56 protein-coding genes, 1 tRNA gene and 1 riboswitch (1 of these 58 only partly in view) are annotated in these 55305 nt (G+C 65.2%); of the genes, 38 read left to right on the top strand and 19 right to left on the bottom strand.

Annotation, left to right across the window (positions count from 1 at the left end; genetic code table 11):
- The 7 genes from AB4Z51_RS08410 to phoB form a co-directional block, all read left to right on the top strand.
- Positions 1 to 1181, top strand: partial view of an ATP-binding protein gene (locus AB4Z51_RS08410; RefSeq protein ID WP_441497255.1) — the 3' portion only. It extends 118 nt beyond the left edge of the window; only the last 1181 of its 1299 coding nucleotides appear in the window; its start codon lies off the left edge, out of view; it ends in the stop codon at positions 1179 to 1181.
- Positions 1182 to 1325: 144 nt separating this feature from the next.
- Complete coding sequence (gene pstS, locus AB4Z51_RS08405; protein WP_441497254.1) at positions 1326 to 2339, top strand: phosphate ABC transporter substrate-binding protein PstS; 1014 nt, start codon at positions 1326 to 1328, stop codon at positions 2337 to 2339.
- A 144-nt stretch (positions 2340 to 2483) separates the two neighbouring features.
- The gene (pstC, locus tag AB4Z51_RS08400; protein WP_063979880.1) at positions 2484 to 3473 is read left to right on the top strand and encodes a phosphate ABC transporter permease subunit PstC; all 990 of its coding nucleotides are present in this window, start codon (positions 2484 to 2486) and stop codon (positions 3471 to 3473) included.
- A gap of 1 nt (position 3474) precedes the next feature.
- On the top strand, positions 3475 to 4320 hold the full coding sequence (gene pstA / locus AB4Z51_RS08395; protein ID WP_441497253.1) for a phosphate ABC transporter permease PstA: 846 nt from the start codon (positions 3475 to 3477) through the stop codon (positions 4318 to 4320).
- Positions 4317 to 5138, top strand: coding sequence for a phosphate ABC transporter ATP-binding protein PstB (pstB, locus tag AB4Z51_RS08390; protein ID WP_063979878.1), 822 nt, complete (start codon positions 4317 to 4319; stop codon positions 5136 to 5138). The genes pstA and pstB overlap by 4 nt, the downstream gene beginning before the upstream one ends.
- An 11-nt stretch (positions 5139 to 5149) precedes the next feature.
- Entirely contained in the window at positions 5150 to 5866 is a 717-nt protein-coding gene (gene phoU, locus AB4Z51_RS08385) for a phosphate signaling complex protein PhoU (protein ID WP_028155152.1), read from the top strand.
- Positions 5867 to 5881: 15 nt separating this feature from the next.
- Positions 5882 to 6589 (top strand): phosphate regulon transcriptional regulator PhoB, encoded by a 708-nt coding sequence (phoB, locus tag AB4Z51_RS08380; protein WP_014491300.1) that lies wholly within the window; start codon positions 5882 to 5884, stop codon positions 6587 to 6589.
- A gap of 236 nt (positions 6590 to 6825) precedes the next feature.
- Here phoB and AB4Z51_RS08375 read toward each other — a convergent pair whose 3' ends face one another.
- Positions 6826 to 7338, bottom strand: coding sequence for a GcrA family cell cycle regulator (locus tag AB4Z51_RS08375; RefSeq protein ID WP_166348149.1), 513 nt, complete (start codon positions 7336 to 7338; stop codon positions 6826 to 6828).
- 456 nt (positions 7339 to 7794) lie between these two features.
- Here AB4Z51_RS08375 and AB4Z51_RS08370 point away from each other — a divergent pair, with 456 nt between their 5' ends.
- From AB4Z51_RS08370 to AB4Z51_RS08360, 3 genes are all read left to right on the top strand, one after another.
- Positions 7795 to 9003 (top strand): aspartate aminotransferase family protein, encoded by a 1209-nt coding sequence (locus AB4Z51_RS08370; protein WP_208084050.1) that lies wholly within the window; start codon positions 7795 to 7797, stop codon positions 9001 to 9003.
- Positions 9003 to 9926 (top strand): ornithine carbamoyltransferase, encoded by a 924-nt coding sequence (gene argF, locus AB4Z51_RS08365; protein WP_014491303.1) that lies wholly within the window; start codon positions 9003 to 9005, stop codon positions 9924 to 9926. The genes AB4Z51_RS08370 and argF overlap by 1 nt, the downstream gene beginning before the upstream one ends.
- A 256-nt stretch (positions 9927 to 10182) precedes the next feature.
- Entirely contained in the window at positions 10183 to 11190 is a 1008-nt protein-coding gene (locus AB4Z51_RS08360; RefSeq protein ID WP_441497252.1) for an Hsp33 family molecular chaperone, read from the top strand.
- 141 nt (positions 11191 to 11331) lie between these two features.
- On the opposite strand, the gene apaG is transcribed toward AB4Z51_RS08360, so the two are convergent.
- Positions 11332 to 11724: a Co2+/Mg2+ efflux protein ApaG gene (apaG, locus tag AB4Z51_RS08355; RefSeq protein ID WP_014491305.1), complete on the bottom strand. Its 393-nt coding sequence runs from the start codon at positions 11722 to 11724 to the stop codon at positions 11332 to 11334.
- A 180-nt stretch (positions 11725 to 11904) separates the two neighbouring features.
- On the opposite strand from apaG, the gene AB4Z51_RS08350 reads away from it, so the two are divergent.
- From AB4Z51_RS08350 to AB4Z51_RS08340, 3 genes are read left to right on the top strand one after another with little or no spacing between them, the layout of a single operon-like run.
- Complete coding sequence (locus AB4Z51_RS08350) at positions 11905 to 13170, top strand: OpgC domain-containing protein (protein ID WP_441497251.1); 1266 nt, start codon at positions 11905 to 11907, stop codon at positions 13168 to 13170.
- The gene (locus tag AB4Z51_RS08345) at positions 13170 to 13949 is read left to right on the top strand and encodes an SGNH/GDSL hydrolase family protein (protein WP_441497250.1); all 780 of its coding nucleotides are present in this window, start codon (positions 13170 to 13172) and stop codon (positions 13947 to 13949) included. The genes AB4Z51_RS08350 and AB4Z51_RS08345 overlap by 1 nt, the downstream gene beginning before the upstream one ends.
- Before the next feature lie 12 nt (positions 13950 to 13961).
- Complete coding sequence (locus AB4Z51_RS08340) at positions 13962 to 14951, top strand: SGNH/GDSL hydrolase family protein (RefSeq protein ID WP_063979874.1); 990 nt, start codon at positions 13962 to 13964, stop codon at positions 14949 to 14951.
- A 160-nt stretch (positions 14952 to 15111) separates the two neighbouring features.
- Here the strand turns inward: AB4Z51_RS08340 and AB4Z51_RS08335 are convergent, their stop codons facing one another.
- Positions 15112 to 16308, bottom strand: coding sequence for an O-succinylhomoserine sulfhydrylase (locus AB4Z51_RS08335; RefSeq protein WP_166348157.1), 1197 nt, complete (start codon positions 16306 to 16308; stop codon positions 15112 to 15114).
- A 71-nt stretch (positions 16309 to 16379) separates the two neighbouring features.
- Positions 16380 to 16459, bottom strand: a riboswitch (SAM riboswitch).
- A gap of 74 nt (positions 16460 to 16533) precedes the next feature.
- Here AB4Z51_RS08335 and AB4Z51_RS08330 point away from each other — a divergent pair.
- From AB4Z51_RS08330 to AB4Z51_RS08315, 4 genes are all read left to right on the top strand, one after another.
- A complete protein-coding gene (locus AB4Z51_RS08330; RefSeq protein WP_441497249.1) occupies positions 16534 to 17670 on the top strand; it encodes a 2'-deoxycytidine 5'-triphosphate deaminase in 1137 nt (378 codons plus the stop codon).
- Positions 17671 to 17846: 176 nt separating this feature from the next.
- Positions 17847 to 18260 (top strand): PAS domain-containing protein, encoded by a 414-nt coding sequence (locus AB4Z51_RS08325; protein ID WP_441497248.1) that lies wholly within the window; start codon positions 17847 to 17849, stop codon positions 18258 to 18260.
- A gap of 104 nt (positions 18261 to 18364) precedes the next feature.
- Positions 18365 to 19417 carry a hypothetical protein gene (locus AB4Z51_RS08320; RefSeq protein ID WP_441497247.1) on the top strand — a complete coding sequence of 351 codons (1053 nt, stop codon included), beginning with the start codon at positions 18365 to 18367 and terminating at the stop codon, positions 19415 to 19417.
- Between the two features lie 162 nt (positions 19418 to 19579).
- A complete protein-coding gene (locus tag AB4Z51_RS08315) occupies positions 19580 to 21025 on the top strand; it encodes an MATE family efflux transporter (RefSeq protein WP_441497246.1) in 1446 nt (481 codons plus the stop codon).
- Positions 21026 to 21220: 195 nt separating this feature from the next.
- Here AB4Z51_RS08315 and AB4Z51_RS08310 read toward each other — a convergent pair whose 3' ends face one another.
- The 4 genes from AB4Z51_RS08310 to AB4Z51_RS08295 all read right to left on the bottom strand — a co-directional run bounded on the left by AB4Z51_RS08310 (position 21221) and on the right by AB4Z51_RS08295 (position 23726).
- Positions 21221 to 21622 carry an SRPBCC family protein gene (locus tag AB4Z51_RS08310; protein WP_441497245.1) on the bottom strand — a complete coding sequence of 134 codons (402 nt, stop codon included), beginning with the start codon at positions 21620 to 21622 and terminating at the stop codon, positions 21221 to 21223.
- A gap of 177 nt (positions 21623 to 21799) precedes the next feature.
- A complete protein-coding gene (locus AB4Z51_RS08305) occupies positions 21800 to 22159 on the bottom strand; it encodes a VOC family protein (protein ID WP_441497244.1) in 360 nt (119 codons plus the stop codon).
- 55 nt (positions 22160 to 22214) lie between these two features.
- On the bottom strand, positions 22215 to 23054 hold the full coding sequence (locus AB4Z51_RS08300) for a helix-turn-helix transcriptional regulator (protein WP_441497243.1): 840 nt from the start codon (positions 23052 to 23054) through the stop codon (positions 22215 to 22217).
- A gap of 96 nt (positions 23055 to 23150) precedes the next feature.
- Entirely contained in the window at positions 23151 to 23726 is a 576-nt protein-coding gene (locus AB4Z51_RS08295; protein ID WP_441497242.1) for a methylated-DNA--[protein]-cysteine S-methyltransferase, read from the bottom strand.
- A 173-nt stretch (positions 23727 to 23899) separates the two neighbouring features.
- On the opposite strand from AB4Z51_RS08295, the gene AB4Z51_RS08290 reads away from it, so the two are divergent.
- A tRNA-Gly gene (locus tag AB4Z51_RS08290) sits at positions 23900 to 23973 on the top strand.
- Positions 23974 to 24039: 66 nt separating this feature from the next.
- Here AB4Z51_RS08290 and AB4Z51_RS08285 read toward each other — a convergent pair.
- Positions 24040 to 24744 carry a pYEATS domain-containing protein gene (locus AB4Z51_RS08285; protein WP_441497241.1) on the bottom strand — a complete coding sequence of 235 codons (705 nt, stop codon included), beginning with the start codon at positions 24742 to 24744 and terminating at the stop codon, positions 24040 to 24042.
- A 291-nt stretch (positions 24745 to 25035) separates the two neighbouring features.
- On the opposite strand from AB4Z51_RS08285, the gene AB4Z51_RS08280 reads away from it, so the two are divergent.
- The 11 genes from AB4Z51_RS08280 (at position 25036) to AB4Z51_RS08230 (ending at position 35408) form a co-directional block, all read left to right on the top strand.
- On the top strand, positions 25036 to 25617 hold the full coding sequence (locus tag AB4Z51_RS08280) for a helix-turn-helix domain-containing protein (protein WP_028160282.1): 582 nt from the start codon (positions 25036 to 25038) through the stop codon (positions 25615 to 25617).
- Entirely contained in the window at positions 25617 to 26129 is a 513-nt protein-coding gene (locus AB4Z51_RS08275; RefSeq protein ID WP_441497240.1) for a GNAT family N-acetyltransferase, read from the top strand. Before AB4Z51_RS08280 ends, AB4Z51_RS08275 begins: the two co-directional genes overlap by 1 nt.
- 2 nt (positions 26130 to 26131) lie before the next feature.
- Positions 26132 to 26596: a GNAT family N-acetyltransferase gene (locus tag AB4Z51_RS08270; RefSeq protein ID WP_441497294.1), complete on the top strand. Its 465-nt coding sequence runs from the start codon at positions 26132 to 26134 to the stop codon at positions 26594 to 26596.
- An 88-nt stretch (positions 26597 to 26684) separates the two neighbouring features.
- Positions 26685 to 27728, top strand: a complete 1044-nt coding sequence (locus tag AB4Z51_RS08265; protein WP_441497239.1) for a LacI family DNA-binding transcriptional regulator — start codon at positions 26685 to 26687, stop codon at positions 27726 to 27728.
- An 82-nt stretch (positions 27729 to 27810) separates the two neighbouring features.
- Positions 27811 to 29268, top strand: coding sequence for a xylulokinase (gene xylB, locus AB4Z51_RS08260; RefSeq protein ID WP_441497238.1), 1458 nt, complete (start codon positions 27811 to 27813; stop codon positions 29266 to 29268).
- Positions 29265 to 30587: a xylose isomerase gene (gene xylA / locus AB4Z51_RS08255; protein WP_441497237.1), complete on the top strand. Its 1323-nt coding sequence runs from the start codon at positions 29265 to 29267 to the stop codon at positions 30585 to 30587. Before xylB ends, xylA begins: the two co-directional genes overlap by 4 nt.
- A gap of 12 nt (positions 30588 to 30599) precedes the next feature.
- Positions 30600 to 31358: an ATP-binding cassette domain-containing protein gene (locus tag AB4Z51_RS08250; protein ID WP_354181812.1), complete on the top strand. Its 759-nt coding sequence runs from the start codon at positions 30600 to 30602 to the stop codon at positions 31356 to 31358.
- Entirely contained in the window at positions 31358 to 32440 is a 1083-nt protein-coding gene (locus tag AB4Z51_RS08245; RefSeq protein WP_085399632.1) for an ABC transporter permease, read from the top strand. The genes AB4Z51_RS08250 and AB4Z51_RS08245 overlap by 1 nt, the downstream gene beginning before the upstream one ends.
- A 94-nt stretch (positions 32441 to 32534) precedes the next feature.
- Positions 32535 to 33467 (top strand): sugar-binding protein, encoded by a 933-nt coding sequence (locus AB4Z51_RS08240; RefSeq protein ID WP_441497236.1) that lies wholly within the window; start codon positions 32535 to 32537, stop codon positions 33465 to 33467.
- 107 nt (positions 33468 to 33574) lie between these two features.
- Positions 33575 to 34552, top strand: coding sequence for an aldo/keto reductase (locus AB4Z51_RS08235; RefSeq protein ID WP_166068585.1), 978 nt, complete (start codon positions 33575 to 33577; stop codon positions 34550 to 34552).
- Between the two features lie 4 nt (positions 34553 to 34556).
- Positions 34557 to 35408, top strand: a complete 852-nt coding sequence (locus tag AB4Z51_RS08230) for an amidohydrolase family protein (RefSeq protein WP_441497235.1) — start codon at positions 34557 to 34559, stop codon at positions 35406 to 35408.
- A 183-nt stretch (positions 35409 to 35591) separates the two neighbouring features.
- On the opposite strand, the gene AB4Z51_RS08225 is transcribed toward AB4Z51_RS08230, so the two are convergent.
- The 4 genes from AB4Z51_RS08225 to AB4Z51_RS08210 form a co-directional block, all read right to left on the bottom strand.
- The gene (locus AB4Z51_RS08225) at positions 35592 to 35957 is read right to left on the bottom strand and encodes a nuclear transport factor 2 family protein (RefSeq protein ID WP_166348207.1); all 366 of its coding nucleotides are present in this window, start codon (positions 35955 to 35957) and stop codon (positions 35592 to 35594) included.
- A 154-nt stretch (positions 35958 to 36111) separates the two neighbouring features.
- Positions 36112 to 36462 carry a RidA family protein gene (locus AB4Z51_RS08220; protein WP_014491332.1) on the bottom strand — a complete coding sequence of 117 codons (351 nt, stop codon included), beginning with the start codon at positions 36460 to 36462 and terminating at the stop codon, positions 36112 to 36114.
- Positions 36463 to 36598: 136 nt separating this feature from the next.
- Positions 36599 to 37516 carry an alpha/beta hydrolase family esterase gene (locus AB4Z51_RS08215; protein WP_441497234.1) on the bottom strand — a complete coding sequence of 306 codons (918 nt, stop codon included), beginning with the start codon at positions 37514 to 37516 and terminating at the stop codon, positions 36599 to 36601.
- 3 nt (positions 37517 to 37519) lie between these two features.
- Entirely contained in the window at positions 37520 to 39178 is a 1659-nt protein-coding gene (locus tag AB4Z51_RS08210) for an FAD-binding dehydrogenase (RefSeq protein WP_441497233.1), read from the bottom strand.
- A gap of 250 nt (positions 39179 to 39428) precedes the next feature.
- On the opposite strand from AB4Z51_RS08210, the gene AB4Z51_RS08205 reads away from it, so the two are divergent.
- From AB4Z51_RS08205 to AB4Z51_RS08185, 5 genes are all read left to right on the top strand, one after another.
- Positions 39429 to 39950 (top strand): hypothetical protein, encoded by a 522-nt coding sequence (locus AB4Z51_RS08205; protein WP_085399635.1) that lies wholly within the window; start codon positions 39429 to 39431, stop codon positions 39948 to 39950.
- A gap of 121 nt (positions 39951 to 40071) precedes the next feature.
- Positions 40072 to 40266, top strand: coding sequence for a hypothetical protein (locus AB4Z51_RS08200; protein WP_028160269.1), 195 nt, complete (start codon positions 40072 to 40074; stop codon positions 40264 to 40266).
- A 24-nt stretch (positions 40267 to 40290) separates the two neighbouring features.
- Complete coding sequence (locus AB4Z51_RS08195; protein WP_441497232.1) at positions 40291 to 40881, top strand: SCO family protein; 591 nt, start codon at positions 40291 to 40293, stop codon at positions 40879 to 40881.
- Positions 40882 to 41136: 255 nt separating this feature from the next.
- Positions 41137 to 42072, top strand: coding sequence for a transporter substrate-binding domain-containing protein (locus tag AB4Z51_RS08190; RefSeq protein WP_441497231.1), 936 nt, complete (start codon positions 41137 to 41139; stop codon positions 42070 to 42072).
- Positions 42073 to 42231: 159 nt separating this feature from the next.
- Entirely contained in the window at positions 42232 to 43875 is a 1644-nt protein-coding gene (locus AB4Z51_RS08185) for a lysine--tRNA ligase (RefSeq protein ID WP_441497230.1), read from the top strand.
- A gap of 58 nt (positions 43876 to 43933) precedes the next feature.
- Here the strand turns inward: AB4Z51_RS08185 and AB4Z51_RS08180 are convergent, their stop codons facing one another.
- A complete protein-coding gene (locus tag AB4Z51_RS08180) occupies positions 43934 to 44686 on the bottom strand; it encodes a carbonic anhydrase (protein ID WP_259260787.1) in 753 nt (250 codons plus the stop codon).
- A gap of 125 nt (positions 44687 to 44811) precedes the next feature.
- Positions 44812 to 45465, bottom strand: a complete 654-nt coding sequence (locus tag AB4Z51_RS08175) for a S24 family peptidase (RefSeq protein ID WP_071909156.1) — start codon at positions 45463 to 45465, stop codon at positions 44812 to 44814.
- A gap of 293 nt (positions 45466 to 45758) precedes the next feature.
- Here AB4Z51_RS08175 and AB4Z51_RS08170 point away from each other — a divergent pair, with 293 nt between their 5' ends.
- Together AB4Z51_RS08170 and AB4Z51_RS08165 are read left to right on the top strand one after the other, a co-directional pair.
- The gene (locus tag AB4Z51_RS08170; RefSeq protein WP_441497229.1) at positions 45759 to 46103 is read left to right on the top strand and encodes a DUF952 domain-containing protein; all 345 of its coding nucleotides are present in this window, start codon (positions 45759 to 45761) and stop codon (positions 46101 to 46103) included.
- Positions 46100 to 47197, top strand: a complete 1098-nt coding sequence (locus tag AB4Z51_RS08165) for a quinone-dependent dihydroorotate dehydrogenase (RefSeq protein ID WP_063979852.1) — start codon at positions 46100 to 46102, stop codon at positions 47195 to 47197. The genes AB4Z51_RS08170 and AB4Z51_RS08165 overlap by 4 nt, the downstream gene beginning before the upstream one ends.
- Before the next feature lie 90 nt (positions 47198 to 47287).
- Here AB4Z51_RS08165 and AB4Z51_RS08160 read toward each other — a convergent pair whose 3' ends face one another.
- The 5 genes from AB4Z51_RS08160 to AB4Z51_RS08140 form a co-directional block, all read right to left on the bottom strand.
- The gene (locus tag AB4Z51_RS08160) at positions 47288 to 48667 is read right to left on the bottom strand and encodes an MATE family efflux transporter (RefSeq protein WP_441497228.1); all 1380 of its coding nucleotides are present in this window, start codon (positions 48665 to 48667) and stop codon (positions 47288 to 47290) included.
- Between the two features lies 1 nt (position 48668).
- Positions 48669 to 49403: an MBL fold metallo-hydrolase gene (locus AB4Z51_RS08155; RefSeq protein ID WP_441497227.1), complete on the bottom strand. Its 735-nt coding sequence runs from the start codon at positions 49401 to 49403 to the stop codon at positions 48669 to 48671.
- A gap of 21 nt (positions 49404 to 49424) precedes the next feature.
- Complete coding sequence (locus AB4Z51_RS08150; protein ID WP_063979849.1) at positions 49425 to 49730, bottom strand: DUF6460 domain-containing protein; 306 nt, start codon at positions 49728 to 49730, stop codon at positions 49425 to 49427.
- Between the two features lie 72 nt (positions 49731 to 49802).
- Entirely contained in the window at positions 49803 to 51707 is a 1905-nt protein-coding gene (locus AB4Z51_RS08145; protein ID WP_441497226.1) for an ATP-dependent DNA ligase, read from the bottom strand.
- The gene (locus tag AB4Z51_RS08140; protein WP_441497293.1) at positions 51704 to 52741 is read right to left on the bottom strand and encodes a ligase-associated DNA damage response exonuclease; all 1038 of its coding nucleotides are present in this window, start codon (positions 52739 to 52741) and stop codon (positions 51704 to 51706) included. Before AB4Z51_RS08140 ends, AB4Z51_RS08145 begins: the two co-directional genes overlap by 4 nt.
- A 133-nt stretch (positions 52742 to 52874) precedes the next feature.
- Here AB4Z51_RS08140 and AB4Z51_RS08135 point away from each other — a divergent pair, with 133 nt between their 5' ends.
- Positions 52875 to 53801 carry a class I SAM-dependent DNA methyltransferase gene (locus AB4Z51_RS08135; RefSeq protein WP_071909162.1) on the top strand — a complete coding sequence of 309 codons (927 nt, stop codon included), beginning with the start codon at positions 52875 to 52877 and terminating at the stop codon, positions 53799 to 53801.
- Between the two features lie 116 nt (positions 53802 to 53917).
- The gene (locus AB4Z51_RS08130) at positions 53918 to 55147 is read left to right on the top strand and encodes an ABC transporter substrate-binding protein (protein WP_441497225.1); all 1230 of its coding nucleotides are present in this window, start codon (positions 53918 to 53920) and stop codon (positions 55145 to 55147) included.
- Positions 55148 to 55305 lie beyond the last annotated feature (158 nt).

Raw genomic sequence — 55305 nt, 5'->3', positions numbered from 1 at the left:
AATTGTCGGTGATGCGGGCGGCGACGGTGTTCCTCTGCATCGCGGCCGCGGCGCTGATCCCCTGGCGGCTGCACGACAATGCCGCTTCGCGCGACGACACCCGCCGCGTCAACCCGGTCGAGAGCGCGGCAGTGGCCGCGGTCGTCGCCGGCATGCCGGATCCGGCGGTGCTGCTCGACCGCGCCGGGCGTGTCATCCATCTCAATGCCGCCGCCGCCCAGCTGGCGCCGGCGCTGCGCAAGAACGAGCTCGCCCAGTTCGCGCTGCGCTCGCCGGAGATCATCACGGCGCTGCGGGAGTCGATTGCGACCACCGAGCCGCGGCGCACGACCTATCTCGACCATGTCCCGGTCGACCGCTGGATGGAGCTGACCATCACGCCGGTGCCGGTGCCGACCTCCTTCGGCGGCGCCGACAAATGCATGCTGATGACCTTCCACGACCAGACGCCGCTGCGCCGGGTCGAGGAGATGCGCGCAGACTTCGTCGCCAATGCCAGCCACGAGCTGCGCACGCCGCTCGCCGCGCTGTCGGGTTTCATCGACACGCTTCAGGGCCAGGCCAAGGACGATCCCAAGGCACGCGAGCGGTTCCTCGGCATCATGCACAACCAGGCGACCCGGATGGCGCGCCTGATCGACGATCTGCTCTCGCTGTCGCGGGTCGAGCTGTCGGCCCATGTGCGGCCCGACACCCTGGTCGACCTGCTGCCGATCATCTTCCAGGTTGCCGACGGGCTCGAGCCGCTGGCGCGGGAGCGCCAGGTCGAGGTCGAAACCCATCTGCCTGAGACTCCGGTGATGATTGCGGGCGACCGCGAGGAATTGCTTCGCCTGTTCGAGAACCTGATCGAGAACGCGCTCAAATACGGGGCGTCGGGCGGACGTGTCATCGTGTCGCTGGCCGCCGCGGCAGCCACTGATGGAACTCAGGAAATCCGGGTCATGGTCCGTGATTTCGGACCCGGCATCGCGCCCGAGCACCTGCCGCGACTGACCGAGCGGTTCTACCGGGTCGACGTCGGTGACAGCCGCTCGCAGGGCGGGACGGGGCTCGGATTATCGCTGGTGAAACATATTCTTAACCGCCATCGCGGCCGGCTTTTGATCGAGAGCGTGCCCAAGCAGGGCGCCGTTTTCACGGCCTGTTTTCCCCAGGCGAAGACCGCGGCTCCAACCTGATATTCAAGCGATTTCAATCGCTTGGCCGTGTCATCCAGCTGTCACGAAACCTTCGTAAAAGCACAGCCGACCGCTCCTAAAGGGGCGGCACGGGGAGCGCGATCGGGCGCGGATGGCGCTTCGCTCCCCTGTATGGAGACCACCATGAATTTCATCAAAACTATCGTCGCTGCCGGCTTGGTCGCCGCATCGGCGACGGCGGCGTTTGCCGCCGATATCACGGGTGCCGGTGCGACGTTCCCGTTCCCGATCTATTCCAAGTGGGCTGACGCCTACAAGAAGGAGACCGGCAACGGTCTGAACTACCAGTCGATCGGCTCCGGCGGCGGCATCAAGCAGATCCAGGCCAAGACCGTGACCTTCGGCGCCAGCGACGCGCCGCTCAAGGCCGAGCAGCTCGAAAAGGACGGCCTCGTCCAGTGGCCGATGGTGATGGGCGCCATCGTTCCGGTCGTGAACATCGAGGGCTTGAAGCCCGGCGAGCTGGTGTTCGACGGCGAGACCCTGGCCAGCATCTATCTCGGCAAGATCACCAAGTGGGACGACGCCGCGATCAAGAAGCTCAATCCGAACGTGAAGCTGCCGTCGGACGCGATCACCGTGGTCCGCCGCTCGGATGGTTCGGGCACCACCTTCAACTTCACCAACTATCTCGCCAAGGCCAGCGCGGACTGGAAGAGCAAGGTCGGCGAGGGCACGGCGGTCGAGTGGCCGGTCGGCGTCGGCGCCAAGGGCAACGAAGGCGTGTCGGGCAACATCAGCCAGACCAAGAACTCGATCGGCTACGTCGAGTACGCCTATGCCAAGCAGAACAAGCTGACCTACACCGGTCTCGTCAACAAGGCCGGCAAGCCGGTGCAGCCGACGGTCGAAGCCTTCCAGGCCGCGGCTTCCAACGCCGACTGGGCCAAGGCTCCCGGCTACTACGTCATCCTGACCGACCAGCCCGGCGACAAGTCCTGGCCGATCACGGCGGCGACCTTCATCCTCATGCACAAGGATGCCACCGACAAGGCAGCCTCGCAGGAAGCCATCAAGTTCTTCCGCTGGGCCTTCAAGAGCGGCGGCAAGGCGGCTGAAGAGCTCGACTACATCCCGATGCCGGACCCGGTCGTCCAGCTGATCGAGAAGACCTGGGCTGCCGAGATCAAGAGCTAAGCGCTCTGTGTCCCGGACTGGGCGCCGGGATCTCACAAGACCTCCGCTCCGGATCGGCCTCGCGCCGCATCCGGAGCGCAAGACCAACAACAAGACCGACAACAAGCGTATATCAAACGGGCACAGGGGATCGGCGTGGCAGAGATGGCCGTTCAGAGCGATGTAATCGACGACGCCGGACCGTATGACCGCGCCAAGGCCTTGGGCGCCTTCAAGCTCGGCGACCTCACCTTCTACTGGATCACGCGGCTGTCCGCGATCTCGGTGCTCCTCATCCTCGGTGGCATCATCATCTCGCTGATCGTCGGCGCGTTCCCGGCGATGAAGGAATACGGCTTCGCCTTCCTGTGGACGCAGCGCTGGGCGCCGTCGGCAGATCCGCCCGTGCTCGGCGCGCTCGGCCCGATCTACGGCACGCTCATCACCTCCTTCATCGCGATGGCGATCGCCATTCCGGTCGGTCTCGGCATTGCGATCTTTCTGACCGAGCTCTGCCCGCAATGGGCGCGCCGCCCGATCGGCATGGCGATCGAGCTGCTCGCCGGCATTCCCTCGATCATCTACGGCATGTGGGGCTTCTTCGTGCTCGGCCCGTTCCTGGCCAACACGTTCCAGCCCTTCATGATCAAGATCTTCGACGGCGTCCCCGTGCTGGGCGCGATCTTCGCAGGCCCGCCGTCCTATCTCAGCCTGTTCAACGCGGCGCTGATCCTCGCCATCATGGTGCTGCCCTTCATCACCTCGATCTCGGTCGACGTGTTCAAGACGGTGCCGCCGGTGCTCAAGGAAGCCGCCTACGGCGTCGGCTGCACCACCTGGGAAGTCGTGCGCAGCGTGGTGATCCCCTACACCCGCGTAGGCGTCATCGGCGGTGTCATGCTGGCGCTCGGCCGCGCGCTCGGCGAGACCATGGCGGTGACCTTCATCATCGGCAACTCGTTCCGCATCTCGTCGTCGATCTTCGCCCCGGGCACCACGATCTCGGCGGCGATCGCATCGGAGTTCGCCGAGAGCGACGGCCTGCACCAGTCGGGCCTGATCCTGCTCGGCCTGCTGCTGTTCGTGCTGACATTCTTCGTGCTCGCGGCTGCACGGTTGATGCTGATGCGTCTTGAAAAGAAGGCGGGGAAGTAACATGAACCCGATCTACGCACGCCGCCGCCGCATGGACATCGTCATCCGTGTGCTCTGCCTGGCTGCCGCTGCCTTCGGCGTCACATGGCTCGCGCTGATCCTGATGACGCTGCTCTACAACGGCATTGCCGGCCTGAACCTGGAGCTCTTCGTTGCGGACACGCCGCCTCCGGGCTCGACCGAGGGCGGCCTGCGCAACGCCATCGTGGGTTCGATCATCATGACCGTGCTCGGCGTCGGCATCGGCGCGCCGCTCGGTCTGTTCGCCGGCACCTATCTCGCCGAGTACGGCCGCAACGACCGCCTGACCTCGGTGATCCGCTTCATCAACGACATCCTGCTGTCGGCGCCCTCGATCATCATCGGCCTGTTCATCTATGGTGCGGTGGTGGTGCCGATGCGCGGCTTCTCGGCGATTGCCGGCTGCCTCGCGCTTGCGGTGATCGTCATCCCGGTGGTGCTGCGCACGACCGAGGACATGCTGCTGCTGGTGCCGAACGCACTGCGTGAGGCGGCCTCGGCGCTCGGCGTGCCGCGCTCGCTGGTGATCAAGCGCATCGCCTATCGCGCGGCGCGCTCGGGCCTCATCACCGGCGTGATGCTGGCCACCGCCCGCGTCGCCGGCGAGACCGCGCCGCTGCTCTTCACCGCGCTGTCGAACCAGTTCTTCAGCCTGGGTCTGAACAAGACGATGGCGAACCTGCCGGTCACCATCAACAATTTCGTGCAGAGCCCCTACGCCTACTGGAAGCAGCTCGCCTGGAGCGGCGCGCTGCTCATCACCCTGACCGTTCTTGCCCTGAATATTGGCGCGCGCATTCTGAGCGCCGAGAGGACCGCAAAATGAGTGATCTTTCCGTATCGATGAGCGCGGCCGGTGGTTTGCCCCAGGCGCCGGTGCTGCCCGAAGCTCCGGCCAAGGTGACGGTGCGCAACCTCAATTTCTACTACGGCGAGCACCACGCGCTGAAGAACATCAATCTGGCGCTCGGCACCAACCGCGTCACGGCGTTCATCGGCCCGTCGGGCTGCGGCAAGTCGACCCTGCTGCGCATCTTCAATCGGATGTACGACCTCTATCCGGGCCAGCGCGTCACCGGTCAGCTCATGCTCGACCAGACCAACGTCCTCGACCCCAAGCTGGACCTCAATCTGCTGCGCGCCCGCGTCGGCATGGTGTTCCAGAAGCCGACGCCGTTCCCGATGACGATCTACGAGAACATCGCCTTCGGCATCCGCCTTTACGAGAAGATCTCGAAGTCCGAGATGGACGACCGCGTCGAGAAGGCGCTGCGCGGCGGCGCGCTGTGGAACGAGGTCAAGGACAAGCTCAACGCCTCCGGCCTGTCGCTCTCCGGCGGCCAGCAGCAGCGCCTCTGCATCGCCCGCACGGTCGCGGTGCGGCCCGAGGTGATCTTGTTCGACGAGCCCTGCTCGGCGCTCGACCCGATCTCGACCGCCAAGGTCGAGGAGCTGATCCAGGAGCTGTCCGAGAACTACACGATCGCGATCGTCACCCACAACATGCAGCAGGCGGCGCGCGTCTCCGACAAGACCGCCTTCATGTATCTCGGCGAGCTGATCGAGTTCGACGACACCAGCAAGATCTTCACGTCGCCGACCGACCGGCGCACGCAGGATTACATCACCGGCCGGTTCGGCTGAGGAGACGGAACATGGGTTCTGAACATACCGCAAAGGCCTTCGACACCGACCTCCAGGAGCTCACGCGCCTGGTCGCCGAGATGGGCGGCATCGCCGAGCGCATGATCGTCGATTCCGTCGACGCGCTGATCCGCCGCGACGTCGCGCTCGGCCAGCGCGTCGTGACCATCGACGCCGAGCTCGACGCGCTCCAGAAGAAGATCGAGGAGCGCGCCGTTCTCACCATCGCGCGCCGCCAGCCGATGGCGGTGGATCTGCGCGAGATCGTCGGCGCCATGCGCGTCGCGACCGATCTCGAGCGGATCGGCGACCTCGCCAAGAACATGGGCAAGCGCGTCGCGGCGCTGGAGACGGATTTCCATCCGCTCAAGCTGTTCCGCGGTCTGGAGCACATGACCGACCTCGTGCAGCAACAGGTCAAGTCGGTGCTGGACGCCTATGCCGCGCACGATCTGCCGGCGGCGATGGCGGTGTGGAAGGGCGACGAGGAAGTCGACGCCATCTGCACCTCGCTGTTCCGCGAGCTCCTCACCTACATGATGGAGGATCCGCGCAACATCTCGTTCTGCATCCATCTGATGTTCTGCGCCAAGAACATCGAGCGCATCGGTGACCACGCCACCAACATCGCCGAGACCGTGTTCTACATGATCGAGGGCCAGGCGATCACCGACAAGCGGCCGAAGGGCGACATGACGACCTTCGCCACGACGGTCCCGAACACTTAAGGAGCGACGAACACCATGGGCGCACGCATTATGGTGGTTGAGGACGAGGAAGCTCTCACCGAGCTTCTCCGCTACAACCTCGAAGGCGACGGCTATGACGTCGAGACGGTGATGCGCGGCGACGACGCCGACACCCGCCTCAAGGAGCACATCCCCGATTTGATCGTGCTCGACTGGATGTTGCCGGGCCTCTCCGGCATCGAGCTGTGCCGGCGGCTGCGCACCCGGCCCGAGACCAAGCAGCTCCCGATCATCATGCTCACCGCGCGCGGCGAGGAGAGCGAGCGGGTGCGGGGCCTTGCGACCGGCGCCGACGACTACATCGTCAAGCCGTTCTCGGTGCCGGAGCTGCTGGCACGCGTGAAGGGCCTGCTCAGGCGCGCCAGCCCCGAGCGGCTCGCCACGGTGCTCGCCTATGGCGACATCGAGCTTGACCGCGACAAGCGTCGCGTGGCGCGTTCGGGCCGGCCGATCGATCTCGGCCCGACCGAATATCGCCTGCTGGAGTTCTTCCTGGAGCATCCCGGCCGCGTATTCTCGCGCGAGCAGCTGCTCGACAGTGTCTGGGGCCGTGACATCTACATCGACGAGCGCACTGTCGACGTCCATATCGGCCGCCTGCGCAAGCTGCTCAATCTCGGCCGCGAGCAGGACCCGATCCGCACCGTCCGCGGTGCGGGCTACGCACTGGACGATCGCTTTGCGAAGGCGGAGCAGGCGTAAGCTTGGTGAGCTGCGGCCGCACCCTCGGTGTCGTCCCGGACAAGCGTAAGCGCAGGTCCGGGACACCCACAGCGAGTGGTTATTGTGTGAAAAGGTAACTCCGAGTCCCCGTAGCCACATCTTGCGGTGGTTAAGGGTCCCGGATCTGCGCGCGCTTGAGGCGCGCTTGTCCGGGACGACATCGGATTTGTTGAGCCGCCATCGTGTGACGGCTCCTTTCCGAGCTCAGAACGACCTCAGCGCGGACCCGGCTTCACCGGCGCGCGCCGGCGATCGGCCGCGGGCTGATACGCCACGCGCGAGTGCTGGGCGCAGTAGGGCAGGCCGGAGAGCGCCTTGCCGCCGCAGAAGAAGAAATCCGGGCTCGAGGGATCGCCGACCGGCCAGTGGCAGGTCGCCTCGTTCAGCTCCAGCAGCGACAGCCGCTGGCTCATCGGCACGACGTTGTCGTAGGTGACCGGTTCGGCCTCGACCTCGACTTCGAAGGCCTGCGCCAGCGCGGTGTTGCCGCGTGCGATCGGGCGGGTCACCCGCATCATGTGCTGGGCGGGGCGCGCCTTGCGCGGCCGCGGCGCTGCCGATGAAGGGCTCTTGGCGCGGCCCGACAGGCCGAGCCGGTGCACTTTGCCGATTACGGCATTGCGGGTCACATTGCCGAGTTCAGCGGCGATCTGGCTGGCCGAAAGTCCGGCCTCCCAGAGCTTTTTCAGCTGCTCGACGCGATCATCCGACCAGGTCAAAACGGTCATTGCACCCTTTCCTTCGCCGGCGCTTGCCATCCTGGCGGCCGCACGGCGAATGCCTAAGCTTCGAAAAACCCGTGCCGCCAGAATCCCTTAAGGCTCGCCGGGCGCACCAGATGCGCCCGAACGCTTACGCCGGTACATGAGGACTTAGAGGATCAGAACTGCTGCACGAGATGTCGTATCTGACAAGCCAAACGCTACAATATGGCGTGACTCACGCGCAAGAGTCCGCCGACTCGCTTCCACATGTTCCGTGGCGGAAATACGCAAAATCGCCACCGCAAGACTACGGATTCTGCGTTTCGCGAGGCTTTCCGGGCGGCATTGACACCGGTTTCACCAAGCATAAGATAGTCACACGTGCCGCCCTTAAAAGGCGGCACGTTTCGTTTTCCGGGCCGGTCAATGGTGCGTTGCGCAATGCACGCTCACACCGTCCGCAACATTCAAGTGATCGTCATGACTAACAGCGCAGCGCCGCATTTGCTCCCCGTTTTCGCCAGGTCCGACCTCGGTTTCGAGCGCGGTGAAGGCTGCTGGCTGATTGCGACCAATGGCGATCGCTATCTCGATTTCACCTCGGGCGTGGCGGTGAATGCGCTCGGCCATGCTCATCCTGCGTTGGTCAAGGCGTTGCAGGAGCAGGCCACCAAACTCTGGCACATGTCGAACCTGTTCCAGAGCCCGGACGGCGAGAAGCTCGCCGCGCGTCTGTGCAACGAAAGCTTCGCGGACTTCGTGTTCTTCTGCAATTCCGGCGCCGAAGCGCTGGAAGGTGTGATCAAGCTGGTCCGCCATCATCACTTCTCCAAGGGTCATCCGGAACGTTACCGCATCATCACCTTCGAAGGCGCCTTCCACGGCCGCACGCTGGCAACGCTCGCCGCGACCGGTTCGGCAAAATATCTCGAAGGGTTTGGCCCGCCGATGGACGGCTTCGACCAGGTCCCGCATGGCGATATCGAAGCCGTCAAGAAGGCGATCGGTCCGCAGACCGCCGGCATCCTGATCGAACCGATCCAGGGCGAGGGCGGCGTGCGTTCGGCAACGCCCGCCTTCCTGAGGGCGTTGCGCCAGCTCTGCGATGAGAAGGGCCTGCTGCTCGCGTTCGACGAGGTGCAGACTGGCATGGGCCGCACCGGCGATCTGTTCGCGCATCGCCGCACCGGCGTCACGCCTGACGTGATGTCGCTGGCCAAGGCGCTCGGTGGCGGCTTCCCGATCGGCGCGGTGCTGGCGACCGCGGACGCGGCTGCCGGCATGGGGCCCGGCTCGCACGGCTCGACCTTCGGCGGTAATCCGCTCGCGATCTCGGCTGCCAACGCCGTGCTCGACGTCATGCTCAAGCCCGGCTTCTTCGATCACGTGCAGAAGATGTCGCTGCTGCTCAAGCAGAAGCTCGCTTCCGTGATCGATCGTTATCCTGACATCGTCAGCGAAGTGCGCGGCGAAGGCCTTCTGATCGGCATCAAGGCCGTGGTACCGTCCGGCGATCTCGGCGCGGCATTGCGCAACGAAAAATTGCTCACGGTCGGTGCCGGCGACAATGTCGTGCGCTTCCTGCCGCCCTTGATCGTCACCGAAGCCGAAATCGAGGACAGYGTCGGGCGGCTCGAACGCGCCTGCGCCGCGATCTCGTCCAGTCAGACCAATCGGGCGGCAAGCTGATGAGCAAGTCCCCGAAGCACTTTCTGGATATCAACGAGCTCCCGTTGTCGGAGCTCAAGAGCATGCTCGCGGCCTCCTCCGCCATGAAGGCGAAGCAGAAAGCGCACCAGCCGGTGAAACCGCTGGAAGGCAAGACGCTGGCGATGATCTTCGAGCGACCCTCCACCCGCACCCGCGTCTCGTTCGACGTCGCCATGCGCCAGCTCGGCGGCGAGCCCATCATGCTGACCGGCGCCGAGATGCAGCTCGGCCGCGGCGAGACCATCGCCGACACGGCGCGCGTGCTGTCGCGCTATGTCGACGCCATCATGATCCGCATCCTCAATCACGAGGCCCTGCTGGAGCTGGCGGAATATGCGACGGTGCCCGTCATCAACGGCCTGACACGGCGCTCGCACCCTTGCCAAGTGATGGCCGACCTCATGACCTACGAAGAGCATCGCGGCCCGATCGAGGGTAGGACGGTGGCCTGGACCGGCGACGACAACAACGTGCTGGCGTCCTGGGCGCATGCCGCCGAGCGTTTCAAGTTCAAGCTCAATGTCGCGACGCCGCCGGAGCTTGCGCCGAAAAAGGTGATGCGCGACTTCATCAAGGCCACCGGCGCGCCGATCGTGCTCGGCACCGATCCCGAGGCCGCCGTGAAGGGCGCAGACTGCGTCGTCACCGACACCTGGGTGTCGATGGGCGACAAGGAAGGTGAGCACCGTCACAACGTGCTCAAGCCCTATCAGGTCAATTCGAAGCTGATGTCGCTGGCCAAGCCCGATGCGCTGTTCATGCATTGCCTGCCCGCCCATCGCGGCGAGGAGGTCACGGACGAAGTGATCGACGGCCCGCAATCGGTCGTGTTCGACGAGGCCGAAAACCGCCTGCATGCGCAGAAGGGCATTCTGGCCTGGTGCTTTGACGCGGTGAAGTAATCTCACTTGTAGCCCGGATGGAGCGCAGCGAAATCCGGGTTTGTGTCCGCAGTTGGAGTGGTCCCGGATTGCGCTACGCTCCATCCGGGCTACGCGGGCTATCGCGTAATCCTGTGGCTATGGGTCCCGTATCAGCGCTTTGCGCGCGCCGGGACGACATCGAATTTGCAGGATCCTGTGCGATCATAAGTGCATCCGGAACACACCACCCTTGAGCCCTCTTCCATTTTCCTCCATCGACCCCAGATAAAGCGCCATGGTTTCCCAATCCCCTGACATGAATACCGGGCCTGAAGGCCCGGTTCGCGCACCATCAGCGGTTCCCATCGATGACGCCGTGCTGCCTTACGAGGTCGACGCACTCGACGTGCGCGGCCGCCTGGTGCGGCTCGGTCCCGCGCTCGACGAGATCCTGACGAAGCACGATTATCCCGCTGCCGTGGGCAAGCTGCTCGGCGAGGCCATCGTGCTGACGACGCTGCTCGGCTCGGCGCTGAAGTTCGAGGGCCGCTTCATCCTCCAGGCCCAGACCGACGGTCCGGTGTCGTTCCTGGTCGTCGACTACATGGCGCCGGATCGCCTGCGCGCCTATGCGCGCTACGATGCCGAGCGCCTCGGCGAGACAAAAGATTCCGGCACGCTCCTCGGTAACGGTCATCTCGCCATGACCATCGACCAGGGTCCCGACATGAGCCGCTACCAGGGTCTGGTCGCGCTCGACGGCGGCAGCCTGGAAGATGCCGCCCACGAATATTTCATGCGCTCCGAGCAGATCCCGACGCGCGTGCGTCTCGCGGTCGGTGAGGAGTGGCGCTCGAACGACGGCGGCAAGCATCGCTGGCGCGCCGGCGGCATGCTGATGCAGTTCCTGCCGAAGGCGCCCGAGCGCGCGCGTCAGGCCGATTTGCATCCCGGCGATGCGCCCGAAGGCGCGGAGGTGCATGCTGTCGCCGAAGACGACGCCTGGGTCGAGGCGCGTTCGCTGGTCGAGACCGTCGAGGACGTCGAGCTGATCGACCCCGAACTCTCCGGCGAGCGGCTGCTGTTCCGTCTGTTCCACGAGCGCGGCGTGCGCGTGTTCAATCCGCTGGCGCTGAAGGCGCAATGCTCCTGCTCGCGGGACGCGGTTGGTGCGATGCTGAAGAGCTTCTCGCCCGACGACCGCGCCGCCATGGTCAAGGACGACAAGGTCGTCGTGACCTGCGAGTTCTGCTCGTCGGTGTACCAGTTCACGCCGCACGAGGCGGGCGTGGAAGACGCGTAGGCATCGCATCCTCCGTCGTTGCGCGCAGCGAAGCAATCCAGTCGGAGGGTGGGCAAAGCGCAGCGTGCCCACCATCTTATGCGCCACGTTTGGAATGGTGGGCACGGCGCTTTGCGCCTTTGCCCACCCTACGGCACCGCGCTAATTCAACACCCGCTTGTTGTCCGGGCTGTCCAGCGAGAATGTCGGTACGTCGATCTCGAAGCGTTCGCCGCTTTCGCTGACCATCTGGTAGCGGCCGGTCATGAAGCCCGAGGCGGTCGCGAGCGGCACGCCGGAGGTGTATTCGAAGCGCTCGCCGGGAGCCAGGGTCGGCTGCTCGCCGACGACGCCCTCGCCCCTGACCTCCTGCTGGCGGCCGGTGGCGTCGGTGATGATCCAGTGCCGCGTCTTCAGCTGCACGGTTTCGTCGCCGGAATTGGTGATGACGATGGTGTAGGACCAGAAATAGCGGGAGCGGTCAGCCGACGACTGCTCCGGAACAAAGTTCGGCTCGACGGTCACTTCGATCTGGCGGGTCACGGCGCGATACATGGCTGCCATCATAACGAAAACCCGGCCGGGAACCAACGCCCGCAGGCGGTTTTGGTGACATCGTGCCGCCAGAATTGCCGAGGAAGTAGACCCAATGTGATCCGGCCGCTTTGCGAGACGACGGCCGGACCTGTACACTCCATGACACGTCGCGATTTGCGGAAGGGTTTCGAACCCCCGATGACCATTGCCGACCAACTGACGGGATCGACGATCGCGGGAACCGGCAAGCCTGCGGAGGCCAGACCTGCGGAGGCGAAGCCGCGCTCCGCCGCGCCGGCCGTCACGCTGCCCGCCATCGGCGAGCGCGAGCTCCGGCTCGACCTGTTCCGCGGGCTCGCGCTGTGGCTGATCTTCGTCGACCATCTGCCGCCGAGCCTTTTGACCTGGTTCACGATCCGCAATTACGGCTTCAGCGACGCCACCGAGATCTTCATCTTCATCTCCGGCTATACCGCGGCGTTCGTCTACGGTCGTGCAATGCTCGAAAGCGGCTTCGTCGTCGCCACCGCGCGCATCCTGCGACGCGTCTGGCAGATCTATGTCGCCCACGTCTTTCTGTTCACGATCTTCCTCGCCGAAATCTCCTACGTTGCGACCAGGTTCGAGAACCCGCTCTACACCGAAGAGATGGGCATCATGGATTTCCTCAAGCAGCCCGACGTCACGATCGTGCAGGCGCTGCTGCTGCGCTTTCGTCCGGTCAACATGGACGTGCTGCCGCTCTATATCGTGCTGATGCTGGCGCTGCCCTTGATCTTGTGGCTGATGAAATGGCGGCCCGACGTGACGCTCGGCCTCTCGGTCGTGCTCTACGCGGTGACCTGGGAATACGACCTCTATCTGTCGGCCTATCCGAACGGCTTCTGGGCGTTCAATCCCTTCGCCTGGCAATTGCTTTTCGTATTCGGTGCATGGTGTGCGCTCGGAGGTGCGCGACGCATGTCGCGCATCCTGGCGTCCCGCGTCACGATGTGGATATCGATCGCCTATCTGGTCGCGGCGTTCTACGTGACGCTGACCTGGTATGTGCCGCAGCTCTCCCACTTCATGCCGAGGCGGCTCGAGCAGTGGATGTATCCGATCGACAAGGCCGATCTCGACGTGCTGCGCTTCACGCATTTCCTGGCGTTCGCCGCGCTCACCGTTCGCTTCCTGCCCCGGGAATGGCCGGGCCTGAAATCGCCCTGGCTGCGGCCGCTGATCCTCTGCGGCCAGCATTCCCTGGAGATCTTCTGCCTCGGCGTCTTCCTCGCCTTCGCCGGCCATTTCATCCTGGCCGAAGTCTCCGGCGGCGCAGCCATGCATGCGCTGATTAGTCTCTCCGGAATCCTGATCATGTGGGGCGTTGCATGGGTGATTTCGTGGTACAAGCGCGTGGCTGACAAGAGCGGTGCGAAAACCAAAAACGCCGTCGGCAACGCCGATCTGGCGGGAGGGGGCTGATGAAGGCGAAGGTTCTCCTGAGCCTGGTCCTGCTGTGCGGTAGCCTCGCCGCGCCCCTGGCGCGCGCGGGCGACGCTGTGTCGCCTGCTCCGGCCGCGCCCCCGGCCTGCGAATTGCCATCCTATCTGCTCTCCACTGAAAGCCAGCTTCCGAGGGTCGCCGATGCCATCAAGGCCGGCAAACCGCTCGAAATCCTGGTCATCGGCAGCCGTTCGACCACGATTCCGGCCTCGGAGGACAGCTCCTATCCGGCGCGCATGCAGGCCATCCTGCAGGACAGGCTGCTGCCGTCGGAGACCGTGCACGTCTCCGTAGAAATACAGAGCAAGAAGACGGCCGAGGAGGCGGCCGCCACCTTCGTTAAGCTGATGGAAGCAAAAAGGCCTACTTTGGTCATCTGGCAGACCGGGACTGTGGATGCTATCCGAGCGATTGATCCCGATGATTTTCGCGGGGCGGTGACCGAAGGGGTTTCCGCGCTGCAAAAAGCAGGGGCTGACGTCGTGTTGATGAACTTGCAGTACAGCCCGCGTACCGAAACCATGATCTCGGTGCCGCCCTATCTCGACAATATGCGGGTGGTGGCGCAGGAGCATGACATCCCGCTGTTCGACCGTTTCGCGATCATGCGGCAGTGGAATGATCAGGGTCAGTTCGACCTGTTCAGCCCGTCCCGTGGGCCAGAGCTGGCGAAACAGGTCCATGACTGCCTTGGCCGGGCGTTGGCACAGTTTGTGATCGACGCAGCCCATCTGGGGCCGGCCCAGCAGCAAAATTGAGGTCTAGCGTTAATGAGTTCTCTCCGCCCTTTTTGGTTGACAGCATGGCTGGCTGCGCCCGCGGCGGCTCTGCTGCTCCTGACGCCGATGTCGCTGGCACCAGTGCAGGCGCAGGCCACGCAGGCAACGCCCGCGCCGCAGCAGGCCGCTAGTCCGGCTTCCGCTTCGCCCTCCCAGACCACCGTCGCCGCGACGTCCCACGAGCAGCGCGGCGTGACCGCCCGCGCCATCGACAAGGTGAAGCAGGTCGCGAAATCCGCCGGGGACATTTTCAGCCGCGTGCCCTGCCTCACGCCGAAGGGTGGCTCGAAGGCGATGGGCTCGCTGCCGCATGTTGCGGGCAAGCTCGTCGCCGGCAAACCCGTCGTGATCGTTGCGTTCGGCTCGTCGTCGACGGCAGGCTATGGCGCAAGCTCGCCCGATTTCAACTATCCGAACCGTCTCGCCGCGCAGCTCCGCCGGCAATATCCGACCGCCGACATCACCGTCATCAACGCCGGCGTCGGCGGCGAGGACGCGCCCGAGATGATGAAGCGCCTCCAGAAGGAGGTGATCGACGTGCATCCGGATCTCGTGATCTGGCAGGTCGGCACCAACGCCGTGCTGCGCAATCTCGATCCCGGTGACACCGCCAAGATGGTCGAGGACGGCATCTCCCGCATCCAGGCCGCTGGCGGCGCCGACATCGTGCTGGTCGATCCGCAATATTCGCCGGCCGTCAACCAGCGCAAGGAGAGCGCCGGCAAGATGGTGCACCTGCTCGGCAAGGTCGCCGAACTCCGTCACGTCGGCATCTTCCCCCGCTTCGAGGTGATGCGCGACTGGCACGAGAATCAATCGATCCCGGTCGAGAGTTTCGTGATCGCCGACGGCCTGCATATGAACGATTGGGGCTATGCCTGCTTCGCGCAGATCCTCGGCGACGACATCATCCGCTCCGTCGGCCAGATCAAGCTCGGCGTCAACGTGCCCGCGGACGTGCGAACGTACCGGCCGATGTAGCTCGGTGCCGTAGGGTGGGCAAAGGCGCGCCCTTCGCGCGCCGTGCCCACCATCTATCGGCGATATGATTGTGAATGGTGGGCACGCTTCCGCCTTCGCTCTTCGAGCTACGGCGGACAAGTCGCTTTGCCCACCCTACGATTCCGAGCTCGTGGAGCCCTCACGCCTTCTCCAGCGCCGCGGTCAGATCCTCGATCAGATCATCCACATGCTCGAGCCCCGCCGAGAAGCGGATGAAGCCCTCGCTGATGCCGAGCGCGGCGCGGTCTTCCGGCTTGAGGCGCTGATGCGTCGTGGTCGCCGGATGCGTGACGAGGCTCTTGGCATCGCCGAGATTGTTCGAGATTTTTGCAAGCTTGAGCTCGTTGAGCACGCGGAACGCACCCTGCTTGCCGCCCTTGACCTCGAAGCCGACCAGGGTCGAGCCGCCGCGCATCTGCTTCTTCACGAGAGCTGCCTGCGGATGATCGGCGCGGCCGGGATAGACCAGCCGCGAAATCTTCGGATGGCTCGCCAGCACGTCGGCGATGCGTCCCGCCGTCTCGGTCTGCGCGCGCACGCGTACACCGAGCGTTTCCAGGCCCTTGAGCAGGACCCACGCGTTGAACGGCGAGATCGACGGGCCGGTCTGGCGCATGAAATTGTGGATGTGCTCGGCGATGAACGCTTCAGACGACAGGATGATGCCGCCGAGACAACGGCCCTGGCCGTCGATGTGCTTGGTCGCGGAATAGACCACGACGTCGGCGCCGAGCGCGAGCGGGCTCTGCCAGATCGGCGTCGCGAACACGTTGTCGACGACGAGCCGCGCGCCGCCGCTGTGCGCGATCTCGGCGATCCCTGGTATGTCGAGCACGTCGAGCGTCGGGTTGGTCGGGCTCTCCAGGAAGAACGTCTTGGTGTTCGGCCTCAAGGCGCGCTGCCACTGGTCGAGATCGAGACCGTCGACCAGCGTCGTCTCGATGCCGTAGCGCGGCAACAGATCCTGAATGACGTAGAGACAGGAGCCGAACAGCGCGCGCGAGGCCACCACGTGATCGCCGGCCTTCAGCGGCGCCAGGATCGCGGTCGTCACCGCGGCCATGCCGGTCGCCGCCGAGCGGGCGGCTTCGGCGCCTTCGAGCTCGATCATGCGGCGCTCGAACATCGAGATGGTCGGGTTGGAATAGCGCGAATAGATGAAGCCGGGGTCCTCGCCCTTGAACCGCGCCTCGCACTCCTCGGCGCTGTTGTAGACGTAGCCCTGGGTCAGGAACAGCGCCTCCGACGTCTCGCCATATTGCGAGCGCAGGGTGCCGGAATGGACCAGGCGGGTTTCGGGACGGTATTGCGTGGTGGACGCCGGGGACTTCGACATAGGACCTCCTCTGCGTGACCATCGAAAATGGTCACAAAAAAACCGGCCTGGATAACTTCCACGGGCCGGGATCACAGAGGTCCCCGGCCTGTTTAGCGACTTATTTAACGTGGCTGCAAGCCGGCCGGCTCAAATCACCACGGGATAAGTGATGCTCATATTCCGCAATGGCCTTTCCGTCAAGGCGTCCATCGGATAGCCGTAAAAGGCTGCTATCATGTCCGGATGCATTTGACCCCTGACGAGGACCCCCGGTTGAGCTTCACGGTTGCCGCCGACGCCAATGGTATCCTGCCCGACCGCATGATCGCGGCGATGGCGAAGGCGGGCCTCATCCTGCCCGCTTATGACTTCGTCGAAAGCCAGATCCAGCCGGCGAGCCTCGACCTTCGCCTCGGCGACATCGCCTATCGCGTTCGCGCCAGCTTCCTGCCGGGTCCCGGCGCGACCGTCGCCGAGCGCATCGACGAGTTAAAGCTGCACGAGTTCAGCCTCGCCGATGGCGCGGTGCTGGAGACCAACTGCGTCTACATCGTGCCGCTCTTGGAAAGCCTGGCGCTGCCGCCGGAGATCGTCGCCGCCGCGAACCCGAAAAGCTCGACCGGCCGGCTCGATGTCTTCACCCGTGTCATCGCCGACGGCACCCGCCGCTTCGACATGATCGGCGCCGGCTATCACGGCCCGCTCTACGCCGAGATCAGCCCGAAGACGTTTCCGGTGCTGGTCAGCGAGGGCTCGCGCCTGAGCCAGGTGCGCTTCCGCACCGGAGATGCCATCCTCAACATCGACGAGCTCGAGGCGCTGCATGCGACCGAGCGTCTCGTCGATCTCGACGATGYCGATCTCACCGGCGGCGTCGCCGTCTCCGTCGACCTCTCCGGCGAGAAGGCCAACGGCTTCGTCGGCTATCGCGCCAAGCGCCACACCGGCGTCGTCGACGTCGACCGCCGCTCCGGCTATGCGGTGGAGGATTTCTGGGAGCCGATCTCGGCGCGTCCCGACGGCAGCCTGATCCTCGATCCCGGCGAGTTCTACATCCTCGCCTCCAAGGAAGCCGTGCAGGTGCCGCCCGATTACGCCGCGGAGATGGTGCCGTTCGATCCCCTGGTCGGCGAGTTCCGCGTGCACTATGCCGGATTCTTCGATCCCGGCTTCGGCTATGCCGGCGCTGGCGGGCAGGGATCGCGCGCCGTGCTCGAAGTGCGCTCGCGCGAGGTGCCGTTCATCCTCGAGCACGGCCAGATCGTCGGCCGCCTCGTCTACGAGAAGATGCTGGCGCGCCCCGACGCGATGTACGGCCAGCGCATCGGCTCGAACTACCAGGCGCAGGGGCTCAAACTATCGAAGCATTTTCGGGTGTAGTGCTAGCCTCACTCTCCGCCGTCATGCCCCGGCTTGACCGGGGCATCCAGTACGCCGCAACCTTTCGATTTAATCACTGCCGCCTCGGAATCCTGGATCGCCCGATCAACTCAGGCGATGACACTGAATGTGTGGCAGGATGCGAAGCAAGTTCCGGCTACGTGCGAGGCTTCCCGATGACCAATTCATCCGAACTCGACGCAAGGATCGTCGACGACGTCGCGGACGCGCTGATCTATTCGGATCGCTCCGGCACCATCACGCGCTGGAATCGCGCATCGACCACACTGTTCGGCTTCTCGGCGGACGAGGCGCTCGGCCAGAACCTCGATCTGATCATTCCCGAACATCTGCGTGCCGCGCACTGGAAGGGCTTCGAAGCTGCGCTTGCCACCGGGGCGATGAAGCTTGCGGGCAAGCCGACGCTGACCCGCGCGCTGCACAAAAGCGGACGCAAGCTCTACATCGAGATGACCTTCGCGCTGGTGCGCGATGCCGGTGGTGCCGTGGTCGGATCGGTCGCGATGGCGCGCGACGTCACCGAACGCGTTGAGCGCGAGCGCGCGGCCAGGCTTGAACAAAATTCGTGATGCGGAATTGACGGGCTGGCGTGCAGGGCGCTCTGCTTGAGCGTCAGGTTGCCTCGTACCGGGCGCAGTGACACACTCGATCAAAACAACGGTCGGGAGCGAACATGGCCGCCGCAACAGACGCAGCACAGGAAGCGCAACGGAAGCGCTGGCGCGCGGTCGCCGACCTCTATCACGCCTACTTCACCGGCCTCATCCTCATCGTCGTCACGCGGCGCGGCACGGCGGATGCTGCCGAATTCGTCTTCCGCGTGTTTCGTCGCCAGCAGCAGGAGCGCTTCCTGCCGGGGCTCGAAAAGCTCGGTCTCAGTCATTTGCCGCCGGCGGTGGCCGCCGCGCAATATCATTATCTCTCCAACTGGATCGGCGGCGTGCATGTCGAGTACATGTATGAGAGCGACCGCAAAGCCTGGATCCGCTATCCGCCGCCGCGCTGGATCTGGAAGGGCACCGCGATCTGCGGCGTGCCGGGCGAGGTCTCGCGCGCGATGCTGCGCGGCTGGCACGCCAACAATGGCGTCGCGCTCGGCGATACCAGGCTCGGCTTCGTCTGCACCAAGCAGAGCGTCGACGGTCAGGACGGGCTCGAAGGCTACTATTATCAGTACGACCACCCGCTCGAGCTGGATCAGCGCCTGGTGTTCGCGCGCCATCTGGAAGCGCCGTTGTTCGACGCCAAGACCGCGCCTGCCTTGCCCGTCGCGAGCTGGCCGAAGCCGCGGCTGGAAAAAGCCTACCGCAACTACGCGATGGAATATGTGCGCACCGCCGCGCCCGTCATGGTGCAATTGTTCGGCCCGGAAGACGCCGGCTATCTCCTGCACCTCACCGGCAAGCTGATCGGGATGCAGTATTTTGAAGAGGTCGCGGCAGCGCTGTCTATGCGCCGCGGTGGCGCACGCGAGTTCGCGGCGTTCCTGAATGCGCTGTTTGCCGCGCAGGATGACTCTGCCGAGACGATGGCATCAGAAGGCGCGTTTGAATTTCGCCAGCAGAGCTGGAAGCTGATGGATGACGTCGCCGACTATCATCGCGCCTGCACCAAAGTGCTGGAAGGGTTGTTCGAGGGGCTCGCTGCCGGATGCGGGCGGCACATCGGCGTGCACCTGCGCCCGACAGCGGGCGGTCGGCCGCCACTGGTGTGGACCATTGAGTAATTCCACCTGTTGAAATGCGCTGCCGCAGGGCACGCCTGCATCCGGCGCAGGAGGAATCGGCAATTGCCGTGCTAAGCCTGTCGCCGCGCCTTCCGCGCGAAGAAATTTATTGGCACACCTACGCATTGCCGCGCCGCGAATGGCCTGCGCCCGGGAGAGGACATGTCCGACATCGCCGAAATCCCGGTCGATGAACAAGAGCGTCCGTTGCCGCCGCCTCCGCGGCCGGTACGAAGCGCGCTGATGGACGGGCCGATTCTGCGCACGCTGCTCGGCCTCGCCTGGCCGAACGTGGTCGCGCTGTCGGCCGGCACCTGTGTGGTGATCGCGGAGACCTCCTATATCGGCCGGCTCGGCGTCGAGGCGCTGGCGGCAATGGCGCTGGTGTTTCCGACAGTGATCCTGACCATGACGATGTCCGGCGGGGCCATGGGCGGCGCCGTGGCGTCGGCCATCGCGCGGGCGCTCGGCGCAGGCGATCGCGAGCGCGCCGGCACGCTCGCCGCACATGCGCTGCTGATCGGCATCACCTTCGGCCTCGTCTTCATGCTGGGCATGCTGATCTTCGGGCCCAAGGTGCTGGAGATGCTCGGCGGACGCGGGGATGTGCTGACGCATGCGGTCGCCTACACACAGGTGTTTTTTGGCGGGGCCGTGCTGCCGTGGCTGCTCAACACCATGGCCGGCGTGTTGCGCGGCACCGGCAACATGAAGCTGCCCTCGCTGTTGATGCTGAATTCCGCGGTCATGCAGGTCGTGCTTGGCGGCACGCTGGGCCTCGGGCTCGGACCCGTGCCGCAGTTCGGCATGCGCGGCGTCGCGGCCGGCTCGCTGATCGCCTATTCCGTGAATATCTGCGTGATGGGCTGGTACCTGTTCTCCGGCCGCGCCCGAATCGTGCCGAAACTGCGCGGGCTTCGCGTTCAATGGGCGATGTTCTTCGATATCCTGAAGGTCGGCGCCATCGCCTGCTTCTCGCCGCTGCAATCGGTGCTGACGATCTCGATCTTCACCCACATGCTGGCAAAGTTCGGCACTGCGATCCTCGCCGGCTACGGCATCGGCGCGCGGCTGGAATTTTTGCTGACCTCGATCGCGTTCTCGTTCGGCATCGCTTCGGTGCCGATGATCGGCATGGCGATCGGCGCGGTGCGCATCGCGCGCGCCCGGCGCATCGCCTGGATCGCCGGTGCGAGCGCGTTCGTCGCCGTCGGCGCGCCGGCGTGCCTCGTCGCGCTGTTCCCAGATCTCTGGGTCAACATCTTCACCGACAGCGCCACCGTGCGCGCGACCAGCCATGAATATCTGTCGACGGTGGCGCCGTTCTACGCCTTCATCGGGCTCGCCTCGACGATGTATTTCTCGTCGCAGGGCGCGGCCAAGGTGATCGGGCCGGTGCTGGCGCAGACCGCGCGGCTGATCTACATCGCGGCCTGCGGCTGGTGGCTGTCGACGCATGACGCCACCGCGCAGAGCTTCTTCTGGCTGGCCGCCAGCTCGATGGTCGTGCTCGGCCTGCTCTCGTGCTCCAGCGTGGTGCTGACACGCTGGGGGCCGCGCGAGACGAAACCTGCGATCAGGCCTGCGCTTTCGGGCGTTGCAGACTAGCGGTGTCTGTGGCGGCGATGGCCGCCGCCGCCGACATTGGCGAGCCGCATCAATACGGCGGCTGCCTGGCAGATCACTTTATCCGCACCTCTCATGGCCTGCTCCTCGCGTGCGTGGCTCCGCCGGGAGAGCGGAGCCAACCGGACGCACGCGGCCATCGTTAGGGCCGGCGAGGGCAGGGCTCTGTGAGAAAGATCACGCAGCCACGGCTGGGAACGCTCGGTGTATCGCGGCGACGGCGTCCCTGGTCTGCCCCTGGACGTAAGCCGCAAGCTCGTTCGGCAGCATGTCGATGATCCAGACAAGGCGGCAGCTCGCCTCGCCCTCGGCGATCACCTGCACCGAGGCGCTGTAATGCCTGAGCCGCTCGTTGTTGATGGCGTAGACCAGCCGCCGCCGCGCATCGTCGCAATCGACCAGCACCTCGCGCGCCACTGATCCATTGGCGAAGGTGACGATGCGTGCATCGCCGTCGAGCGTGCAGGCGGTGACGAAGCCCGGCGCCAGCCGCTGAGGTAGCGCGCCGAAATCGCGTACGGCGTCCCAGACGTCGCGGGCGGGAACGGGGAGGGAAATGTCGTTGTGGATGGAGGCCATGAAGGTGTCCTTGATTGAAAGGTTCGTAGTGTGGGCAAAGGCGCGCTCTTCGCGCGCCGTGCCCACCATTCATCGGCACAGTCGCACGCGATGGTGGGCACGCTTCCGCCTTCGCTCTTCGAGCTACGGCGGACAAGTCGCTTTGCCCACCCTGCGAGTGCTCGTGCGCGGCGGGCTCTACACGCAAACCGCCTCGATGTTGTTGCCATCGGGATCAATCAGGAACGCCGCGTAGTAGGTCGGGCTATAGTCCTTGCGCGGGCCGGCGCCGCCATTGTCACGGCCGCCGCTCTTCAAGCCTTCGCTGTGGAATGCCTTGACCGCATCATGGTCCTTGGCGCGAAACGCGATATGCGCGCCGTCGGCCTTGCGTCCCTTGTTCAGGTGCAGCCAGAGCGCCGGCTCGCCCTTCGGCCCGAAGCCCGCATAGCCGTCGCCGCTGGAGCGCAGGGCGTAGCCGAGCGGCGCCAGCACCGCGGTGTAGAAGCGCGTGGCGGCGTCGAGGTCGGCAACACGCAGTCCGATGTGGTCGTACATGATCGTCTCCATTGCAAAGCGCGCCGCAACTGGCGCGCGCCGGAGACGACCCTATTCAGTTGAGGGGCGGGCGCTCTTGGAGAATCTTGCGCTCGCCCTTCGACGCCTGCCGGAACTTCGTCGGTGACACGCCGGCGGCGCGATGGAAGGTGCGGACGAAATTGGAGAGATCGCCGAAGCCGACGTCATAGGCGATGTCGGTGACCGCGATGTCATCATCTGTCAGCAGTCGCGCCGCGTGGCGTAGCCGCGAGCGCACCAGATATTGATGCGGGGTGACGCCGAGCACGGCCGAGAACAGCCGTAGGAAATGGAACGGGCTGAGGCCCGCCTGCCGCGCCGCCTGTTCGAGATCGACCTCGGCATGCGAGTTGGCGTCGATCCACAGCGCGGCTTCGACTGCGCGGCGGCGGTCGCGTGCGGTGGGCGTGGCCGGCTTGCGCGCCTTGCCCGAGACAACATCGATGAAGCGGCTGGCCAGAATTTGACCGACCTCGTTGAGACCGAGGTCGCTGTTGCCATCTGCCGCCGTCTGGGCGAGCTCGCCCAGCACCATCAGCTCGGGCAGCGGCGGTGTCGCGCCGACCTGCCAGATCTCGCGCCGTCCCCCGAGGGCATCGACCAGGTCCTCGCTGAAGAAGAAGCCCAGGCAGACGTCGCCGCTGACATGCTCATGCGTGCAGGTGTATTCCTCGCGTGGAGCGCCGACCAGCATCGAGCCCGCCACCAGCTCGAAGAAGCCGGCGCGGCACTGGCAGCCGAAGCTGCCCGAGCGGACATAGGCAATGGAATGCCCGGTGCGGCACTCCGCGAACGGCTTGTCGTCCGGTCCCGCATCGCAGCGAAACTCGGAGACCGTGATCGATTGCGTGGTCAGCAGCGTGGTTGCGTCCATGCCACCTATCTAGGCATGGTCCGGACAAGTGTGTAGCGGTTGTCCGACAAGATCATGCCCAAAAAAACAAAGCTAAGGTGCGATTCCGATCGCGCCTTAGCTGGGCCTCGGTGGCGCAACGGGCAGCAGCACCTCGAACAGCGTCTTGCTCGCGACCGGGTGGGCGCCCTCGAGCGCCAGCAGCCGCCGCTTGGAGATCACCCCGCCGTAAGGCGAGAGTCGGTCGGCGTAATTGCCGGCCTCCAGCACCCGGTGACAGGGCACGATCAGCATGTAGGGATTTTTGGCGATCGCCTGCGCCACCGAATGCGCGGCGCCGGAGGCGCCCAGCGCCTTGGCGATCTCGTGATAGGTGCGGGTCTCCCCGCGCGGAATGGCGCAGGCGGCTTCATAAACGCGCCGGTGGAAGCCGGGGACGCCGCCGGCGTCCAGGCTGACCTCGGAAAAATCAGGGTCGCCGCCCTGCAGCAGGCCCACGATGCCCTCGATCGCAAGCTCGGCATTCAGCGGAGGCTGCTGCTCGCGCGCCTCGGGATGGACCGCAAAAATCCGGCGACGGGTGTCGATCTCCCGCGCCTCCGGCAATTGCACGGCGACCACGCCGGTGCTGCTCCAGACGATGCCGCAGCGCCCTATGGCCGTGTTGAATATCGCGTAGCCACGCCCCACCATGCACACGCCCCACTCAGTGCACGTCTCTCCCCAGACACGCGATCATAACACCGCCACAATCCGGCGCACCCAAAATCTTGCCAGGACGTTAACAACCGTCCGGCCGGCCGCGCCAAAGCGCTTGGCGACGGGCGCCGTCTCGGCTAATCAGGGTTGGCGTGAGACGCGCATTCGCGGGCGTAGTTCAATGGTAGAACGGCAGCTTCCCAAGCTGCATACGAGGGTTCGATTCCCTTCGCCCGCTCCATTTTTTTTGCCGATGGGCGTCTTACGGCAGCAAGCCAGCTCACCCATTGCGCCGCCGACCTTGAGATCATGCCTCTCGAAAGGCCTTCGGGAAGGTCGTGTCTGCCGAGAGGTCGAGCTCCAGCAGCGTGTTGCCATGGTCGGCAATCGCTCCGACCGTAAAAGCACCCCACGCCAGTACTGTGAGCCGAGCTTGATCGTTGATCGGATTGACCGGCTGCACCGCGGGGTTGAACGTTTCGTGCAGATGACACGCGACCGGATCGACCAATTTTCGGTCGAGGCCCGTAACTGCAAGATCAATCCTGAACCATCCCGGCCGCACGTCGGAAGGTTGGACGGTAGCCGACAGGCGTAGGCCATTCTTGGCTGCCTCTCTGCCGAACTGGCCTTTGTTCTTGTCCTCCGGGTCTTCAATCGGCATTTGTGGAGCGTGCTTGGTTGTTACGGACGGAGCCAGGATTGCCATCTTCGGGGCCGCAATTTCTGTTTGTCTGGCTTTCAGCTCCTCCGTTGCTGCGGCAACATCTTGAACGCTTCTTTTGACCGCTGAGATCTCCGCCGTAATCCCCCCGGGGAGAACGACTTTGGTCAAGCGGTCTCGGAAGATCAGGACGACCCCGATTACGACCGCGAGTCCCAGCAGAAACTTCGTGCTCTCGTCGGCGGTGATCTTGATGGCGCCGAACATATTGAGAATGCCAAGCGCGAGACACACGATCGCGACTATCCAAGGCCCGGCGCTGACGATGGCGTCCGAATTGGTGGGCATGGCTACACTCGCTAATAAATCTCGAGCCCGAATCCGAACGGCCCGATAGAACTGGCAATCAGGAAACTGTACCCTGCTGCTTCTCAAATGCAATCGACGTTGGATTGTACCCGCCTTGGTTGTCGAGCCATATTAGGCACGGCCCTCATTGCGATGTTTGGCCTCCAAAGATTCCAATATATTAGCCCTTCGCTCCCGGCACACACCGCTTCCCCGGCCTAAGCTCTTCTTGCCCCGCGGATGTGGTCCTTGCGTCGGGCAATGTTCGGATGACGGCTAGGACCAGCAACAATGGACCAGCAGAAACTCGACCGTGCGATCGGTCGTCGCTTGAAGACGTTGAGGACGCAGGCGGGCATGACGTTGAACGAACTCGCGACGCGCTCCGGTGTCAGCCGGGCCATGATCGGGAGGGTGGAGCGGGCGCAGAGCAGCGCCACCGCTGCGCTGCTCAACAAGCTCTGCGCGGCGCTCGATGTCACCCTCAGCGACGTCGTCGCGCTCGCCGAGAAGCCGCCGGAGCGGCTGATGCGGCTTGCCGACCAGCCGCTTTGGCGTGATCCCGACAGCGGTTACCGTCGGCGGCACGCCTCGCCGCCGGATGCGGCGAGCGGCATCGAGATCATCGTCGTCGATCTGCCGGCCGGAGCGCGCGTCTCCTACAGCCCCTGGGGCCGCAACGCGTTCACCCAGCAGCTCCTGATGCTCGAGGGTGCGGTCTGCGTGCATATCGACGCCAAGACCGTGCGGCTGCGCGATGGCGATTGTCTCGATTTCGACGTGATGCGGGCGGTGACCTTCGAGAACGAAACCAAACAGGATGCGCGCTACGTCATCATCACGAGGCGCGGCACATCGTACGGGAAAATGTGATGTCGCTGATCGTGCGGGACGCCACGCTGGAGGATGCCGAAGATATTTTGGCCATCTACAATTACGCCGCGATCAACACCACGGCGGTGTGGACCGACGGACCGGCTGATCTGGCCTCGCGGCGCGAGTGGATGCGCGCACGGCAAGCGGCCGGCTATCCCGTGCTGGTCGCAATGAAGGGCAGGGACGTCGTCGGCTTCGCATCATTCGGCGATTTCCGCCCCTGGCCCGGCTATCGCCGCACGGTCGAGAATTCGGTCTATGTCGGCGAGCAACATCATCGGCTCGGCGTCGGCCGCAGCCTGATGGCCGCGCTGATCGAGCGCGCTATCGCGCTCAACAAGCACACGATGGTCGCCGCGATCGAGGCCTCGAATTCCGCCTCGACCGGGCTGCACGCGTCGTTCGGCTTTGCCGAGGTTGGCCGCATGCCTGAGGTCGGCTGCAAGTTCGGCCGCTGGCTCGATATGGTCCTCATGCAGAAGCGGCTTTCAAGCGAGGTGAGGCCGTGACGATGCAGGTCCGCACCGGCGATACCTTTGATCCGCGCGTCATTGCGCTGCTCGACCATCACGTCACGGCTGCGCGGGCGCAGACCGCGCCGGGCAGCGCCCATGCGCTCGATCTCGCTGGGCTGCGCGCGAGCGACGTCGCGTTCTGGACCGGCTGGGACGGCGAGACGCTGGTCGCCACCGGCGCGCTGAAGATGCTCTCGGCCGACCATGGTGAGGTGAAGTCGATGCACACGCTGCAAACCACGCGGAGGCGCGGCTTCGGCGGCCGGATGCTCCGCCACATCATCGCTGAGGCCCGCGCGCGTGGCTTGCAGCGGCTCAGCCTCGAGACCGGCTCGTGGGATTATTTCAAGCCCGCGCATGCGCTCTACCAGGCGCACGGTTTTGTGCTCTGCGGCCCGTTCGAGGGCTATGTCGAGGATCCCAACAGCCTGTTCCTGACGCGCGACCTGACCGGCGGCTGAGGCCGCGCGGTGTGACCCGGACCCGAAAACATCGTCGTGCGCCTCAAAATGAGTTGCGTACCTCAAAACACCTCGATAACCTTCAGCCATGGCCGATACTTTCACCGCGACCGCGCTGACGCTGAAGGACATCGCCCGCGAGGCGGGCGTCAGCCTCGCGACCGTCGACCGCGTCCTGCACAACCGCCCGGGCGTGCGGCCCGATACGGTCCGGCGGGTCAAGGCGGCGATCGAGCGCAACGCCTTCCAGCCGCACGTCGCGGCCGCGGAGCTCGCCCGCAGCCGTGCCCGCCGCTTTGCCTTCGTGATGCCGGCGGGGTCGAACCCCTTCATGCAGCAGATCGAGGCCTATCTCGGCGAGATGTCGGCCTGGCTCTCAGCCCGCCGCCTCGGCGTCGAGGTGGTCGCCACGGATGTGTTCGACCCGTCCGTGCTCGCGGTCTCGCTGGAGGCGCTGTCCGGCGATTACGACGGCGTCGCCGTGGTGGCGCTGGACCATCCCGGGGTCCGCGCCGCGATCAACGATCTCGTCGACGCCGGGACCAGGGTCGTGACGCTGGTCTCGGACGTGCCGTCCTCGCGTCGCCACCATTATGTCGGCATCGACAACATTGCGGCGGGGCGCACCGCCGGCGCGCTGGTCGGTCGGCTGGTCGGCCAACGGTCCGGCAAGGTCGCGATCGTCGCGGGCTCGCAGGGCCTGCGCGACCATTCCGAACGCATCTTCGGCTTCAGCCAGGTGATGGCGTCGGAATTCCCCGATCTCAGCGTGCTGCCGGTGCTGGAAGGGCGCGACGAAGACGGCCGTTCGGAACAGGTTCTGGCGCAGCTGCTCGGCAGGCATGCTGACATTGTCGGCCTTTATAACGTCGGCGCAGGCACGCAAGGCGTCGCCACAGCGTTGAGCGATGCCGGCCGCGGCAAGCAGGTGGTATTCGTCGGACACGACGTCACCGTACTGACGCGCCGGCTGCTGTTGCAGGGCGTGATGGATGCCGCGATCTCGCAGAACCCCGGGCATGAAGCGCGCGCCGCCGTGCGCGTGCTGCTCGCGCTTGCGCGCGGCGAGCCGATCTTGCGCGAACAGGAGAAGATCAGGATCGACATCGTGATGCGGGACAATTTGCCCTAGGGGCGGGCGGATTTCGAAACGGTCCGATGCGGAAAGGGCGACTCTGAGATCGCGCACCGCAACAGGCGAAGGGGAGGACGGCGTGTATATCGGTATCGACATCGGCACATCCGGTGTGAAAGCGGTGCTCGTGAGCGAAACCGGCGCGATTGTCGCGACGGCCGCGCGCGAGCTTGCGCTGTCGCATCCCGCGCCGCTGTGGTCCGAGCAGGATCCCGACGCCTGGGTCGATGCGGCGGTTGGCGCCGTCGACGATCTCGCCGCCCGCCATCCGCGCGAGGTCGCTCAGGTGCGCGGCATCGGGCTGTCCGGCCAGATGCATGGCGCGACGCTGCTGGACGAGGATGGACGGCCGCTGCGCCCCGCTATTCTGTGGAACGACGGCCGTTCGCACGCCGAATGCGTCGCGCTCGAGCGGCGCTGCCCGTCGCTGCACACGATCGCCGGCAATCTGGCAATGCCCGGCTTCACCGCGCCCAAGCTGCTCTGGGTCGCGCGGCACGAGCCGCAGATCTTCGAGCGCGTGGCGAAGGTGCTGCTGCCGAAGGCCTATGTGCGTTATCGCCTCACCGGCGAGATGGTCGAGGACATGTCCGACGCCGCCGGCACCCTGTGGCTCGACGTCGGTCTGCGCCGCTGGTCGGCGCTGCTGCTGCATGCCGTCGGGCTCGATCTCCACCACATGCCCCGCCTCGTCGAGGGCAGCGAGGTCAGTGCAGTGCTCGCGCCGGAATTCGCGCGGCGCTGGGGCATGGCGAATGATGTCGTGATCGCCGGCGGTGCCGGCGACAATGCCGCGAGCGCCATCGGGCTCGGCGCGATCGCGCCGGGCGATGCGTTCCTGTCGCTCGGCACATCAGGCGTGGTGTTCCGCGTCACCGATCGGTTTGCACCGGTGCCGGCTTCGGCCGTGCATGCGTTCTGCCATGCGCTGCCCGGCCTCTGGCATCAGATGGGCGTGATGCTGTCGGCCGCGGCTTCGTTGGCCTGGCTCGCGGGCGTGATGGAGACGCCGGCCGCCGCGCTCCTGGCGCCGCTCGGCGAGCGTGTCGACGGACCGAGCTCCATAAAGTTCCTGCCCTATCTCGACGGCGAGCGCACGCCACACAACGATGCCGCCGCCAGCGGCGCCTTCGTCGGCCTGCGCGGTGCGACCGGGCGCAGCCAGATCGTGCAGGCCGTGCTGGAAGGCGTCGCCTTCGCCGCGCGCGACAACCTCGCGGCGCTGAGCGCGGCCAGCGGGCCAATCGCGGAGGTCGATCTCGTCGGCGGCGGCTCGCGCTCGCCGCTGTGGGCGCAGATCTGCGCCGACGTGCTCGGCATTCCCGTTCACCGCGTCGAGGAGGGCGAGGTCGGGGCCGCGCTCGGCGCCGCACGGCTCGGCCGGCTCGCCGCCACCGGCGAAGATCCCGCGGAAGTGTGCAAGCGCCCGCGGCGGCTCGCGAGCTTTGCACCCCGCGCATCCGTCACTGCGGCCTATGACGAGGCCTATCGGCGGTGGCGCGAACTTTATCCTGCGTTGAAGGAGAGCCTTAAGTGAACGCATCAGCCAAATTCTTCGATGCAAGCGCCCCTGTCGCCTTCGGCGGCAAGGATGCGGGAAACACGCCCGCCTTCCGCTGGTACGACAAGGACCGGCTCGTGCATGGCCGCAGGCTCGAGGATCATCTGCGCTTTGCGGTCTGCTACTGGCATTCGTTCTGCTGGCCGGGCGGCGATCCCTTCGGCGGCGAGACCTTTCTGCGCCCCTGGCATCAAGGTGCTGATGCGATGGCCCAGGCACGCGCCAAGGCCGATGTCGCCTTCGAGCTGTTCCGCCTGCTGGACGTACCCTTCTTCACCTTCCACGACGTCGATGCGGCGCCGGAAGGCACTTCGCTCAGCGAGTCCGTCGCCAATCTCAACGCAATCGCCGACCTGTTCGAAGCGAAGATGGCCTCCGCAAAGGTCCGCTTGCTCTGGGGCACGGCCAATTTGTTCACGCATCGCCGCTACATGGCGGGTGCCGCGACCAATCCGGACCCCGAAATCTTCACCTATGCCGCCGGCCAGGTCCGCGCCGCGCTGGAGGTGACGCACCGGCTCGGCGGCCAGAACTATGTGCTGTGGGGCGGCCGCGAGGGCTACGAGACGCTGCTCAACACCGATCTCAAGCGCGAGCTCGACCAGCTCGGCCGCTTCATCTCGCTGGTCGTCGAGCATAAGCACAAGATCGGCTTCAAGGGCCCGATCCTGATCGAGCCGAAGCCGAAGGAGCCGACCAAGCATCAATATGATTTCGACGTCGCCACCTGCTACGGCTTCCTGGAGCGCTACGATCTCCTGAACGACGTCAAGCTCAACATCGAGCAGAACCACGCCATTCTCGCCGGCCACTCCTTCCATCACGAGGTCGCGCTCGCCGAGGCGCTCGGCATCTTCGGCTCGCTCGACGTCAATCGCGGCGACGATCTGCTCGGCTGGGACACCGACCAGTTCGCGATGAACGTGCCGGAGCTGGCTCTGGTGTTCCACGAGATCCTGAATCGCGGCGGATTCACCTCGGGCGGGCTCAATTTCGACGCCAAGATCAGGCGGCAGTCGATCGACCCCGACGATCTGATCCATGCCCATGTCGGCTCGATGGATGCCTGCGCGCGCGCGTTCCTCGCCGCCGCCGACATGCTCGATGCCGGCGCCCTCACCGCACCGCTCGCGCAGCGCTACGAGGGATGGGCGGGACCCGAGGGCCGGGCCATTCTCGGCGGCCAGCGCTCGCTCGCCGAACTTGCCGACCGTGCGCTCAGCCCCGGCTTCGACCCGCGGCCGCGCTCGGGGCGGCAGGAATATCTGGAATCCCTGGTCAACCGTTACGTTTGAGGAAGGCCGCTGATGACAAAGGCTGAAGCGACACCGGTCCTCGAGCTGACCGGCATCGGCAAGGAGTTCGGCGCAATCCGCGCGCTGCATGGCGTCGACCTGCAGGTCCAGCCCGGCGAGGTCGTCGGCCTGATGGGCGACAACGGCGCGGGCAAGTCCACGCTGGTCAAGATCATCGCCGGCAATTTCCGTCCCAGCCATGGTGAGATCCGCTTTGCCGGCAACGCGGTCCATTTCAACCGGCCCGTCGATGCCCGCGGCGTCGGCATCGAGGTCGTCTACCAGGATCTCGCGCTTGCCGACAATCTGACGGCTGCTGCCAACGTTTTCCTCGGCCGCGAGCTGAAGCGCAGGTTCGGCCCGCTCGCATTGCTCGACCACAAGGCGATGGCGGTGCGTGCGCTGGAACTGTTCGGCGAATTGCGCTCGGAGACGCGCCCCGACGATCTCGTCAAGCAGATGTCTGGCGGCCAGCGCCAGGCGGTTGCGATCGCGCGGACGCGCCTCTCCAACGCGCGGCTGGTCATGATGGACGAGCCGACCGCCGCGATTTCGGTACGGCAGGTCGAGCAGGTGCTCGGCCTGATCCACCGGCTGAAGGAGCAGGGCGTCGCCGTCATGCTGATCTCGCACCGCATGCCCGACGTGTTCGCGGTGTGCGACCGCGTGGTCGTCATGCGTCGCGGCGAGAAGCGGGCCGACAAGCCGATCCACCAGACGTCGCCCGAGGAAGTCACCGCCCTGATCACCGGCGCGAAGGAGGCGGCGTGATGGCCATGCCCTTGGAATCTCCGATCAGCTTCACCAATGTCGGCCGGATCAGATGGTGGCAGCGCGGCATCTTCGCCTCCCAGACCGGCTATGTCCTGCTCGCGCTGGCGATGCTGCTGGTGGTGATGCATTTCGCCAGCCCTTATTTCTTCACCGAAGGCAACATGCAGAACGTGGCGAAGAATTTCTCCTTCATCGCCATCGCCACCCTCGGCGTCACCTTCGTGATCATCACCGGCGGCATCGATTTGTCGGTCGGCTCGATGATGTGCTTCTCCGCCATGATCACCTCGATGGTCATGACCGAGCTGTCGGCGCCCGGCTCGCCCGCAGGCTCGCTGTTCGTGCATATGGCCGCCGACGGCAAGACCGTGCTGGCCAACGTGCCGGGTCTGATCCTGCTGATCTCGATCCTCGCGGGCCTCGGCGTCGCGCTGATCGCGGGCCTCGTCAACGGCTTCTGTATCGCCGTGCTCGGCCTGTCGCCCTTCGTCACCACGCTTGGCATGCTCTCGATCGTGCGTGGGCTCGGCTATGTCGTCTCCAACGGCCGCGGCAGTTTTCCGGGCGGACCGGACGCTGATTACTTCTACGCGCTCACTTCGGGCGACGTGCTCGGCGTGCCGGTGCCGTTCATCTACCTCGTGGTCCTCGCGCTGGCGATGGCCGTGGTCCTGCACCACAGCTCGTTCGGCCGCCACGTGTTCGCGCTCGGAGGCAACGAGAAGGCCGCCGAGCTCACGGGCATACCGGTCGTGCGGGTGAAGATCGAGGTCTATGTGATCTGCGCGCTTGCCGCAGGGCTCCAGGGCATCATCATCTCCGGCTGGCTCGGATCGGCGCCCGCCAACATGGCGACGTCCTACGAGCTCAATGTGATCGCGGCGGCCGTCATCGGTGGCGCCAACCTCGCCGGCGGCATCGGCGGTCCGTTGGGGGCCATCGTCGGCTGCGTGCTGCTGGAAGTGATCCGCAACGGCCTCGTGCTGGCACAGGTCAGCTCCTACTGGCAGCAGACGCTGGTTGGCGTGATCATCATCCTGGCGGTGCTGGTCGATCGCATCCGCTCGCGGATGATCTGAACTGACGTCGTTCCGGGAGGGCAACGAAAATGTCGCCTGTCCGCTCCCCGGACGATCTTGAGAGGATGGGCGCCAGAGAAGGGTGGAGGAAACAATGAGGAAACTTCTTCTTGCCGGCATCGCGGTCGCGATGATGGCGACGCCGGCGTTTGCCGCGAACTACCGTTTCGTGATCGTGCCCAAGGCGATGAACAATCCGTTCTTCGACTTCGCGCGCGATGGCTGCCTGAAGCGTGCCAAGGAGCTCGGCAACATCGAGTGCATCTACAAGGGGCCGGTGGAGCATGAGCCGGCGACGCAGGCGCAGATCATCCAGGACTTCGTCACCCAGAAGGTCGACGGCCTCGCCATCTCGGTCGCCGACGTTGCGGCCATGACCAAGTCGATCGAGGCGGCGACCGCGGCCGGCATCCCTGTCATCACCTTCGATGCCGATGCGCCTGGCTCCAAGCGGATCGCCTATATCGGCACCAACAACAAGGAGTTCGGCGTCGCGCTTGGCAAGGAGCTCTTGAAGCTGCGGCCCGATGGCGGCAAATACGCGATGGTCTCGGGCGGTCCGGGCGCCAAGAATCTCGCCGAGCGCGTCGACGGCGTCCGCGAGGCGCTGAAGGGCTCGAAATGGACCGAGGTCGCGGGCTCGCCGACCTTCTGCAACGACGATCCGGCGCTGGCGGTCCAGCAGATGACGGATATGCGCACCGCCACGCCCGACCTCGCCTCGATCGTTCCCATCGGCGGCTGGCCGATGTTCGCCCCCGAAGGCTTCAAGGCCTTCGCCTCCAGGAACAAGAAGGACATCGACTCCGGCAAGTTCGCGCTGGTCGTCGCCGATACGCTGAAGATGCAGCTTGAACTGCTGCGCGACGGTTACGCCAATGCGCTGGTCGGCCAGCGTCCGTTCGAGATGGGCGAGAAGGCGATGGATACGCTGCTCGCCATCAAGAAGGGCGAGAAGGTACCCGAGATCGTCTATACCGGCCTCGATCTCGTGACCAAGGACAACGTTGCGCAGATGTTGAAGTAGGAGCGTCGCCAGCCCCGTGCTCCTGCGATCCTCTCCCGCTTGCGGTTACCGCAAGCGGGAGAGATGATTTGGACGGTTGGAAGGAAGACTTTTGGAAGGCAATGGGAATGAAACGATCGCGGCTCGGCTCCCTCGACGTCACCTCAATCGGTCTCGGTTCGGCCCCGCTCGGCGGATTGTTCACCGCCGTCAGCGATACCGATGCGTTCGCCACGATCGAGCGCGCCTGGTCGGCCGGCATCCGCTTCTACGACACCGCGCCGCTCTACGGCTTTGGCCTCGCCGAACGGCGGATCGGCGCTTTCCTGCTGCAGCAGCCGCGCGACTCCTACGTCATCTCGACCAAGGTCGGTCGTCTGCTGCGCGCGCCTGATGGCGCGGCCGCCGAGGACGCGCACTACAAGGGTACGTCGCGCGAGCGGCCGGTGTTCGACTTCTCCTATGACGGCGTGATGCGTTCGGTGGAGGAGAGCCTGACGCGCCTTGGGCTCGACCGCATCGATGTCCTGCTCGTGCATGATCCCGACGATCACTATGACGACGCCGTGGCCGGCGCCTTCCGCGCGCTCCAGCGCCTGCGCGCCGACGGCACGGTCAAGGCGATCGGTGCCGGCATGAACCAGTCGGAAATGTTGGTTCGTTTTGCCCAGGCCGTTGCGGTCGACTGCTTCCTGCTCGCCGGCCGCTACACGCTGCTCGACCAGGGTGCGCTGGATGCGCTATTTCCGGTCTGCCGCGAGAAGAACATCGGCATCCTGCTCGGCGGCATCTACAACAGCGGCATTCTGGCCAATCCACATCCCGGCGCGAAGTTCAACTATCAGGACGCCGACGCGGCGCTGATCGCGCGTGCGCTCGAGCTCGACGAGCTCTGCCGCAAGCACGGGACCGAGCTGAAGGCCGCCGCGCTCCAGTTCTGCATGGCCCATCCGGCGGTCACAATTGCCGTGCTAGGCGCGCGCAACGCCGCGGAAGTTTCCGACAACATCGCGATGTCGGAGAAGGCGGTGCCACAAGCCTTCTGGCAGGAGCTGCGTGCGCGCAAACTCGTCGACGCACGCGCGCCGTTGCCGGGCGGAGCGTGAGGGCATGATCATCGACGGCCATCAGCATTTCTGGGATCCGTCGCGCGCCGACTATCCCTGGATGGACGCGCCGGAATTGGCCTCGATCCGCCGCGCCTTCGGCCCCGCCGATCTCGCGCCGCTGTTGAAAGCAAACGGCATCGACGCGAGCATATTGGTGCAGTGCCGCTCCGCGCTGGAGGAGACCGGGGAATTCTTGCGGATCGCGCATGCGACGCCCTCGGTGATTGGCGTCGTCGGCTGGGCTGATCTGACGGACGGTGCGCTTGGCGACACGCTCGACCGCTTGCGCGCTTCGCCCGGCGGCGACAAGCTGGTCGGCATTCGTCACCAGGTGCATGACGAGGCCGATTCGGACTGGTTGTTGCGCGAGGACGTTCAACGCGGCCTCACTGCAACGTTCGCCCGCGATCTCGCCTACGATTTCCTGGTCCGCACCCGCGAACTGCCCGCCGCGATCGCAACTGCACAGGCCTTTCCGCAAGCGCGTTTCGTGCTCGACCACGCCGCAAAACCGCCGATCGCCGATGGCGGAAGCGCCGAATGGGCCGATCGCATCGCGGCTCTCGCGGCCTGCGGCAATGTCTGGTGCAAGATTTCGGGCCTCGCGACGGAAGCGGTGTGGAGTGACTGGGATGCGGAGCGGCTGTTTCCGTTCGTCGAACATGCCGCAACATGTTTTGGCGAGGATCGCCTGATCTTCGGCTCGGACTGGCCGGTGTGTCTGCTTGCCGGGAGTTATGGCGAGATCAAGGGAGCGCTGGAAGCGTGCCTGGCGAAGCTTGGGCCGAATGTTCGAGAGAAGGCATTTGGTGTGAATGCGAAGCGAGCCTATCGGCTGGCAACTGCAAGCTAAGGGCCGGGCTCTTGCTTACCCTCCCCTGGAGGGGGAGGGTCGATCGCGCGCAGCGCGAGCGGGGTGGGGTGATCTCTCCGTTCGGGCACCGCATCGGTGGAGAGACTGTCACCCCACCCCGGCTCACATTTCGCTGCGCTCAATGTGAGCCGACCCTCCCCCTCGAGGGGAGGGTAAGAGACGTCATGCGCCCGCGGGCACCTGGTCCAGAAATCCCGTGATGCTCCTGATGCGGCCGTCCTTCAGCACGGCGAAGTCGGTGCCCTTGATCGGGCTGTCGACACCGTCGGGACCGAGGCCCCATGAAAAGCGGACGTGTTCGCCGTAGCCGTTGGGCTCGCCGATCAGCGTGAACTTGAAGTCGGGAAAGCGCTGCTGCACGCCCGCGATCAGCGCGTCGATGCCGTCCTGCCCGTCGCCCTTCATCAGGGGATCGACATAGCTCGCATCCGCCGTCCAGTTTTCGCTGAGCAGTTCGCGACGGCGGCCTGCGGCGCGCTCGTTCCAGAGCTCGATGTAGCGGCGGGCGATGGTGACGGGGTCGGTCATGGTGCTCTCCTTCGATGGCGCCGTGTTCGGCTGTCTCGACTATCGAAGGTTCGCACGCGCAGATCGATTACCTCGGAGGTCATGCGCACGCAGAAAAGAAGCGCGATGATGCTCTCATCGCGCTTCGGACGTTCGCAACAATTTCAGCGCGAATTTACTTCGCCGCGGTGACCATGATCTCGACGGTGTACTGAGCCGCCGCGAGCTTGGCTTCGACAGTGGCGCGAGCCGGGGTGTTGCCGGGCGAGACCCAAGCGTCCCACACCGCGTTCATCTCGGCAAAGGTCTTCATGTCGGTGATGTAGATCGTGGCCGAGAGCAGCTTCGACTTGTCGGTGCCGGCCTTGGCGAGATGGCTGTCGATGGTCGCCAGGATGTCCTGGGTCTGCTTCGTGACGCTTTCACCGGCGGCCTTGTTGGCGACGACGCCGGCGAGATAGACGGTGTTGCCGTGCACGACGACCTGGCTCATGCGCGGGCCGGTTTCGAAACGCTGAATGCTCATTGGGGGGATCTCCTGGTGGGAATGGCGGCCCTGTCTAACCCAGCGCCCCCAGCTCTGCCACCCCAGGCACGCATGCGTTGCCGGGCACGCATGCGTTGCCAGGCACGCATGCGTTGCCCGCCGACGCACGCGTCGTTCACGGAAACTGACTGAAAAACGACCAGATCGTCTCGGCGCCGTCGATGTCGCGGTTCTGCGGCCCGAGCAGGCTGGTTGCAACCTTCGGGAAGCGGGCATCCGGAGCGAAGCCGGGCATGCGGTGGCCGCCATGGTTGATGCGATAGAGCACGACGTCGTGCCCTTTGGGACAGCGTGAGGAGATCCGTGTGACCGTAGACTGATCCGCGGGCGCCTTCTCGGGCAAATCGGTCACCTCGGCGTCGTCGGTCTCGCAACCATTGAGCTTGCGCCAGAAAGCCAGCGTCTCTTCGGTGGACCAGAACCCGTCTGCGGCATAATAGCTCGATCCCCGTCCTCCCTCGTAGGGGACCAACGGGTCGGCCGTGCCGTTGATGAGCAGCATCGGCAGCGGCCGCGATGGATGGCAGGTGACTGCGGCCTCATCCGTGAGGTTCATGATCACGCTCGCGCCCGCCGCAAACAGATCGGCGCGCGCGCAAACCAGCGTCATCGCCATGGCGCCGCCATTGGAGGTGCCGGCGACATAGACACGCTTCGGGTCCGCCGTGCCGTTCGTCACCAGCGTCTCGACCAGCTTTGCGATGAAGGCGATGTCGTCGGTGCCCTCGGGCGGGCCACGCAGCGCTGGTCCAGCCTTGGTCCGCGCATCGGCCCAGGCATGGTTGAGGCCATCAGGGAAGACCACGGCAAAACCTTCGCGCTTCGCGACCTGCGGCCACGCCGTTCGCGCGACCATGTCGGCGCCGCGCTGGGTCTTGCCGTGCAGCACGACCACGAGCGGCACCAGCCGCTTCGCCGGCAGTTGCGCGGTGTAGGATCGCTTCACGCCGTTGACGTCGATCGTATCGGCGGATGCGGCCGAGGCTGCGGCCAATGCCGCAAGAAGCGCCCCGATCTGCATCCACCTCCGCATGATCTAGCCCACGGCCTTCGCCGCGGCGCGGCCGGCATTGCGGCCCGAGAACAGGCAGCCGCCGAGGAAGGTGCCTTCCAGCGAGCGATAGCCGTGCACGCCGCCGCCGCCGAAGCCTGCGGCTTCGCCGACCGCATAGAGGCCGGGAATGACGCTGCCCTCGCTGCCGAACACGCGCGAGTCGAGATCGGTCTCGAAACCGCCCAACGTCTTGCGGGTGAGGATGTTGAGCTTGACCGCGATCAGCGGCCCCTGCGCGGGATCGAGGATGCGGTGCGGAGAAGCCGTGCGGATCAGCTTGTCGCCGATATAGCGCCGCGCATTGTGGATGTTCATCACCTGCGCATCCTTGACGTAGGGATTGGCGATCTCGCGGTCGCGCGCCTCGATCTGCATCCTGACATGCTCGAGCTTGAGGAGGTCGCTGCCGGCGAGCTTGTTCATGGCCGTGACGAGATCCTCGATCTTGTCGCGTACGATGAAGTCGACACCATGGCTTTTGAATGCCTCCACCGGCGCCGGCGCGCCCTTGTTGGTGGCGCGGCGCAGGGTCATCCGCCAGCTCTTGCCTGTCAGATCGGGATTCTGCTCCGAGCCCGACAGCGCAAATTCCTTCTTGATGATGCTCTGGGTCAGGATGAACCAGGAATAATCATAGCCGGTGGACATGATGTACTGGAGCTGGCCGAGCGTGTCGGAGCCGGGAAACAACGGCGCCGGCAGCCGCGTGCCTGTTGCGTTGAACCACATCGAGGACGGGCCGGGCAGGATACGGATGCCGTGGCGCGGCCAGATCGGATTCCAGTTCTGGATGCCTTCGACGTAATGCCACATGCGATCGCGGTTGATCAGCCGCGCGCCCGATTTCTCGGTGATGCCGATCATGCGGCCGTCGACATGCTCCGGCACGCCGGAGATCATGAACTTCGGCGGCTCGCCAAGCCGCTTCGGCCAGTTCTGCCGCACCAGCTCGTGATTGCCGCCGATGCCGCCGGACGCCACGATCACGGCCTGCGCCTTCAGCGCGAACTCGCCGACCACGTTGCGCGACGAGCTCCTGCCACGCTCGACATTGTCAGGGGCGAGCACGGCGCCGCTGATGCCGTCCACCGTGCCGTTGGTGATGGAGAGCGCATCGACGCGATGGCGGAACCTGAAGGTCAGCCGGCCGCTCTTCATGGCCTCGCGCGCGCGGCGCTCGAACGGCTCGACGATGCCGGGGCCGGTTCCCCAGGTGACGTGGAAGCGCGGCACCGAATTGCCGTGGCCCATCGCGTCATAGCCGCCGCGCTCGGCCCAGCCGACCACCGGGAAGATGCGATGCCCCATCGCGCGCAGCCAGTCGCGTTTCTCGCCCGCCGCAAACGCCACATAGGCCTCGGCCCATTGGCGCGGCCAGAAATCCTCGTCGCGGTCGAAGCCGGCGGTGCCGATCCAGTCCTGCATGGCAAGGTCGAAGGAGTCCTTGATGCYGAGCCGGCGCTGCTCGGGAGAGTTGACCAGGAACAGGCCGCCGAACGACCAGAACGCCTGGCCGCCGAGCGACTGCTCGCCTTCCTGGTCGACCACGATCACCCGCTTGCCGGCGTCGGCGATCTCGGTTGCGGCCACCAGTCCCGATAGTCCCGCGCCGACGACGATGACGTCTGTCTCTTCAGCCATAGGTTCCCCCCTGTAGTTACCCGGGATTGAAGCCAGCGGTTGCAGCTGAGATCAAGGGTGTGGCGCATAAGGCATCGTTAACTTGTTCCGCTTTGGGATTAGGGCCGTCCGACTGCAGCGCGGGCGCAACACTGGATTTGAATTTGTTTTGAGCCAGCCGGCGTGCCTAGACAAAACCACGGTTACGACGGACGCTAGCAACGCATCACCACCTGACACGCAGATTCGAATTCGACTGGGGCGGGGGACAATGAAGTTTCTGACGGGGTTGCTCGCGGCGGTTCTCCTGATCGCGGGCATGGGGGCTTCTCACGCAGTGGTTCGAATTGCGGATGACCGCGGTGGCCGGATCGGAACCTACGTCGACAGGTACCAGGATCTGCGCCAGTCAGGCGACACCGTCATCATCGACGGCCTCTGTGCCTCGGCCTGCACCATCGTCCTCGGCGCCATTCCGCGCGACCGCATCTGTGTGACCTCGCACGCGACCCTTGGCTTCCACGCCGCCTGGGATTTTGGCGCCAACGGCCGTGCGGTGACCAACTCCGAAGCGACCCAGATGCTCTATGCGATGTATCCCTCGCAGGTGAAGCGCTGGATCAACCAGCGCGGCGGCCTCACCCCGCACATGCTCTTCCTGAGGGGCAAGCAGCTCCAGGCCATGTACAAGCCCTGCTACCTCGACGCGCAGGCCTCGACCAACCGACCCCTGCGCCGGGCTCTCCCGCAAGCGGAAGAGCTGGAGTCCGCTCGGGGCCAGCTGCTTCGCTGACGTCATCGGCGCGATCTGACTCCGGGAAGTATTCCTTGGAACACCCGCGGCGCTTGCCCGGGCCCGGGCCAACGCCTATTTGAATGGCAAGGGAACCGGGGCCTTCGCCCCGATCGTTGTCATGGCTCAACCACTGCACCCGGCCCAACCGCTACAGGACAATTCGCCCACTGCCGGCCGGCTGCCGTTCGTGCTGCTGTTGGCTGGCGCGGGGATCGGCGGTCTGGTCGTGCTCGGCGCGCTGGCGCTCTGGTTCCACTACGGCAGCCAGGTGTTCTTCGAAATGATCAGGACCGGCTTTGCCGCCTGCTTCTGACCTGCGACAGGAAGTTTTCCGCTCATGAGCTCCACCGCCCGTCCGCTGGTGATCGCGACCGCCTTCGCTGCAAGCCTCGTCGTCGGACTATTGATCGTGTTCTGGGCGATGGGCGGGGTCAGCAAGGTGGCGCAGCCGGCCGCGATCGGCGGCCCGTTCCAGCTCACCGACCAGCACGGCAACGCCGTCACCGACAAGAACCTGAAGGGCAAACCGACCCTGATCTTCTTCGGCTATACCCATTGCCCCGACGTCTGCCCGACCTCGTTGTTCGAGATTTCGGAGGTGCTGCGCGCGATGGGCAAGGATGCCGACAAGGTCAATGCCGTCTTTATCTCGGTCGATCCCGAGCGCGATACGCCGGCGACGATGAAGGACTATCTGTCGAGCTTCGACCCGCACCTCGAAGGGCTCAGCGGCGACCCCGCCGAGACCGCCAAGGTGATCACCTCCTACCGGGTCTATGCCAAGAAGGTCCCGACCAAGGACGGCGACTACACCATGGACCACACCGCGCTGATCTACCTGATGGACCGCGACGGGCGGTTCGTATCGCCGTTCAACATGAAGCGGACGCCGGAAGAGGCCGCGGCCGATTTGAAGCGGTATCTCTGAGGGCCCCTTTCGGGCGCAGTCCTCTCCACATCGTCATGGCCGGGCTTGTCCCGGCCATCCACGTTCTTCGGAGGGTGCTAATGTTCGTGGATGCCCGGGCCTTCGCCTCGCCGGAGGGGCTGCGGCCCCGCAGGCGGGACAAGCCCGGGCATGACGGCTGAGAGACCTTACCCATCCCGCAATCGGCGCTCGCGTTCCCGGCGGGATGGTCTATAACGCCTTCCGATCCCGCCGAAATTCGTTCATTTCCCGCCGATGGCCCCGTCGCGACAGGCAAAATCGTCCAAAACCGTGCGCCGCGTCCTGACCGGGCTGGTCGCCTGCGCATGTCTGCTCGTAGGCCTGCCCTCCGCAAAGGCCCAGGCCCCGGCCAAGCAGCCTCCGGCGGCACCCCAGGCCACGCCGCAAACCGCCCCCCAGGCGGCCCCGCAGGCCGTGCCCGGCTTCTGGGACCCGCGGCGGCGGCCCGAGCGGCCCGACCTGTCGCGCCTGACCGTGATCCGCTTCCTGACCGAGACCGACTATCCGCCGTTCAACTACACCGGCGCCGACGGCAATCCGGCCGGTTTCAACGTCGATCTCGCCCGCGCGCTGTGCGAGGAGATCAAGGTCACCTGCACGGTGCAGATGCGTCGCTTCGAAACGCTGGTTGACGCGCTCTCCTCCAACCGGGGCGATGCCATCATTGCCTCGATGGCGGTGAGTCCGCAGCTTCGCGTCCGCGTCGATTTCACCGATCCCTATTACCGCGTGCCGGCGCGCTTCGCCTCGCGCAAGGACGCGGTGATGCCGGAGATCCGGCCCGAATATCTCGAAGGCAAGAAAGTCGGCGTCATCGCCGGCTCCGCGCACGAAGCGTACCTCAAGGCGATGTTCACCGACGCCGAGCTGCACCCCTATCCCAACGACGACGCGATGCGCGCAGCCTTGCGCAAGGGCGAGGTCGACTTCATCTTCGGCGACGCCATCTCGCTGGCGTTCTGGATCAACGGCACGGATTCTGGCGATTGCTGCGCCTTCTCCGGCGGTCCCTTCGTCGAGAGCCGCTTCTTCGGCGAGGGCATCGGCATTGCCGTCCGCAAGGGCAACGACGTGCTGCGCCAGGCCCTGAACTGGGCCCTGTTCCGCGTCTGGGAGAAAGGCCGCTACACCGATCTGTGGCTGCGGTATTTTTCGGTGAGCCCGTTTTAGTGCCGTAGGGTGGGCAAAGGCGCGCTAGCGCCGTGCCCACCGTCTTTGGCAGTGGTGGGCACGCTTCGCTTTGCCCACCCTACGATTCCACGATAAAGGCGCTGCTACTTTTGCATTCTGCCCGGAAATCGCTATTTTCCGCGGCCCGGAGGCCCCTGAATGTCTGTCATCGATCTTGCCGCGAACCCGAGCGACCTGCGTGCGCTCGCCGAACAATCCAACGCCTGGCCGTTCGAGCAGGCGAAGGCCATTGTCGCGCGGCTGAAGAAAAGCCCGAAGGACGAGGTGCTGTTCGAGACCGGTTACGGCCCGTCCGGCCTGCCGCATATCGGCACGTTCGGTGAGGTCGCGCGCACCTCGATGGTGCGCCATGCCTTCCGCGTGCTGACCGAGGACAAGATCAAGACGCGCCTGCTGGCGTTCTCCGACGACATGGACGGGTTTCGGAAAGTCCCCGACAACGTCCCCAACAAGGAAATGCTGGCCGCGCATCTCGGCAAGCCGCTGACGCGGGTGCCGGATCCGTTCTCCAACGAGTACCCGTCGTTCGGACACCACAACAACGCGCGCCTGCGCGCCTTCCTCGATCATTTCGGCTTCGACTACGAGTTCGCGAGCTCGACCGACTATTATACGTCCGGCCGCTTCGACGCGACGTTGCTGAAGATGCTCGCGGCCTACGACAAGGTGATGGCGATCATCCTGCCGACGCTCGGGCCTGATCGCCGCGCAACCTATTCGCCGTTCCTGCCGATCAGCAAGACCACCGGTGTCGTGTTGCAAGTGCCGATGATCCGCCGCGACGTCGCGGCCGGCACGGTGACCTATGTCGATCCCGATACCAATCAGGAAGTCGAGACGCCGGTGACGGGCGGCAACGTCAAGTGCCAGTGGAAGGCCGACTGGGCGATGCGCTGGGTCGCGCTCGGCGTCGACTACGAGATGGCCGGCAAGGACCTGATCGACTCCGTGAAGTTGTCCGGTGCGATCGCCAAGGCGCTCGGCGCCACGCCGCCCGAAGGTTTCAACTACGAGCTTTTCCTCGACGAGAAGGGCCAGAAGATCTCGAAGTCGAAGGGCAATGGTCTCACCATCGACGAATGGCTGCGCTATGCGTCGCCGGAATCGCTGTCGCTGTTCATGTATCGCGAGCCGAAGGCGGCCAAGCGGCTGTACTTCGATGTCATCCCGCGCAATGTCGACGACTACCAGCAGTTCATCGACGGCTTTGCGAAGCAGGATGGCAAGCAGCAGCTCGGCAATCCGGTCTGGCACATTCACAACGGCCATCCGCCGCAGGGCGACATGCCCGTCACGTTCCAGCTCCTCTTGACGCTGGTGTCGTCGTCGAACGCGGAGAATGCCGAGACGCTGTGGGGCTTCATCGGCCGCTATCGTCCCGGCGTGAGCCCGCAGACGCATCCGAAGCTCGATGCGATGGTCGGCTATGCCATCAACTACTATCGTGACTTCGTGGCGCCGACGAAGCTGTTCCGCGAGCCGACCGAGGTTGAGCGCGCCGTGTTGCAGGATCTGCGCGATGCGCTGTCGCAGCTTCCGCAGGAATCCTCGGCCGAGGACATCCAGAACGTCGTCTACGAGATCGGCCGCCGCGAGCCGTTCCTCGACCAGGTCAAGAAGGGCAAGGACGGCCGCCCGGGCGTGACGCTCGACTGGTTCAACATGCTCTACCAGGTGCTGCTCGGCCAGGAGAAGGGCCCGCGCTTCGGCTCCTTCGTTGCGGTCTACGGCGTGCAGAACGCGGTGAACATGATCGACGGCGCGCTGGCGCGAAGCGCGTAGTAGATGCCGTAGCCCGGATGTCGCTACGCTCATCCGGGCTACAGATTTGAAGCGCGCCTCAGATCGAGCGCAGCACGAAGCGCCGGTTGTCCTTCTGCACCGGGCGGGCGTTCATCGGATAGAGCTTTGCGAACGCGGCGACGTCGGTGGCTGAGACCTGGATCGGGTCGGTCAGCAGCAGCCATTCGACCACCTCCGAACAGGGCGGGGTCGTCAGCGAGCCGGAGTAGCGGAAGTAGCTCAGCCTGTGCGGCAGCATGGCGTGGGGATCGATGGCCGCGTCGGCCTTCACCGCGGGCCCTTCCGCCGCCGGCATGGTCTTGACGATCTTGCCGAAGGCCGTGTTCGGCTTGCCTTCCGCCATCAGTACGCCGACCACGGCGAGCCCGCCGGCATCGTTGCGATGCACGAAGTGCGCTTCCATCGGAAAGTTCTTGCCGCCGATCGTGTGTTCGCTCGGCCGGTGGAAGTGCACCTGGAGCAGCTTGTATTTGACGTCGCCGAGCGTGAGCGTGCTGCCTTCGGCGAAGTTGAGCTGGATCGTGTGCCCGTTGTTGACGATGGTGTCGGCGCTCTTGCCCCAGTTCAGCTTCAGAACAGGCAATTGCGACTTGATCGTCCCCTCGATGTCGATCGGCGATTGCTGCAGGCCGACCGCGCAGGCCTTGTTGGCCGCGTCGAGATCGCCCCATTTGGCCGGGCCGCCGGCGCCCTCGTAGCTCCAATGCGTGCCTTCGGCGGCAAAGGCCGGCTTGCACAGCGGACAAAGCGCGAGACCCGCCAGGGCCTTCAATGCGTGACGGCGATTCATCATATCCCCCTGCGATGAATTTGATCGGCAAAATCGGCCGCAACCTATGCGAGAGGGGTGGTGAGTCGCAAGGTCGCCGGGGCGAGAAGCGGCGCGGCCGGCGTCATGGTCCGGTCACGACGCAATCACTGGCTCGCCCACACGATTCGCGCGATCCAGCCGACGTCGCTCGGCGCCATCGTATGCTCCGCCTGCGATGCATCGAGCGGCTGCAATTCCAGTGCCTTTGCCGTGCGGCGCTTCAGCGTCGCGACCGTCACCTCGCCCGCCTTGGTCTTCACCACCACGCGATCGCCTCTGCGGATCGGCGCGCGGGGAGAGATCAGGATGACGTCGCCGTCGCGATAGGCCGGGGCAAGCGCATCGCCGGAAATCTCCAGCGCAAAGGCGCGACTGTCCTCGGCGGTGGGAAGCGCAAGTTCGGTCCAGCCCTTGCCGGATGGAAAGCCGGACTCGTCGAAAGCTCCGCTCGCGCCGGCTAGTGCGAGGCCGAGCAGCGGCACCGAGCGGCCATCGCTGGCGTCGTCACCGGTCAACCCGGCAAAGGTGTCCATCGAGGAGCCGGCCGCCGCCAGCGCTTTCGCGATCGATTCGGTGGATGGCCAGCGCTCGCGCCCGTCGGGGGTGACGCGCTTGGACTTGTTGAAGGTGGTGGGATCGAGCCCGGCCCGCTTGGCGAGGCCGGACGGCGATAGGCCGGCACGCTCCGCCAGCCGATCCAGCGCTCCCCAGATCTGGTCGTGAGTCAGTATCCTCTGCGCTTTGGCCTGTCTGACCATGGAAGGTCCAGCCCGTCGCAACTCAGGAAAACTGTCCTCAAATCAACCGGTTTTCCGTTTTTCGCGCAAGGGGTGGCGGGAGAAGCATTTTCAAGCGAAGCGGATACCGGTGCGCGTCAAGAAAACGCGTCAAAACAAGAATTTAAAGCCCCGTTCCGATTTCATCGGAACGGAAATGGCTCTAAGCCTTGAGTTCGGAGGGGGCGGCCATTACGGTCGCGCCCGGGTTTTGAGGACCCGCACGAGACGAAAAAACCCAAAAGACTCAAAGAGCAAACAGGGCTGCGTGAGCGGTGGTCAAGATCTACAAAATCTGTCCGGCCTCGGCCTGGCGCGAGGCGGAACGGCAGGGTGTCTACCGGGGCAGCGCGGACGATTCGCGCGACGGTTTCATCCATTTCTCGACCGCGCCCCAGGTTCCCGAGACCTTGCGCAAGCACTATTTCGGGCAGCGCGCGCTGTTCCTGGTCGAGGTCGACGGCGACGCGCTCGGCGGCGAATTGCGCTGGGAGCGCTCGCGCAATGAGGAGCTGTTTCCGCACCTCTATGGCGAGCTCGATCTCGGCGCGGTGCTGTCGGTGATGAACCTCAACATGCGCTCCGATGGCGGCCACGACGTTCCGGAGCTTATCCCGTGATCCGCGCTTTCGACGCCTTTTCGCTGCCGGTGCTGCGCTGGCTCGATCCGGAGGATGCGCATCGCCTCGCGATCCAGGGCCTGCGTTTCCTGCCGCCGGTCAAGCCGCGGCCTGACGATCCCAAGCTCGCCGTGCGTGCCTTCGGGCTCAACTTCCCCAATCCGATCGGCATGGCCGCGGGCTTCGACAAGAGCGCCGAGGTGCCGGATGCGCTGCTGCGGCTCGGCTTCGGCTTCGTCGAGATCGGTTCGGTGACGCCGAAGCCGCAAAGCGGCAATCCGCGGCCGCGGCTGTTTCGTCTGGAGCGCGACGAGGCCGTGATCAACCGCATGGGCTTCAACAATGATGGCGCGGAAGTCGCGCTGCGCAGGCTCGCGGCGCGCGCGCAGCACGGCGGCATCGTCGGGGTCAATGTCGGTGCCAACAAGGATTCGCCGGATCGCGTTGGCGATTACGTCAAGCTGATCGAGACTTTTGCGCCGGTCGCGAGCTATTTCACCGTCAACGTCTCCTCGCCGAACACGCCGGGTCTGCGCAATTTGCAGGAAGGTGCGCTGCTGGACGATCTCCTCGCCAGGGTGATCGACGCGCGCGAGCGGGTGCGCCAGAAGGCCGGCGACACGCCGGTGCTGCTCAAGATCGCGCCTGATTTGAGCCTCGCCCAGCTCGACGACGTCGTGCAGGTGGCGCGCTCGCGCCGGGTCGACGGCATGATCGTGGCGAACACGACGATCGCGCGGCCGAGCACGCTGCGCGAGGAAATGCGCGCCAAGGAGCAGGGTGGTCTGTCCGGCCGGCCGCTGTTCCGCCTGTCGACGCGCATGGTCGCGGAGACCTATGTGCGCGTCGAGGGCGCCTTCCCCTTGATCGGCGTCGGCGGCGTGGATTCGGGCGGAGCCGCGCTGACGAAGATCCGCGCCGGCGCGAGCCTGATCCAGCTCTATTCGTCGCTGGTCTACAAGGGCCTCGGCCTCGTCGACGAAATCAAGCGCGATCTCACCTCGACGCTGCTGCGGACAGGGCGAGATTCGCTGTCAGAGATCGTCGGCGCCGACGCGGCGACGCTGACGGCGGAAGACTGGCCGGGGATGTAGGGCCTCTTTCGCCTCTCCCCGCGTGCGGGGAGAGGCTGGAATTTGCGAGAGCAAATTCCGGGTGAGGGGGAGCCTCCACGAGTCCAGCTCTCACCGTCCTCGTGGAGACTCCCCCTCATCCCGACCTTCTCCCCGCAAGCGGGGGGAAGGAGAAGGGAACGTCACCCGATACAGCGCCGGATAGCGCGCGCCCTGCAATCCGCCGCGGGCGACGTAGAAGGCGATCAGCGCGCTCCACAGCCCGGCATTGCCGAACGATTGCAGCGCCCACCAGGCGCCGATAAAGATCGTGAACGATAACAGCATTAGATTGCGCATCTCGCGCGCCCAGGTCGCGCCGACATAGATGCCGTCGAAGCCGAAGGCGAACACGCCGGGGATCGGCGCAAGCACGATGAACGGCAGGAATTCGCGCGCGGCGCGGCGGACGTCCTCGCTCGCTGTCATGACATTGATCAGGTTCGGCCCGAACAGCGCGAAAAGCACCGCGACGACCAGCGCGAAGCCGAGGCCCCACAGCAGCACCAGCCGCGTCGAGTCCGCAAAGCCCCTGGCATCGCGTGCGCCAAACGTGCGGCCGCAGAGCTGCTGGGCTGCGTTCGCAAGACCGTCGAGGAAGAAGGCGCTGACCAGCAGGAAATTGTTCAGCACGGAATTCGCTGCCAGCGTAACGTCACCGGCGCGTGCGCCCTTGGCGGTGAAGAACAGGAACACGGCGATCAGCGCCGCGGTGCGGATCATGATGTCGGAGTTCACCGCCAGCAGCCGCATCAGTTTTGCCCGGTCGAGCAGCGTGGCAAGGGGCACCGCAAAGCCGCCATCCGCATAGCGCCGGCAGACGATCACGCCGAGCACGAAGCCAATCGTCTCCGAGAGCAGTGCGGCGATCGCCGCGCCCGCGATGCCGGTGTCGTAGACCAGCACCAGCAAAATCGTCGCCGCCATGTTGATGAGGTTGATGACGACCTGCAGCAGCAGCGCCGGATTGGCGCGCGCCTGCCCCACCAGCCAGCCGAGAATGACGTAGTTGGCGAAGGCGAACGGCGACGACCATATCCGGATCATGAAATAGGTCTTTGCCGCGCGCGTGACGCCTTCGCTGCCGCCCATCAGGTCGAACAGCCCGGCGGCCAGCGGCAGTTGCAGCACGATCAGCGCGGCGCCGATCAGGCCCGCGACGATGAAGCCGCGCACCAGGATCACGGTCTGCTCGCGCGTCTCGCCCGCGCCCAGCGCCTGCGCCGTGAAGGCGAGTGTGCTCATGCGCAGGAAGCCGAATAGCCAGAACAGGCAGTCGAAGATGACGGAGGCCATCGCGACACCGCCAAGCAGCGCGGCATCGTCGAGCCGCCCGATCGCGGTGGTCGAGACTACGCCGATCAGCGGCGTGGTGAGGTTCGCGACCATCGCGGGACCGGCGATGGTGAAGACCTGGCGAGAGCCGATCCTGGGATGAACGGGCGCGTGCATGTCAGAACACGACCACCATGCCGTCTTCGGCGGCGAGATGCGGTACGTCGTCCAGGCGCGACAGCACGTCGTCGCTCATATGGGTGAGGACAAGCCGCTTGGCGCCGATGGCGGGGAGGTGCTGTTCCAAGGTCTTCAGGCTGAGATGGTTCTTGACCACCTTCTCGTACATATAGGCTTCCGCAATGAAAAGGTCCGCGCCATGCGCCAGCGGAATGAGCGCCTCCGTCCATTCGGTATCGGCGCTGTAGGCGAGCGTGCGATCTTCAACCTCGACGCGGTAGGCCAGATGCGGCCCGCCGGATTCGCCGTGCACCACCGGGTAGGGCGTTACATTCACTCCGCCGAAGGATTGGCTTTGCCCAGGCGCGAGTTCGATGAGGTTCAGCTCGAAGCGCTGCTTGGTCTTCGAGGAGTGCTCGAACAGCGCCTCCATCACTTGGGCGAGCCGCGTCTCGAGGCCTTGCGGGCCCGCGATCGTCAGCGGCCGGGTCCGCCGCGAGAATTGCGCATCGAGCAGGACAAACGGCAGCCCGGCAAAATGGTCGCCGTGGAAATGCGTGATGAGAATGAGGTCGATCTCGTTGCGGTCGATCTCGAGTCGCTTCAACGCCGGCAGAGCCGACGCGCCGCAATCGATCAGGAAGTTGGCCGCGCGCCCCGAGATGTGGAAGCAGGTGTTGAGCCTGCCGCCCGAGCCGAAGGCGTCGCCGCAGCCGACAAAGCGCAATTGCATCGGCTGCGGGCTCCCAAATCCTTACCTGTTGCGCGGCGCGCCGAATACGCGCGACAGCAGCCAGATCGGAACCACGATGACGGCGCCGAGCAGGAAGTAGCGCCACAGCCAGTTCACCGCGTCGAAGCCGAGATCCCAGAGACGCTGGAACAGCAAGCGGATGCTGTAGATGATGTTCCAGGGATCGAAGCCGATCGCGGCGAGCACGACGCCGACCAGGATCGAGAGCAGGACCAGGCGAAACGCGACCGCCAGCGGCGAGCCGCCGAGAAAGCGGTTCAGCCCATCGCTGCGGCCGGCCGGCAAATCTCTGACGTCTTGGACCATCTCAAGCTCCTCGCGGGGATTCGACCCCATTATAGGTCACGGCGGGGCACATGGGGAACCCGCATTCCCTCGTCAATGGCTGTCGGCGGAAGCCGCAACCTTAATTGTTGGTAGGGATTCGTCAGCCTTCAGCATCTTTTCCAGCGTTTCCAGCCGATCGGCCTCGCGCGGCGGCTTGTCCCAGCGCAGCCGGCTGATGCGGGGAAAGCGCATGGCGACGCCGGATTTGTGCCGCGGGGAACGCTGCAGCCCCTCGAACGCCACCTCCAGCACGAGGCCCTTGTCGGGCTCATGCACGACGTGGCGCACGGGGCCGAATTTCTCGGTGGTGTTGCGGCGGACGAAACGGTCGATCTGCAAGAGCTCCTCGTCGGTGAAGCCGAAATAGGCTTTTCCGACCGGCACCAGCTCATCGCCGGCTTCGCCCTCGGTCCAGACGCCGAAGGTGTAGTCGGAGTAGTAGGATGAGCGTTTGCCGTGGCCGCGCTGCGCATACATCAGCACGGCATCGATGATGTGCGGATCGCGCTTCCACTTCCACCACTGGCCTTTTGGCCGCCCCGGCAGGTAAGGCGCATCGCGCCGCTTCAGCATGACGCCTTCGACGGCGTCGGCATCTTCGCCCGCGCCGGCACTCGCGGGATCGGCGCGCGCCGCGGTGAGCGCCTGCCAGCTTGCGAAGGGCACGGTGGGCGACAGATCGATGCGGGGATCGTCGAGCTTGCCGATGAACGTCTCCAGCCGTTCGCGCCGCTCCGCGAAGGGCAGCTCGCGCAGATCGTTCTCGTCGTCGCCGAGCAGATCATAGGCGCGCAAATGGATCGGAAACTCCTTGATCAGCTTCGGCGAAACGACCTTGCGGTTGAGGCGCTGTTGCAGAACATTGAAACTCTGCACGCGGCCTTCGCGCAGGATCAGAAGCTCGCCGTCGATTGCGCCTGCGAGCCGCAGCGACGGTACGAGGTCCGGAAAGCTCCCCGTGATGTCCTCGCCGGTGCGCGAATAGAGCCGCGCCGTGATCTGCCCGCGCTCATCGCGGCCCGCCACCGCCTGCACGCGGATGCCGTCCCACTTCCATTCGGCGATGTAGTCGGCGGGATCGAGCGCGGCGAAATCCGTGTCCTCGATCGCGTGCGCGAGCATCACGGGCCGGAACGGCGCGGGATCGCGATTGACCGGCCTTTCGCCGCGGCCTTCGAGCCAGGCGAACAGGTCGAGATAGGGAGGGCTGAGCCCCGGCCAGATCAGCTCGACCTCATGCGGGTCCTTGTCGCCAAGCGCAGCGGCCGCGGTCTTCGCCAGCCGCGCGGAGATGCCGATGCGCAGTGCGCCGGTGACGAGCTTCAGCAGCGCCCAGCGGCCGGTCTCGTCGAGCTCGTCGAGCCAGCGCTCGAGCTGCTTTGGCAGCTCGGTCTTGCCGAGCGTGCGCAGCGTGGTGACGACGTCCGTGAGGGTTGGGGGCGGCGGGTTGTTGTGGTTGCTTGGGTGGGGCGCATCGCTGGCATCTCGCCCGCGGTACCCCTCTCCCTGCCCCTCCCCCGCAAGGGGGGAGGGAAGGGAGAGAGTGGTGCCTCCATCACTCGCTGAATCACTGTCAGTCGTAATGCTCACCGGCCGCCGCGCGCCCCGCTGCGCTCCCTCCCCCCTTGCGGGGGAGGGCGGGGGAGAGGGGGGGCCCGGAAAAGACTTTCCGTTGCCGGGCACCCGCCGCGGCCACATCAGCGCCACCGTCTCCGAGAGATCGCCAACGTAATCGTAGGACAACCCGAACAGCACCTCATCCGTGCGCGCTGCGATCAGATCGCGGATCAGCGCGGGCTTGGCATGCTTGAAGCTCAGCGCGCCGGTCAGCGCGGCCAGGGCGTAGCCGCGGTCGGGATCGCCGACCTCGCGGAAATAACCGGTGATCAGCCGCAGCTTGTTGTTGCGGCCGGGCTCGTAGGCGAGGCGATCCAGCAGTTCGGCGAAGCGGTTCATGCTTCGGCCTCATCTTGAAGCGGCGTCTCGCTCTCCTCCTCGTCGCCATAGCCGACGAGATCGAGCGGCTGCGCGCGAAGACCTTGCGACTTGCACCAATGCACCAGCGCGTCTTCCTGGCCGTGCGTCACCCAGATCTCGCCGGCACCGGTCGCCGCGATCGTGGCGGTGAGGCCGTCCCAATCGGCGTGGTCGGAGATCACCAGCGGCAGCTCGATGCCGCGCTGCCGTGCGCGGGCACGCACCCGCATCCACCCCGAGGCAAAGGCGGTGACGGGATCGGGAAAGCGCCGCGTCCAGAGGTCCGAGGTGGCCGACGGCGGTGCCAGCGTGATGGTGCCGGCGAGCGCCGCCTTCTTTACGCCCATCACCGGCTTGAGCTCGCCGAGATTGATCCCGCGGCTCTGATAGTACTCGGTGATCTTCTCCATCGCGCCATGCAGGTAGATCGGTGCGTCATAGCCGGCCTGTCGCAACAGCGCGATCACGCGCTGCGCCTTGCCGAGCGAATAGGCGCCGACGAGATGTGCGCGTTCGGGAAACAATGCAACGGAGGCCAGCAGCTTCCTCACCTCGCCGGCGGCATCGCCATGGCGAAACACCGGCAGGCCGAAGGTGGCTTCAGTGATGAAGACGTCGCAGGGCACGAGTTCGAACGGCGTGCAGGTCGGGTCGGGCGCATCCTTGTAGTCGCCGGAGGCGACGATGCAGGTGTCCTTGCAGGTCACAGCGATCTGCGCCGAGCCCAGCACATGACCGGCCGGGTGAAACGTCACACGGACGTCGCCGAGCCCGATCTCCTCGCCATAGCGGATCGCTTGCGTCGAGCCGGCAAAGTTCTCGCCATAGCGCAGCCGCATCATGTCCAGCGTTTCCTGCGTCGCCAGCACCGCGCCATGGCCGGCGCGGGCATGGTCGGAATGGCCGTGGGTGATCACGGCCCGCTCGACCGGGCGGACAGGGTCGATGTGGAAGTTGCCAGGCTTGCAGCACAGGCCGTCAGCAGTTGGCAGCAGGATGTCTTGCGGACGCATGTTCGTCATATAGGGAGCGGCCGCCCCAAATGAACCCGTCATTCGCGGGCTTGACCCGCGCCTCCATCCTCTTAAACAGTTCCCTTTTTGATGGATTGCCGGGTCGAGCCCGGCAATGACGAGCCGAGTTCCTATGCCCCTGCGCCTGTTCCACTCCTCCGGCGATCTCATGGCCGACCGCCGTTTCGAGTTCGCGCGCGACCTCCAGCTCAAGGGCGATCTGCCCGCCGCCGCCGACCTCATCGAGCAGGCGATCGAGCTCGCGCCTGACTTCACTTCGGCCTGGTTCACGCTCGGCGAGATCCGCCAGCAGCTCGGCGAGCGCGACAAGGCGATTGCGGCGTTCCGGAAAGCACGCGACTGCGACCCTGAGGACCAGCACGGCTCCGGCCTGCATCTGATGCGGCTCGGCGACGCGCAGATGGCGGAGATGCCCAAGGCCTATGTGCAGGCCCTCTTCGATCAATATGCGCCGCGCTTCGAGCACACGCTGATCAACGATCTCGACTATCGCGCACCGTCGCTGATCTTCAAGGCGGTGGTGGCCGCGCGCGTCGTCGCCAAGAAGCCGGCCTTGTTCAAGCGCGCCATCGATCTTGGTTGCGGCACCGGGCTCGCCGCCGCCGCCTTCGCCAAGCAGGTCGATCATTTCATCGGCATCGATCTGTCGACCGGCATGATCAAGGAGGCGCGCGCCACCGAGCTCTATGCCGAGCTCGAGGTCGCCGACATGATCGAAGGCCTGCGCACCAAGGGCGATACGAGCGCGAACCTCGTCGTCGCCGCAGATGCGTTCGTCTATCTCTCCGATCTCGCGCCGGTGCTCACGGAAGCGCAGCGCGTGCTCGTATCCGGCGGCGTGCTCGCTTTCACGCTGGAGACGCATGACGGCAGCGGCATCGTGCTCGGCGAAGGCCTGCGCTATGCCCATTCGGCGGAATATGTGCGTGACGCGATGGCGAAGGCCGGGCTCAAGCTGCTGACATTGGAGCCGGCATCGCCACGCATCGAGAACAACGAGCCGGTGCGCGGCCTCGTCGTCGTCGCCGAGAAAACTTGAGTTTAGGCGCTAAAAACCCCGCGATTTAAGCGTCATTGCGTCGCAAAGCGGCGTCTTCCTACTTGCGAGCCGTGCTGCGTTGCCAGCACAATGCGCGCACTAGGGAGAAACAAATAATGACCAAGAATCCATCGCGGCGCGATTTCAGCGCCGGCGCGCTCGCCACCGTCGCTGCATCCACCTTGCCTGCGCCGTATGTCTGGGCCGCGGAGAAGAAATACGATGCGGGCGCCAGCGACACCGAGATCAAGATCGGACAGACCGTGCCGCATTCCGGTCCCGGCTCGCTCTATGGGGTGTTGGGGCGCATCGGCGAGGCCTATTTCCAGATGCTGAACGAGAAGGGCGGCATCAACGGACGCAAGGTCAAGTTCCTTACCATGGACGACGCCTACAGCGCGCCGAAATGCGTCGAGGCGACGCGGCGCCTGGTCGAGCAGGAAGAGGTGCTGGCGCTCTATGGCTCGCTCGGCACCGCGCCGCAGACCTCCGTGCACAAATATCTCAATTCCAAGGGCGTGCCGCAACTGCTGCTCAACACCGGCGCGTCCAAGTGGAACAATCCAAAAGAGTTCAAATGGACGATGGCGGGCCTGCCGCTCTATCCGACCGAAGCGCGCATCCTGGCGCGGCACGTCCTCAGCGTGAAGCCGAGTGCCAAGGTCGGCATCCTCTACCAGAACGACGATTTCGGCCGCGACTTCCTCGGTCCGTTCAAGAAGGTGCTGGCGGATGCCGGGGGCACCGCGCAGGTGATCATGGAGCAGACCTACGATCTGACCGATCCGACCGTCGATTCCCAGCTCATCAATCTCTCGAAATCGGGCGCCGACGTCTTCTACAACATTTCCACCGGCAAGGCGTCGTCGCAGTCGATCCRCAAAGTGGCCGAGCTCGGCTGGAAGCCGCTGCAATTGTTGTCAGCCGGTTCGACCGGTCGTTCGATCCTCAACGCAGCAGGCCTCGAGAACGCCACCGGCATCGTCGCCATCCGCTACAACAAGGAGGTCGGCCTGCCCAAATGGGAGAAGGACCCCGACGTGATGGCGTTCGAGGAGCTGCGCAAGAAGTACACGCCGGCGATCGATCAGGACAACACCATCGCGTTTGCCGGTTACGGCCAGGCCGTCACCATGGGCGAGATCCTGCGCCGCTGCGGCGACGATCTCACCCGCGCCAACGTGCTGAAGCAGGCGTCCACGCTCGCAGGCTTCCACTCGCCCTATTTCCTCGACGGCGTCACCTACAGCTACACGCCGGAGGACTACACGCCGATGAAGACGCTCTTCATCTCCACCTTCAGCGGCAAGGACTGGGACATCTCCGACAAGCCGATGTCGGAGTAGGCCGCGCTTTCTTCCTTCTCCCCTTGTGGGAGAAGGTGGCGCGAAGCGCCGGATGAGGGGTTGTTTCCGCGAATTCAGAAGTAAGAGAGTCACGCGCGGAGAGATACCCCTTGTAAGTCGAAGCGCCGCAGGTCTGCTATTGTAGACGTTGCGGTGAC

This window comes from Bradyrhizobium sp. 2TAF36 (assembly GCF_052114925.1).
Taxonomy (GTDB): domain Bacteria; phylum Pseudomonadota; class Alphaproteobacteria; order Rhizobiales; family Xanthobacteraceae; genus Bradyrhizobium; species Bradyrhizobium barranii.
This window is presented reverse-complemented; position numbering and strand designations above follow the sequence as displayed.

Coding starts and splice junctions, on each gene's coding strand:
- AB4Z51_RS08285 (WP_441497241.1), bottom strand. CDS start 24,744: ATGCCCACCAATTCGGACGCCATCGTCAGCGCCGGGCCTTGGATAGTC.
- phoU (WP_028155152.1), top strand. CDS start 5,150: ATGGGTTCTGAACATACCGCAAAGGCCTTCGACACCGACCTCCAGGAG.
- AB4Z51_RS08220 (WP_014491332.1), bottom strand. CDS start 36,462: ATGAGCATTCAGCGTTTCGAAACCGGCCCGCGCATGAGCCAGGTCGTC.
- AB4Z51_RS08150 (WP_063979849.1), bottom strand. CDS start 49,730: ATGGTCCAAGACGTCAGAGATTTGCCGGCCGGCCGCAGCGATGGGCTG.
- AB4Z51_RS08245 (WP_085399632.1), top strand. CDS start 31,358: ATGGCCATGCCCTTGGAATCTCCGATCAGCTTCACCAATGTCGGCCGG.
- AB4Z51_RS08265 (WP_441497239.1), top strand. CDS start 26,685: ATGGCCGATACTTTCACCGCGACCGCGCTGACGCTGAAGGACATCGCC.
- AB4Z51_RS08320 (WP_441497247.1), top strand. CDS start 18,365: ATGGCCGCCGCAACAGACGCAGCACAGGAAGCGCAACGGAAGCGCTGG.
- apaG (WP_014491305.1), bottom strand. CDS start 11,724: ATGTATCGCGCCGTGACCCGCCAGATCGAAGTGACCGTCGAGCCGAAC.
- AB4Z51_RS08375 (WP_166348149.1), bottom strand. CDS start 7,338: ATGACCGTTTTGACCTGGTCGGATGATCGCGTCGAGCAGCTGAAAAAG.
- pstB (WP_063979878.1), top strand. CDS start 4,317: ATGAGTGATCTTTCCGTATCGATGAGCGCGGCCGGTGGTTTGCCCCAG.
- AB4Z51_RS08225 (WP_166348207.1), bottom strand. CDS start 35,957: ATGACCGACCCCGTCACCATCGCCCGCCGCTACATCGAGCTCTGGAAC.
- AB4Z51_RS08180 (WP_259260787.1), bottom strand. CDS start 44,686: ATGAATCGCCGTCACGCATTGAAGGCCCTGGCGGGTCTCGCGCTTTGT.
- AB4Z51_RS08280 (WP_028160282.1), top strand. CDS start 25,036: ATGGACCAGCAGAAACTCGACCGTGCGATCGGTCGTCGCTTGAAGACG.
- argF (WP_014491303.1), top strand. CDS start 9,003: ATGAGCAAGTCCCCGAAGCACTTTCTGGATATCAACGAGCTCCCGTTG.
- AB4Z51_RS08135 (WP_071909162.1), top strand. CDS start 52,875: ATGCCCCTGCGCCTGTTCCACTCCTCCGGCGATCTCATGGCCGACCGC.
- AB4Z51_RS08160 (WP_441497228.1), bottom strand. CDS start 48,667: ATGCACGCGCCCGTTCATCCCAGGATCGGCTCTCGCCAGGTCTTCACC.
- AB4Z51_RS08155 (WP_441497227.1), bottom strand. CDS start 49,403: ATGCAATTGCGCTTTGTCGGCTGCGGCGACGCCTTCGGCTCGGGCGGC.
- AB4Z51_RS08300 (WP_441497243.1), bottom strand. CDS start 23,054: ATGGACGCAACCACGCTGCTGACCACGCAATCGATCACGGTCTCCGAG.
- AB4Z51_RS08235 (WP_166068585.1), top strand. CDS start 33,575: ATGAAACGATCGCGGCTCGGCTCCCTCGACGTCACCTCAATCGGTCTC.
- AB4Z51_RS08335 (WP_166348157.1), bottom strand. CDS start 16,308: ATGTCGAAGTCCCCGGCGTCCACCACGCAATACCGTCCCGAAACCCGC.
- AB4Z51_RS08360 (WP_441497252.1), top strand. CDS start 10,183: ATGGTTTCCCAATCCCCTGACATGAATACCGGGCCTGAAGGCCCGGTT.
- AB4Z51_RS08215 (WP_441497234.1), bottom strand. CDS start 37,516: ATGCGGAGGTGGATGCAGATCGGGGCGCTTCTTGCGGCATTGGCCGCA.
- AB4Z51_RS08310 (WP_441497245.1), bottom strand. CDS start 21,622: ATGGCCTCCATCCACAACGACATTTCCCTCCCCGTTCCCGCCCGCGAC.
- AB4Z51_RS08230 (WP_441497235.1), top strand. CDS start 34,557: ATGATCATCGACGGCCATCAGCATTTCTGGGATCCGTCGCGCGCCGAC.
- AB4Z51_RS08315 (WP_441497246.1), top strand. CDS start 19,580: ATGTCCGACATCGCCGAAATCCCGGTCGATGAACAAGAGCGTCCGTTG.
- pstS (WP_441497254.1), top strand. CDS start 1,326: ATGAATTTCATCAAAACTATCGTCGCTGCCGGCTTGGTCGCCGCATCG.
- AB4Z51_RS08140 (WP_441497293.1), bottom strand. CDS start 52,741: ATGCGTCCGCAAGACATCCTGCTGCCAACTGCTGACGGCCTGTGCTGC.
- AB4Z51_RS08275 (WP_441497240.1), top strand. CDS start 25,617: ATGTCGCTGATCGTGCGGGACGCCACGCTGGAGGATGCCGAAGATATT.
- pstA (WP_441497253.1), top strand. CDS start 3,475: ATGAACCCGATCTACGCACGCCGCCGCCGCATGGACATCGTCATCCGT.
- AB4Z51_RS08250 (WP_354181812.1), top strand. CDS start 30,600: ATGACAAAGGCTGAAGCGACACCGGTCCTCGAGCTGACCGGCATCGGC.
- AB4Z51_RS08305 (WP_441497244.1), bottom strand. CDS start 22,159: ATGTACGACCACATCGGACTGCGTGTTGCCGACCTCGACGCCGCCACG.
- AB4Z51_RS08350 (WP_441497251.1), top strand. CDS start 11,905: ATGACCATTGCCGACCAACTGACGGGATCGACGATCGCGGGAACCGGC.
- AB4Z51_RS08205 (WP_085399635.1), top strand. CDS start 39,429: ATGAAGTTTCTGACGGGGTTGCTCGCGGCGGTTCTCCTGATCGCGGGC.
- AB4Z51_RS08295 (WP_441497242.1), bottom strand. CDS start 23,726: ATGGTGGGGCGTGGCTACGCGATATTCAACACGGCCATAGGGCGCTGC.
- AB4Z51_RS08145 (WP_441497226.1), bottom strand. CDS start 51,707: ATGAACCGCTTCGCCGAACTGCTGGATCGCCTCGCCTACGAGCCCGGC.
- AB4Z51_RS08195 (WP_441497232.1), top strand. CDS start 40,291: ATGAGCTCCACCGCCCGTCCGCTGGTGATCGCGACCGCCTTCGCTGCA.
- AB4Z51_RS08175 (WP_071909156.1), bottom strand. CDS start 45,465: ATGGTCAGACAGGCCAAAGCGCAGAGGATACTGACTCACGACCAGATC.
- AB4Z51_RS08200 (WP_028160269.1), top strand. CDS start 40,072: ATGGCTCAACCACTGCACCCGGCCCAACCGCTACAGGACAATTCGCCC.
- AB4Z51_RS08190 (WP_441497231.1), top strand. CDS start 41,137: ATGGCCCCGTCGCGACAGGCAAAATCGTCCAAAACCGTGCGCCGCGTC.
- AB4Z51_RS08340 (WP_063979874.1), top strand. CDS start 13,962: ATGAGTTCTCTCCGCCCTTTTTGGTTGACAGCATGGCTGGCTGCGCCC.
- AB4Z51_RS08345 (WP_441497250.1), top strand. CDS start 13,170: ATGAAGGCGAAGGTTCTCCTGAGCCTGGTCCTGCTGTGCGGTAGCCTC.
- AB4Z51_RS08185 (WP_441497230.1), top strand. CDS start 42,232: ATGTCTGTCATCGATCTTGCCGCGAACCCGAGCGACCTGCGTGCGCTC.
- phoB (WP_014491300.1), top strand. CDS start 5,882: ATGGGCGCACGCATTATGGTGGTTGAGGACGAGGAAGCTCTCACCGAG.
- pstC (WP_063979880.1), top strand. CDS start 2,484: ATGGCCGTTCAGAGCGATGTAATCGACGACGCCGGACCGTATGACCGC.
- AB4Z51_RS08325 (WP_441497248.1), top strand. CDS start 17,847: ATGACCAATTCATCCGAACTCGACGCAAGGATCGTCGACGACGTCGCG.
- AB4Z51_RS08240 (WP_441497236.1), top strand. CDS start 32,535: ATGAGGAAACTTCTTCTTGCCGGCATCGCGGTCGCGATGATGGCGACG.
- AB4Z51_RS08270 (WP_441497294.1), top strand. CDS start 26,132: ATGCAGGTCCGCACCGGCGATACCTTTGATCCGCGCGTCATTGCGCTG.